The organism is Blautia sp. An81 (genome assembly GCF_002161285.1).
Taxonomy (GTDB): domain Bacteria; phylum Bacillota; class Clostridia; order Lachnospirales; family Lachnospiraceae; genus Blautia; species Blautia ornithocaccae.
Genome location: NZ_NFHH01000007.1, coordinates 114,416 through 172,086 on the forward strand (window position 1 = coordinate 114,416; position 57,671 = coordinate 172,086).

The following is a 57,671-nucleotide window of genomic DNA, read 5'->3' on the forward strand; positions in this document are numbered from 1 at the left end:
GTATGGACTGAAGACCTGCAATGTAAATGATCATCATATATCCGATCTGCTGCCAGCTCACTAAAATGATCAGCCCCCAGAAGCCATACCATTCATTTAATCCCAAGGCTGTGTTAAAGTTAGATAAGATACCGTTAAAGATAAGCTGCCATATATATCCCAGCACGATTCCGCCAATAAGGTTTGGCATGAAAAAGATGGTACGGAATATATTGGTTCCCCGCATTTCCCTTGTAAGGGCCATGGCAAGGGCAAAGGCGATCACATTGATGACCACCAGGGAAACCACTGCAAACAGTGCAGTGTACCAGAAAGAGTGGCGGAATACCGTATCTTTCAAAGCTTCCACATAATTGGAAATTCCCACAAATTTTGCATCTGTAACCGTTGTAAATTCACAAAATGACAGACCTACTCCCATTACAAAAGGAACGATAAATCCCAGGATAAAAGCAAGAAAAGTAGGCAGCACAAAAATCGGCATATAACGTTTTATGGATTTTTCCATAGCTTTCTCCTCCTTATAAAAGCGGCAGGAGCATCCCTTCTGTCCCGCCGCTTTGTATTACTGGCTTCTTGTTTTATTTTGCCGCTGCCGCTTCTGTAGCCCATCCGTCTACAAATGCTGTCACAACTTTCTCCCAGTTTTCATCTGTCTGATCTGCTGCATAAGCAGTAAGAGCAGAGCCTACGCCGTTCTTCCACTCTTCAGAAGGCATTGTGGAGAAGTTCCATGAAACAGGTGTTTTTCCTTCTTCCAGATATTTGTTTGCCTCATTTACAAGTGTGTTTTCAGATTCCAGATTAGATTTGAAAGGAATTACAAATCCCATATCTTTGCACATTGCCTCTACGCCTTCGTCAGAAGTCACGCACCAGTTCATGAAGTCTAAAGTTGCCTGAATATCTTCTTCAGAAGCTTTGGCATTTACACACCAGTAATTTTCTGTACCAGTACATACGCCCTGATTTTCTTCTCCTTCAACACCGATGTAGATAGGAAGGATTCCCAGGTTTTCATCTCCGATGTCTGCAATGTTGTTGTATTCCCATGTACCGTTCTGATAGAATACTGCTTCTTCTGTTACGAATTCTGCTGTGGCATCGTCAGCCGTTTTTGTTGAAATTTCTGTAGGTTCACATGTTGCATTATTTATATACAGATCCCAGATCTGACGGTAGTTATCCAGGTATGTACCTTTGATGGCGTCTGTGTTGTCAATTCCTTCATCTTTATATTCATAATAGATTGGAAGGTTTGCCAGATGTGTCTTAAATCTCCAGTCAGAGGAACCGTCCATTCCCGCTGATGTAAAAGCGGAAAATCCCAGCTCGTCTTTCCGGGCAGTGATGTCTTCCACTACTTTTTTAAGGCTGTCAAAGTTTGTGATATCATCTGCTGTATAGCCGGCTTTTTCCAGCAACGCTTTGTTATAGATAATACCGTAGTTTTCAATTACGTAGGCGATACCCGCCATCTTATCCCCGTCCATAAGGGCAAAACTGTCATCTGTAAGTTCTCCTGCAATAGCAGAGTCTTTTAAGTCATAGCAGTAATCTTTCCAGCTTGCCAGTCCTACAGGACCATTTACCTGAAACAGAGTGGGGGCATTTGTCTTAGCCATTTCTGATTTCAGAGTTTTCTCATACTCTCCCGATGCTGCTGTAAGAACTGTTACCGGAACTCCTGTCTCTTCTGTATAAGTCTCTGCCAGCTCCTGCCAGTATTCATCTGCTTCCGGCTTAAAGTTCAGGTAATAAACCTCTCCTTTTGCACTGTCTGAAGACTCTCCTTCAGAAGAACCTGAGCTCTGGCTGCATCCTGTAAGGGCTCCTGCAGCCATGATTCCTGCAAGTAACACCGCTAAAACTTTACGCTTTTTCATAATCGTTTCCTCACCTTTCTTTTTATGAACTGTCTTGTTCTTTTTGATGAGTATATCTTATCAGAAAAAGCTCAGACCCCTGTATCAATTAAAAAACCTGAAATACAAAAAATTAAACCTATCTCTCCTCTTCAAATTCCCGGATACTCTCATCTTCCATCTGGGTAAACTCTTCCGGGCTGATATCTCCCTGGACCAGTTTCGGAAGAGCCTCCCCCAGGGTTTCTTCCTGTAGGACAGAATTCCACTTTACCTGGTAGTTTGGCACAAGCTGAGGCTCCCCCTTATAGGCCTCCACATAATCTTTCACGATCTGATTCTCATAGGAAGTCTGTTCTTCCAGAAATTTTTCTTTTTCTTCCTTATTCAGCATGGTCCTGAATTTCAGAAACTCTATGGCGCCCTCTTTCACCTCCTGGCTGTAGCTGGACACTACCGCCCATCCAAAGGTCTCCGGAGATCCCACAAGTTTATTGCCGGGGAAGGGAGAAAATCGGATCTTATCCACCATGTCTTCCGGTATCTGGTCGATCATCCAATATCCGTTAGGGATCATAGCTGTTTCTTCTGATATAAAATTGCGGTAGGAAACGTCAAAGTCTGTATGAAGGGCGTCTTCTGTGGTATAAGAAAAAAGCTTCTGCAATGTCTCTGCCAGATGCAGGCCGGAGGCATTCTGATAGCTGTCAGGATACAGCTTCTTCATAAAATCTGCTCCCTCCTGGGAGTCCGCCAGCTCTGCTGTTGCCAGGAGCATAGGCGCCCATGCGGTGCCTTCCGTATGAAGGGCCAGAGGCGTGATGCCGCAGTCCTCCAGTCTGTCGCAGCAGTCCCAGAATTCCTCCCAGGTTTCAGGGAATTCCTCTATGCCTGCTTTCTGGAACAGTTCCTGGTTCCAGAACACTCCGCTGCATGCAAACATGGCCGTGCTTATAGGAGCCAGATAAATGCTTCCGTCTTCTTCACTGCAGGCATCCAGAACAGAGGGCTCTATCATGTTTTTCCACTCTTCATCACCTTCAATATAAGGTCTCAGGTCTTCAATCCGTCCCTCTTCTATCATCATCTGATAGAAAGATGGAAGCATCCTCAAGTCAGTGATCACCGCCGGAAGCTGGTCTGTTACATTCAGCCGTTTCAGGTTCTTCCGATATTCCTCTTCTGTCTCCATGATCCATTCCACTTCCACATGATAAGTCCCTTCATAGGCCTGGTTGAATTTTTCTACAACTTCTTCCTCGTTCCTGTTCCCGGTGCTGGGGTCTACTGTCAGGATCATGGGAATGGAAACTTCCTGGGTTTCTGCCTCTTCCAGCTCTGTCTGCTCCTTCTGGCAGCCTCCCAGTCCCAGGACCAGCACTGCTGATAATATCAGGCATAATTTTTTACTGTTCATAATTTTCCTTTCCATCTACAGGCAGTTTTATCACACATCTGGTTCCCTCTTCCAGAACCTCATAGCCAAATTCTACCTGGTCTCCGTATTTCAGTCTCAGTCTGGTAGCAATATTGATCACTCCATAACCTTTCTGTTTATCCGGAAATGCTTTCTTCATCTCTGGTACCGGCACCTTGCCCAGATCATTGATTTTTTCTGCGATTTCCTTATCCATAGGTTTTCCATTGTTATATACAGAAAAGGTGAGTCTGCCGGAAAGTTCTCTCACGTCAATTCTGATAAGTCCTCCTTCAAAAATATCGCAGAATCCATATTTTATGGCGTTTTCTGCAAGAGGCTGGAGTATCAGTTTCAGGGTCCACCTATTTTCCACCTCTGGCTGGCAGGATATTTCATAGGAAAACAAATCTTCATTTCTGATTTTCTGTATTTCCAGATAATTCTTCACATTATCCAGTTCATCTTCTACAGTGACCATATCGCCGCCTTTGCTCAGTGACAGTCTCAGGTAGCCGGACAGGGCCTGGATCATTTTCATGGTTGTTTTTTCCCCATTGATCCTGGCAAGCATATAGATAGTATCCAATGTGTTGTAAAGGAAATGCGGTTTAATCTGACTGATCAGCATATTCATTTCGCTTACGCGCAGCTCTTTTTCCTGTTTCTTGATCTCTGTCAGAAGTCTTTCTATATTTCCCAGCATTTTATTATAGGATTCCCCAATCTGATCCAGTTCTGTATCTGTATGGAGGGATATTGTATGACTGAAATCTTTTCCGTCAAAAGAGGTCATTTCTCTGCTGATCATCTGAATGGGTTTTGTAAATATCCTGGAAAAATATAGGCTGACAGCCACCGCTATGAGGGTTACAATAGCATAAATCCCCGCCAGGACCAGGAAAATCTGATTCAATCCCCTGTCTAGGATCTTATTGGGAACCAAAGTGAAGATGACCATACCGCTTTCCTGCTGTCGGTATGCCTGAAGGATACCTCCCTCTCCCTTATATCTGGTCAGGATTACGCCGCTGTCCTCCCTTTTTGTCAGGCTGAGGATTTTCTCCTTATCCCTCTCCTCCAATTGAAAATTCTCAGGATAGTTTTCCATAAAAAAGTTTCCGTTTTTATCAATGATTCCGATGGCCACATCTTCTTCTGTACCGGATTGGGTCTCTATGACCCTTTCCAGGAACTGGTCATTCATCTTAAAAAAAATCATTCCCGGTTCATGGGAATACTCCATGTTCCTTACATATCTCCCTATAAACAGCGCTTCTTCTCCTGTGCCGAAGAGAGTGTCCCTGGCCAGAAACCATTTTGTTTCTGCGTAAGTTCCTGCCAGTGCGTCTTCCAGGCCGCTTTCCCGAAAATCTTCATAAGATATCTTTGAATAAGATTTTGTGTACACATTTTTCTTGTTATCTACATAACAATACTCCTCTATGTCCTCCAGTTCCAGATAAGCAAAATATTTGCTCAGGGCATTCTTTTCCACTTCTTCCAGCTCTCTGGATTTTAAACTCTCCTGAACGGCGTCATCCAGGATGCACTCTGCTGTGGTCTCATCGGATCTGTTATAGAGATAGTCCAAAGCCATCCCCATTTTTTCATTCATGAACTCATAATTATCCACAATGACTTCCGTCATGTTTCTCCGCATGAACAGCCAGACGCCTGCAGAAGACAAAAGGATGGTCAGAGCCAGGAGCAGAAGAGTATAAGTCAGATATTTTTTTTGGATATTGGAAATCTTTCCTTTTCTCATAGCTCATATTCCTTTTTATATTCGCTGGGCAGTTTGCCTGTGTATTCCTTAAACAGATGGGAAAAATACGAAGGATTTCCGATTCCCACCCTCTCGCAGATTTCCCCGATGCTGATGTCTTCTTTTTCCAGAAGCTCCCTGGCTTTTTCCATTCTTTTTTTCATCAGATATTTCTTAAAAGTCATATGAAAAGTATTTTTGAACACCCTTCCAAAGTATACCGGATTCAGGTAAACCTGCTCTGCCACCGACACAATGGACAGTCCTTCATCATTCAGATGTTCATCAATAAAAGCAACAGCTTCCGACATATAATCCTTAAAATATGTCATTTCATTTTTTTCAATCTGTTCTTTTCTCTGCTGGATGACTCTGCCTAAAATTTTATAGCATACATCTACAGCCTTTGCCGCCGTAAGGTTCTGCATATTTCCATAGTAATTCTGAAACTGTTTTTTCAGTTCCTCCGTCATTCCGTAGGAATCTTCCACAGCAAATTCCGCTCTCACCATGACTCTGTGTATGTATCCGCACTGTACCTCTTCTTCTTTTGGGAGTCCATATATAAACTGTACAAAGGCTGCTTTTAACCCTTCCTCGTCATTCCTTCTTACTGCGTTCAGGATCGAAAGTTCTGCATTTTCCGCTGAGATCTTCTCTGTATTCTCGTCCATCTCCTCCGGCAGGGTAAAGGCGCTTGCTCCGGACATGCTGGCCAGTTCAAAAAGTTTTCTGGCTTCTGTATAGCTTCTTTTGATTCCATGTATTCCTTTGTAGGGTTTCGATATAGCGGCAAGAACCGGCTGTTTCTCTCTGTTCTTGATAAGTTCTAAGATCTGCCTCAGTTCTTTTACAGAAGAGTTTTCCCGGGTTTTGATGATAAATACACAGTTTCCGTCTTCATCCTCAAACTTCCAGTAATAAAACTTCTCCCCCATCTTCTCTTCTAAAAGCTGGATCATCCCAAACCGGGCCGCCTCATAGTCCAGAGAATGGGTGATCTTATAGGTCAGATCCAGATCTGCGCACAGGGTTATAAATTTATCTCCATTCTCAGCCTCGCTATCCAGTATGTGAAATACTTCTTCCATCTTTTCTTCCGGGATATTTCCCTGTACAAATTTCTGCACGATCACCTGCAGAAAACTGTGGGAATCCTTGATCATCAGGTTTTCCCAGCTGCTGTACTTCTCTTCATTCCTGATCTGTTCCGTACACTGCTTCCAGGCTTCTTTCATAGTTTCTTTCAGTTTTTCATCATCCACCGGTTTCAAAAGATAGGCAAAAGCCCCCAGATCGCAGGCCTGCTGGGCGTATTCGAAGTCCCGATAGGCGCTGAGCACGATAAACAGGCAGTTTATATCTTCTTTTTCTATTTCTTCCATGACCATAAGGCCTGAAATCTGTTTCATTCTTATATCAGTCAGAACCACATGGGGGCGTTTTTCTCGGATAACCTCTATGGCCTGTTCTCCATTTCTGGCGCTTCCCACTACTTCAAATCCCATTTCTTCCCAGTTATAAGTCTTGATCAGTCCCTGCAGCAAAATAGGTTCATCATCTACAATTACCAGTTTTAATAATCTCATCTTTTTCTTACGCTCCTGCTTAGAAAAAAGGCTGCGCAGAAATTTCTGCAGCAGCCTTTTCTTACATCTTTCACAAAGCAGATCTGATAAAATCTGCTTTGTGTTTATTCTTCTATTAATTCAGCCTCTTCCTCATCTTCGGAAAGCTCTGCTTCCTCTTCCTCCAGAACGCTTTCATCCAGAATCTCCTGATCCTGAACTTCATCTTCCTGGATATCCTCATCCAGCTCCAGTTCTTCTTCCTCTTCTTCCGGAATCAGATCTGTATCCAGACGGACATTGGAATATTTCTTCATACCGGTTCCTGCAGGGATCAGCTTACCAATAAGAACGTTCTCTTTCAGACCGATCAGCGGGTCGATCTTGCCCTTGATGGCAGCTTCTGTCAGAACCTTTGTGGTCTCCTGGAAGGATGCGGCGGACAGGAAGGAGTTTGTTGCCAGGGATGCTTTTGTAATACCAAGCATTACCTGTTTTCCTTCTGCTGGTTCTTTTCCTTCTGCGGCAAGCTCCTGGTTCTTTTCCTCGAAATCCAGTACATCTACCAGTGTTCCTGGCAGGAAGTCTGTGTCTCCATTGTCCTCCACACGGATCTTCTTCAGCATCTGACGAACGATAACCTCGATGTGCTTATCGTTGATCTCAACACCCTGGAGACGGTAAACTCTCTGCACCTCGCGGAGCATGTAGTCCTGTACGGCACGAACGCCTTTGATACGAAGGATATCGTGAGGATTTACAGAACCTTCTGTCAGCTCGTCTCCGGCTTCCAGATAATCTCCGTCCTGAACCTTGATACGGGAACCGTATGGGATCAGATAAGTCTTAGATTCTCCGCTCTCATTGTCTGTCACAATGATCTCACGTTTCTTCTTTGTATCTTTCAGTGTGGCAACACCTTTGATCTCTGTGATGATGGCAAGACCCTTAGGCTTCCTTGCCTCGAAAAGCTCCTCCACACGGGGAAGACCCTGTGTGATATCGCCGCCGGCCACACCGCCGGTATGGAAGGTACGCATGGTAAGCTGTGTGCCTGGCTCACCGATGGACTGAGCCGCAATAATACCGATAGATTCACCTACCTGTACTGGCTCACCAGTTGCCATGTTGGCGCCGTAACATTTTGCGCAGACACCAATCTTGCACTTACAGGTAAGGATTGTACGGATCTTCACTGCATCGTATGGCTTGCCGTCTTCTCTTACACCGTCCTTCACCACACGGGCAGCACGTTTCGGAGTGATCATATGGTTTGCCTTAACGATAACATTTCCATCTTTATCTTTAATAGTCTCGCAGGAGAAACGTCCTGTAATACGCTCCTGAAGGCTTTCGATCTCTTCCTTGCCGTCAGCAAAAGCTTTTACCCACATACCTGGGATTTCGCCTTTATCTTCGCAGCAGTCTACTTCCCGGACGATCATTTCCTGGGAAACGTCTACCAGACGTCTTGTCAGGTAACCGGAGTCAGCAGTACGCAGAGCTGTATCGGAAAGACCTTTACGAGCTCCGTGAGCAGACATGAAGTATTCCAGTACGTCCAGACCTTCACGGAAGTTAGATTTAATTGGCAGCTCGATGGTATGACCGGTTGTATCGGCCATCAGACCACGCATACCTGCCAGCTGTTTGATCTGCTTATCAGATCCACGGGCACCGGAGTCAGCCATCATGTAGATGTTATTATACTTATCCAGTCCATCCAGCAGAGCCCTTGTCAGGGCATCGTCAGTCTTCTTCCAGGTATCTACAACTTCTTTATAACGCTCTTCCTCTGTGATGAGACCACGCTTAAAGTTCTTGGTGATCAGGTCTACAGTATCCTGAGCCTGCTGGATCATCTCCGGCTTCTGAGGCGGCACGGTCATATCAGAAATAGATACAGTCATGGCCGCTCTTGTAGAATATTTATATCCCATAGCTTTAATGTCGTCCAGAACCTCTGCGGTCTTGGTAGCGCCATGGGTATTGATAACTTTTTCCAGGATCTGCTTTAACTGCTTCTTTCCTACCAGGAAATCGATTTCCGGAAGGAGTTCGTTTCCGGGAATGGTTCTGTCTACAAAGCCCAGATCCTGCGGCAGGATTTCGTTAAAGAGCAGACGTCCCAGAGTAGAATGAACATTGCCCTGGATCACAGTTCCGTCAGGCATAGTCTTCTTCTGTCTTACGACAATCTTTGTCTGAAGGGTGATAGCCTGGTTCTCGTAAGCCAGGATTGCCTCGTTTACGCTCTTAAAGGCTTTTCCTTCCCCTTTGCTTCCTGGTCTTTCCTGGGTCAGATAATAGATACCCAGGACCATATCCTGTGAAGGAACGGCTACCGGACCACCATCAGAAGGTTTCAGCAGGTTGTTTGGTGACAGCAGAAGGAAACGGCACTCAGCCTGAGCTTCCACAGACAGAGGAAGATGGACAGCCATCTGGTCACCGTCAAAGTCCGCATTGAACGCTGTACAAACCAGGGGATGAAGCTTAATAGCCTTACCTTCTACCAGAATTGGCTCGAAAGCCTGGATACCCAGCCTGTGAAGGGTAGGAGCACGGTTTAACATAACCGGATGCTCTTTAATAACATCTTCCAGTACGTCCCATACTGCAGGCTCCAGCTTCTCCACCATCTTTTTGGCATTTTTAATATTGTGAGCAGTGCCGTTTGACACCAGTTCTTTCATAACAAAAGGTTTAAACAGCTCAATAGCCATTTCCTTTGGCAGACCGCACTGATAGATCTTCAGTTCCGGTCCTACTACGATAACAGAACGTCCAGAGTAGTCTACACGTTTACCCAGCAGGTTCTGACGGAAACGTCCGGATTTACCTTTCAGCATATCGGAAAGGGATTTCAGGGCTCTGTTTCCAGGACCTGTAACAGGACGTCCACGGCGTCCGTTGTCAATGAGAGCATCTACTGCTTCCTGGAGCATTCTCTTCTCATTGCGGACAATGATATCAGGAGCTCCCAGCTCCAGCAGTCTTTTCAGACGGTTATTTCTGTTGATGATCCTTCTGTACAGATCATTTAAGTCAGATGTCGCAAAACGCCCGCCGTCCAGCTGTACCATTGGACGAAGATCCGGAGGAATTACCGGAACTACAGTCATGATCATCCACTCCGGTCTGTTTCCAGATTCACGGAATGCTTCTACAACTTCCAGACGTTTGATGATGCGGGCTCTCTTCTGACCTGTGGAATCCTTCAGGCCTGCTTTCAGTTCTGCAGACTCTTTCTCCAGGTCAATGGCTTCCAGAAGCTCTTTGACAGCTTCAGCTCCCATGCCCACACGGAAGTTCTCACCATATTTTTCTCTGGCATCCTGATATTCTTTCTCAGTAAGGACCTGTTTGTACTGAAGGTCTGTGGTTCCAGCATCCAGCACAATGTAGCTGGCAAAGTACAGAACCTTTTCCAGTGTTCTTGGTGACAGGTCCAGGATAAGACCCATTCTGGAAGGAATTCCCTTAAAATACCAGATGTGGGAAACCGGCGCTGCCAGTTCAATGTGTCCCATACGTTCCCTGCGGACAGATGATTTGGTAACTTCTACACCACATCTGTCACAGATAACGCCTTTGTAACGGATTTTCTTATATTTGCCGCAGTGACATTCCCAGTCCTTGCTGGGTCCGAAAATCCTTTCGCAGAAAAGTCCGTCCTTTTCCGGCTTTAATGTTCTATAATTAATAGTTTCTGGTTTTTTTACTTCACCGTGAGACCATTCCCGGATTTTTTCCGGAGATGCCAGTCCAATCTTAATGGCATCAAAGGTCAGCGGCTGATATACCTCTTTATTTGCTGTTTCTGGCATTGCGGACTCCTTTCCTATTACTCTTCATCAAGAGTATCATCTAAACCTAAGAATACTTCATCCTCTTCTTCCGGTTCCTCTTCAACATCTACCAGCTCTTCGCCTTCAAACTCCTGTTTGGTAAAGCCATGGCCGGCATAGTCCTCATTATCTCTGCCTCTGGAATCCCCTTCAATGATATGACGCATATCCGTATCGCCATAGTCCACGTTTTCCATGATCTCTACCTCTGTCATATCCTCTCTCAGAACTCTCACATCAAGTCCCAGGGACTGAAGTTCTTTTAAGAGAACCTTAAAGGATTCCGGTACTCCCGGCTCAGGAATATTGTCACCCTTGATAATAGCTTCATAAGTTTTTACACGTCCGATAACATCATCGGATTTTACAGTCAGGATCTCCTGAAGGGTATAAGATGCACCGTATGCTTCCAGAGCCCAAACCTCCATCTCTCCGAAACGCTGGCCGCCGAACTGGGCTTTACCGCCCAGAGGCTGCTGGGTTACCAGTGAGTATGGACCTGTGGAACGTGCATGGATCTTATCATCTACCAGGTGATGGAGTTTCAGGTAATGCATGTGTCCGATGGTTACAGGACTGTCAAAATACTCTCCTGTACGTCCGTCTCTCAGTCTTACCTTTCCGTCTCTGGAAATGGGAACTCCCTTCCAAAGTTCTCTGTGAGCTTTGTTCTCGTCCAGGAACTGCATAACTTCCGGACGCAGAGTATCCTGATATTTTTCACGGAATTCTTCAAAGTCTTCTGTGTTTACATAATCATTTGCCATCTCCAGCGTATCCTGGATATCCACCTCGTTGGCACCATCAAATACCGGAGTAGCAATATTGAATCCCAGGGCTTTTGCCGCAAGACTCAGATGGATTTCCAGCACCTGTCCGATGTTCATACGGGAAGGCACGCCCAGAGGGTTCAGCACGATGTCCAGAGGACGGCCATTTGGCAGGAATGGCATATCTTCTACAGGAAGTACACGGGAAACAACACCCTTGTTTCCGTGACGTCCGGCCATTTTATCTCCTACGGAAATCTTTCTCTTCTGAGCAATATAGATGCGTACTGCCTCATTTACCCCCGGAGAAAGTTCATCTCCGTTTTCTCTTGTAAATACTTTTGCATCTACTACAATACCGTATTCTCCGTGAGGAACTTTCAGAGATGTATCTCTTACCTCTCTGGCCTTCTCACCGAAGATAGCACGGAGCAGACGTTCTTCTGCAGTAAGTTCTGTCTCTCCCTTAGGAGTAACTTTACCTACCAGGATATCTCCCGCCCGTACTTCTGCGCCGATACGGATGATACCTCTCTCATCAAGGTCTTTCAGGGCGTCGTCACCTACGCCGGGAACGTCTCTTGTGATCTCTTCCGGTCCCAGCTTGGTGTCTCTGGCCTCTGCCTCATATTCTTCTATATGAACAGATGTGTATACATCATCCATAACCAGTCTCTCGCTTAAGAGAACCGCATCCTCGTAGTTATAACCTTCCCAGGTCATAAATCCGATCAGAGGGTTCTTTCCAAGAGCCAGCTCTCCTTTGGAAGTAGAAGGTCCGTCAGCGATAACATCGCCGGCCTCTACATGCTCTCCCTTGGACACGATAGGTCTCTGATTGTAGCAGTTGCTCTGGTTGCTTCGCATGAATTTTGTCAGATGATATACATCTCTTGTTCCATCGTCATTTTTGATAATAATCTCTTTGGATGCTGCACATTCTACTGTACCGGATTTCTTTGCAACCACGCAAACGCCGGAGTCCACGGCAGCTTTCGCTTCCATACCGGTACCTACAACAGGAGCTTCGGTAGTCAGAAGAGGCACTGCCTGACGCTGCATGTTGGAACCCATAAGGGCGCGGTTAGCATCGTCGTTCTGCAGGAACGGGATCAAAGCTGTAGCCACAGAGAATACCATCTTAGGAGATACGTCCATGTAATCAAACATCTGACGTTCATATTCCTGAGTCTCTTCTCTGTAACGTCCGGATACATTTTTACGGATAAAATGTCCTTCTTCATCCAGAGGCTCATTAGCCTGAGCCACATGGTAATTATCTTCTTCATCAGCAGTCATATAAACAACTTCATCTGTTACCCTTGGATTTTTAGGATCAGACTTGTCGATTTTTCTATATGGCGCTTCTACAAATCCATATTCGTTGATCCTTGCATAAGATGCAAGGGAGTTGATCAGACCGATGTTTGGTCCCTCAGGAGTCTCGATAGGACACATTCTTCCGTAATGGGAATAGTGAACGTCTCGAACCTCGAATCCGGCACGGTCACGGGACAGACCTCCTGGGCCCAGCGCAGACAGACGTCTCTTGTGTGTCAGCTCGCCCAGCGGGTTATTCTGGTCCATGAACTGTGACAGCTGAGAAGAACCGAAAAATTCTTTCACAGCCGCAGTCACCGGTTTGATATTGATCAGTGACTGAGGAGAAATCCCCTCAATATCCTGAGTAGTCATTCTCTCACGAACGACTCTTTCCAGTCTGGAAAGACCGATCCTGTACTGATTCTGAAGCAGTTCTCCAACAGAGCGGATACGACGGTTGCCCAGATGGTCGATATCGTCATCTGTACCCAGACCATATTCCAGATGCATATTATAGTTAATAGAAGCCAGAATGTCTTCTTTGGTAATGTGCTTTGGAATCAGCTCATGGATTTCCTGATGGATTGCAGCCTTAATATCGTCAATATCCTCATTCTCTTCCAGAATCTTTGCCAGAACAGGATAATATACTAATTCAGTAACATTTAATTCTTTTAATTCTTCTTCGCTCAGGTCCACATAATTTCTTATGTCAACTGCCATACTGGAGAGGACTTTAATGTTACGCTCTTCGCCCTGGATCCACACATAAGGAACCGCTGCATTCTGGATCTGATCTGCCAGCTCTTTTGTCACAACAGTTCCTGCCTCTGCAATAATCTCACCAGTAGTGATATCCACTACTTCTTCAGCAAGCTTATGTCCTGTGATACGATTGCGGAGCAATAACTTTTTATTAAATTTATAACGTCCCACTTTAGCCAGATCATAACGGCGGGGGTCAAAAAACATACTTGTGATCAGGCTTTCAGCACTCTCTACTGCCAATGGCTCACCTGGGCGGATCTTCTTATATAATTCCAGCAGACCTTCCTGATAATTTTCGGAAGTGTCCTTTGTGAAGCTGGCTAATATCTTCGGCTCTTCGCCGAAAAGATCTATAATTTCCGCATTGGTGCCAATTCCCAGTGCACGGATCAAAACAGTAATGGGGACTTTTCTAGTTCTGTCTACACGTACATAGAATACGTCATTGGAGTCGGTTTCGTATTCCAGCCATGCTCCTCTGTTAGGGATTACAGTACAGGAATACAGGGTCTTGCCCAGTTTATCATGTGCAATTGAGTAATAAATACCCGGCGAACGAACTAACTGGCTGACAATTACACGTTCAGCTCCATTAATTACGAATGTGCCGGTTTCTGTCATTAACGGCAGGTCACCCATAAATATTTCATGTGTGGTAATTTCGCCGTTTTCCTTGTTGTGCAGTCTCACCTTTACCTTCAATGGTGCGGCATAGGTGGCATCTCTCTCCTTGCATTCTTCGATGGAATATTTTCTTTCTTCCTCACACAAAGTAAAGCCAATAAACTCTAAGCTTAATTTACCGCTGTAGTCAGCGATAGGAGATATGTCTTCAAAAACTTCATTCAGTCCTTCGTCCAAAAACCACTGATAAGAATCTTTCTGTACCTCGATCAGGTTCGGCATTTCCAGAACTTCCTTCTGGCGCTGGTATGTCATTCTCATACTCTTGCCACTAGTTACGGAACGGATTCTGTTTTTCTCCATTGACGTTTCACCCCTTGTATGTTTTAATTTATTTATGTGGAAGTCTTTTATATTTGACCTCCAGGCATAACTTGCCATAATAGTGCATTTCTCACTATATCACAGTTCGTCAAGCATGTCAACAAGTTTTTTTCCAAAGTTTTACACTTTTTCAAAAGAAAAAGCCACCCGCAGGCCGTTCTTTCAACAGCCCACAGGCAGCTTTGTCTTTCCAGTTCAATCAACTTCTATTTTTAGAATTTCTTTGCTAAAGCCTTTCTCTTGTTAGCATACCAAATAATGATGCCCACATAGATCGCTGCTGCGCAGATGCCAATGATGTAAGCTCCGGTCCATGGAATGTTGAAACCGATCTTTGCATTTGCAATATATGTAATGGTTACAAATGCATACCATGCGCCTGGAATCAGAGGCATCCAAGCAAATTTGGCTTTTCCATTCTCAAACATCCAGACAGAGATAGCCAAAAATGCGAACAGAGACAGGGTCTGATTTGACCATGCGAAGTAACGCCACAGAATATTGAAGCCATTAGCATTCATTTTTGCGAATACCAGGATCACCGCTACTAATGCGAAGATCACTGCAGACAGTCCCAGACGTTTTGACTTGGAAGTCTGATCAATATGGAAAGACTCCGCAATAGCAAGACGCAGAGAACGAAGGGCTGTATCTCCTGATGTAATAGGAAGAACAATAACACCTAACAGAGCGATAATGCCGCCTACAGGTCCAAGAATATGCTTACATACAACACCGATAGTCGCTGTAGCCAGAGAAGCATCTGCAGCCTGAAGTCCCAGATTGTAAACACCCATAGCTCCTGCTGCCCATACCATAGCGATGAATCCTTCCAGAACCATCATGTTGTAGAATGTCATGCGGCCCTGTTTCTCGCTCTTCATAGTACGGGAAATAATAGCAGTCTGTGTAGAATGGAATCCAGAAAGGATACCGCAGGCAACTGTGATAAAGAAAATCGGAATAAAATGATTTCCATTGAAGTAATCGCCATACGCCACTACACCGTTCCAGTTACCCCACAGTTCTACAAGGGGATATCCCTTTACAAACAGGCCAATAAACACGCCAAGAGCTGAGAACAGCAGGATTGCTCCGAAAATAGGATAAATACGTCCGATAATCTTATCAATAGGGAATACAGTAGCGATCAGATAGTAAACAAAGATCACACCATAAATCACCCATGTAGAAACAGAAGTAGCAGCTCCGTCAAATCCGAATACCTGTGTAGCTGCGATGTCGCCAGGTGTATAGATAAATACCGCGCCAACCAGAAGAAGCAGCAGACTGCAGAAAATCTGATATACCGTATACACGCCTTTATTGCTGTACTTACGGATAGTCTCAGGCATCTGAGAACCGCCGTCTCTTAAGCAGATCATTCCTGAAAAATAATCATGCATGGCACCGCCAATAATATTTCCGATTGGTATTGTGATAAAGGCGATAGGCCCGAACAGAATACCCTGGATAGGTCCAAGGATAGGACCGGTACCTGCAATGTTCAGCAGATTGATCAAACTGTTTTTCCACTCTCTCATGGGAACAAAGTCTACACCATCCTGTTTGGTGTATGCTGGTGTCTTCCTGTCGTCAGGGCCGAATACTTTTTCACAGAATTTACCGTAAAGGGCCGCACCTCCAAACAGGATAACAAGACCAATAATAAAGGTAATCATGTCAATTCCTCCCTCTCGTAGAATTTTATTACACTAAAATAGTATATCAACAAAGTTCTGAATTGTAAAGTTTTTATAATATAATAATTGGATATACTTTATATAATTTTTAGGAATATTTAATTTTTATAATATATCTTGCACAAATCGACACCTGCTTCTTCAATCCAAATTTATCGATCTTCATAAACTCCAGTATAAAAAAACCGGGCAGATAATCTGCCCGGTCCTCAGCATAGGTAAAAATTTCTCTGAATTATTTAAGAGTAACTTTAGCGCCTTCGCCTTCCAGTTTTGTTTTGATTTCTTCAGCCTCAGCCTTAGAAGCAGCCTCTTTCAGAACCTTAGGAGCTCCGTCTACAACTTCTTTAGCTTCTTTCAGACCTAAACCTGTTACTTCACGAACAACTTTGATGACTTTAACTTTGTTTGGTCCAACTTCTGTCAGCTCAACATCAAACTCATCTTTCTCTTCTGCTGCTTCTCCAGCTCCGCCTGCTGCTGCAACTACAACGCCTGCTGCTGCAGATACACCAAATTCTTCTTCACATGCTTTTACTAATTCATTTAACTCTAATACAGATAACTCTTTGATAGCTTCAATAAATTCAGCTGTTGTTAACTTTGCCATTATTATTTACCTCCGATTATTTTTCTTTTTTATTGTACCTGTGTCATATACAGGCTCTTTACTTTTCAAAATACCTGCTCATTAAGCCTGCTGCTCAGCGATCTGATTAAGCACACGAGCAAAGTTTGCGATAGGAGACTGGATGCTTCCAAGAAGTTTTCCGAGAAGTTCTTCTCTTGAAGGAATCTTGGACAGTGCTTCCATTCCTGCCTGATCGTAGTATGTGTCTTCTACGACACCGGCAACTAATTCCAGAGTAGGAACTGTCTTTGCATATTTAGCAAGGATTCTTGCAGGAGCTGTAGCATCTTCTGCACATACAGCCAGAGCGTTTGTTCCCTCTAAATGCTTGCACAGTTCTTCGCATGGCGTTCCTTTGAACGCAAAGTTCATCATAGTGTTTTTGTAAACTTTGTAGACAACACCAGCTTCTCTTAATTCCTTACGCATCTGAGTATCCTGCTCAACATTGATGCCTTTGTAGTTTACCAGCACTACAGATGCTGCATCTTTAATGCTGTTGGAAATCTCTTCTACGACAGGTTTTTTAAGTTCTACTTTTGCCATGAATTGTGCACCTCCTTATTTTTTTAGGCTGCGCTGCTTCGGCCTGAGTTCCCTCTGGCCTCGAATAAGAAAAACCTCTTCGTCCGGAAGACAAAGAGGTATATATCAATCTTATATCCGCAAAAACCATTGGCTCTTGCTTCTGTAATTAAGAATGAACCTTTCCTCGGCAGGCGTTTTCATCATTATACCTTACGGCACCTGCTGTCTTCGGCAGCTAATCCTTTGATACTATATCATATACTTTTGCGCTTGTCAAGAATTATTTTAAGAAAATAATCCCCGGAAGAAATCCAGTATTTTCTCAAAGAACCCTTTCACCTGTTCCTCATCAATATTCAGATTCAGATCCAATCCTGCAATCTGATCATAGAGATTACTTGCCTGTTCCTTCAAGCTGTCGATGTTCAGGTTCAGATCATCTATCTTTTTCATCAAATCGATAATCGCCTGTCGGTCTTCCTCTGAAAGATTTACTTCCATCTCCTGGGCTGCCTGGTCTACCACATTGCCGATTTCTTCTGTAGTGGTGGCATTTCCCTCTACCACTTCGCCCTTTACTGCACCGATAAGCTGCTCTGCCTTTTCCTGGTCACCTACATTCTCTGCCACCTGTCCGGTAACTACCAGCTCATTAGTAGCCGTATCTGCATTTTCTTTCTTTACCTCTTCCCCTGTCATGTTCTCATAAGCTTTGATAGCGCCTACAAGAGCTGCCGTGCCGGAAATATTAAAAGGTCCTGCCACTTTAATGTCCGCATTTTCAATACCTGCAGTAGCTAATGCATTCTCATACATTCCCGGTGTACAGTAAGTAATATTGCTGGTTGTAACATTAATGCCGCTGCCTTCCGCTGTTCCCTCAACCATTACGGAAGAAAGAGCTCTGGAGCCAATAATACTGCTGCTGAGATAAGAATCCAGATACTCATGCTCATCTGCATTGGTGACTGTGGTCACCGTATAATTATTCAAATCTTCTTCGCTGATACCTAGAAGCCTGAGAACTGTTGCCCGCTCCTCCTGGTTCAGATCTGCCCCCAAAGCTACGTAAGGCGTATCTGTGTTTTTATTATCACTGGCCCCGTATGCGGTAACAGGAAGGGCCACTGCCATAATGCATGTTAATAGAATTGCCATCCATCTTTTTTTCATAGTAACATCTCCTCTGTAAAGAGCTGATTTTTTGTAACGTTTTTTATTATAACACAGTTTTCTCAATTCTACATCTAAACTTTCTGTGAACTTCTCCCCTCTTTTGTATAGTCGCTAAACAAATTGTACTTGCCCTGGATTTCATATAAGTGTTATGATAAAGAAAAATTTTGTAAAAAGGAGACTGTTTGTATGCCTATCGCCAATCAGGAAATGATACGTGATAATAACCGGCGTCTGGTCCTGGAATATATCGTAAATAACCCTCCTGTTTCAAGAGCAGAGCTTTCCAAGCATCTGAAACTTACAAAAGCCACGATTTCTGCCATTGTCCAGGACCTGATCCAGCAGAATCTGATCCTGGAAATCGGCAGCGCAAAAACCTCTCTTGGGCGCAAGCCGATCCTCCTGGAGTTTAACCAGCAGTATGGAGGGTCTCTGGCTATAGATGTGCGTCCCAGACAAATACTGGCTTTAATTTCTGATCTGAAGGGAGAAAACTGCCGGGTAAAGGAATATCCTTTCCATCCTGAGGACAGGCTTTTCCCACTCCTTACCGCCATTATTGAAGAGCACTTAAAGGAACAGGAGGAGTCAAAGAGAAAAATCTTGGGGATTTCTGTGGGCATTTATGGGGTTGTACAGAATAACAGAATTATATTTACCCCTTATTATCCATTGCCCGATCCGGAGCTGGGCAGCCTTCTGGAAGAAAGATTCCGTATTCCTGTAATCGTCGAAAATGAGGCCAATCTTTCTGTACTTGGAGAATCCGCCTTCCACTATGGCTGTCGGAATATGATTCATATTAATGTCCATGATGGTATCGGAATGGGAATCCTCATCGATGGACATCTGTATAAAGGAAAGGACGGCTATGCAGGCGAATTTGGCCATACTATCTTGTTTCCCGATGGAAAACTCTGTCCCTGTGGGAATCGTGGCTGTTTTGAACTCTATGCCTCAGAAAAAGCCATATTGGAGGAATACGCCAGCCGGACAGGAAAAGAAACGGTTACCATAGATGAATTTCTTTCGGACTATAACCAGAAAGCTCCTGAAGCTTACAACATGATGGAGCTGTTTATAAAATATATGTCCATTGGGATCAACAACCTGATCAATACCTTTAATACGGACTTAATCGTGCTGAACAGTTCCTTTTCAAACTATATTCCTGACATCAATTCCAGGATCGTGGAGTATCTGGCAAAACACCAAAACAGAGACTGTAGGATCATCTCTTCCCGCCTCCAGGATATCTCTGGCTTAATGGGCGGAATACGGCTTAGCTGCGAGCATTTCCTGGATATCCGCCATCTGAAAATACGAACAAGCCCCTTTGATCTGGAACGCTGAAACCTCCATTTTGCCATTCATAAATCTTTTTAATTTCGTTCATGAAAACTTCACAACTTACACATGATTTCAACATATTTAGCGGATATACTAAAACCATAAAAATAATAAGAACAAATTATTTTTATATTTTCTTTTTCATATGTCGGCCCTGACGGGTCGGCTCTCCTTCCTTTAATATTTATAGAGAAAGCCATCGCAGCAAAAACTGCGGTGGCTTTTACGTTATCTGCTTATTCATTTGTGATTTCCAGGAGACGGTTGGCTAAAGCAGCAAAGTTTTCCAGTGTCAGGGCCTCGCCTCTGACCCCGGCAGGAAAGCCGCAGTCAGACACTGCCTTCTCTATCTGCTCCTTTGTAAAATCCAGATCTCCGGCGTTCTTCAGTCCATTTACCAGAGTTTTTCTTCTCTGGTTAAAAGAAGCCCGGATGATCCTGAACATAAGGCTGGAATCTTTCACTTCTACCGGAGGCTTCTCATGTCTGGAAAGACGTATCACCGCACTTCCGACTTTTGGCCTGGGCATAAAGCAATTCGGCGGTACATTGGCCACAATATAGGGGCTGGCATAGTACTGAACCGCCAGCGACAAGGCTCCATAGTCTTTGCTGCCCGGGCCTGTCTGCATCCTGTCTGCCACTTCTTTCTGTACCATAACCGTAATGGATTCTACAGGCACTTTTTCCTCAAACAACCCCATAATGATCGGCGTTGTAATATAATATGGCAGATTCGCCACAACTTTTATAGGTTTCCCCTGGTTGTGCTCCTCTGCCAATTTTCTGATATCTACCTTCAATATATCTTCATTCAGAATCGTTACATTCTTAAAGTCACTGAGGGTATCCTCCAGTATGGGGATCAGCGCCCTGTCAATCTCCACAGCAAAAACCTCTCTGGCTCTGGAAGCCAGGTACTGGGTCATGGTCCCGATTCCGGGACCAATCTCCAGAACAAAGTCTTCTTCTGTTATTTCTGCTGCATTTATGATCTTATCCAGGACGTGGGTATCAATGAGGAAGTTCTGCCCATATTTTTTCTGAAAAACAAAGTCATACTTCTGAAGAACTTCTATGGTCTTCTTGGGATTTCCCAGATATGGGGCTGTCATTCTATCTTCCTCCCTTAAATATCAAAGTCTTTCTCATAAATCATGATTCTTCCGCTTTCATCCAGATGACGCTTGCTTACTCTTCTTCCTGGACGGCGTCCTTTCTTCGAAGCCTTTTTAATGGCCTCATCCATCATTTCTCTTACCATACCAATAGAAACCGGGTTCTCTTCATTCTGATTGTCTCCGATCAGTGTATAAAGAGCCAGAACTGCCATATCATCAATCTTATATCCCAGTTCCTTCGCATAAGTCTTGGCAAAGGACACGAGCTCATCATTGGTAAATACAGGAATAACAATGCGGGAATCAAATTTTTTCATGAATTCCGGATATTTTTCTTCCAGCTCCCGGATTCCCGGTTTCAGGTCTTCCAGGATAACCGTAAGGCGGTTTGTCTTAAATTCCATTGCCTTTGACATATTTTCCACAACTGCTTCTTCCAGAGCTCCCGCATGCTCCACTACCAGAAAGCCTCCTGACAGTTTATCCACAACTGCTGCCGGGTCTTTTTTGTTCAGCTCATCTGCTTCCAGATATGCCACCTTGGCCCCCTGCATCTGTCTTTCCTTGCACAGAGCTTTTATCAGTCCCTCAGAAAGTTTTGTTTTTCCAGAACCTTCCCTGCCTGTAACAATGATGTTTCCTGCCTGGGAAGTCTTTGCGCAGGCGGACTCCTGAGCGATATCCAGAGCCTCATTGATCTGCTGGCTCATACCTGGTACCGGAGCAAAATATGTAAACAATCTTCTGTGCTCTTCTTCTGTAAGATGGTGGCGCATAAGGCCTTCTACTGCAGTACTGAAAGCTGCCGGTTCCACTGTACGTACAGGCTGTGGCGTTTCCTCCAAAGCCTCTTCCCGGGCCTGCTCTTTTTCCGGAAGTACTGTCTCCTCAAGTTCCTGTTCCAGGGCTGCAGACAGATCGATTTCTCCCAAGGCCTCTTTTACCTCTTCTGAAGGAATCACTTTTGTGTCCTGAGGTACTTCTTCCCAGGCTTCTCCAGGCTCAGTTTCTGTTTCCTCTGGTACAACTGTCTCTTCTTCTGCTTCCATGGCAATGGTCTCTTCCGCTTCAGACTGAGATACTTCTTCTGCCTCTGTATCCACAGTTTCTTCTGCTTCAGGCTCGGACACTTCTTCTAACTCTGTATCAGCCTCTGTATCAGCGGTTTCTTCCATTTCAGACTCTGCAGACATTTCTTCCTCAAATGCCGCCTCTTCCACAGCTTCTACCACCGGCACTCCAAATTCTGTGTCAATAATCTCTTCTGTAACAATTTCTCTGGTATCTCCCAGAGCCTGCTTTGCATCCTGCTCTTTCTGTGCGTCTTTTTCAAACTCTTCGGCCTTTTCCATAAGAGCAGAAGCGATGGCATCTGCTACCATGGCAGCCTTAGCTGCAGCCGGAGCCGGCATTTCCTGTTCTTCATCTGTCTGAAGAATTTCTTCCGAGGCAGTCTCTTTCTCCCCGTCTTCCTCTACAGATTCTTCCGGCTCTTCAAACTCCTCAACAGTCTCCTCAGAAACTGCTTCTTCCTCTGCTTCTGCTTCAGAAGCTTCTACTTCTTCGCCTGCCTCTGCAGATTCCGTTTTTTCTGTCTCCTCTGCCACTGCCTGGGCAAGTTCGTTGGCTGTCTCAGCCAGCAGAGCTTCCAGATCCAGTTCTTTTTCCTTTAAGTCTGTCTTAAAGTCTTCTGGATTGATGTCTTCTTCCTTAATAGGCTGAGATTTTGGTGCCTGAACCTTTACAGCAGTTTTCATGGCACCTTCCACATGGAAAGGCTTAAACTCTGAAGAACTGCCAAAAATTTCCGGTTCCAGATCCTTTACTATATATTCTTTTTTCTCTGAAGGCTCCCTGGTAGCCGCAGTCTCCGAAGTCTCTTCTCCCTTAGCCGGCAGAACGTCCATAATCTCCTGGGCTGCTTTATCCTTCAATTCTCCGGTATCGGAAACCTGAGGCTGCGAACCCATCCCACTGTCCTGGCCGGCAGCACCGGCAGATTCTCCAGCCATAACGTTCTTGATGAGCTCTTCAATTTCTCCGTCGCTGCTTTCTGTCAAAGGTGTAGCAGCACTAACTACTTTTTCTGCCGCCTGAGATGCCGCTGCCACAGCCTTGGCTGCTGCAGCCGGTGAATATCCCTTCTGGAAACGATGGTCATACTTATCCTGCTGAATAGGTGTCAGAGGAGTATATTTCATTTTCAGCTCCATGGCCTTGGTCACATACTTGCCTTCACTGAACCACAGGATCAGGTCGTCACATTCCTCTATGCAGGCTTCCTTATTTCCTGCCTTAGCATAAAGTCTGGCAAGCTCATAGGCCCATCTCTCTGTATACTCTCTGCTCTTATACTCCTGGAGAATCGATATCTGTTCTTCCAAAGGAGCCCTTTTTCCTCTGGCAAGTTTATATTTCAGGATATAACGACTGTTGTCGTTAGGAGAAATCTCTACAAACTGTTTGTAATAATCTGCCGCCTCATCAAAATTCCTCATTTTAACAGACAGCTCCACCAGCCGGTACAATACCGTTCTTCCAATAGGCGCTCTGTGATGAGCCATCAAAAGAAGTTTCCGGCTGTCTTCGTATCGTTTGTTCGCTTCATAAATTTCGCCCACCATACACAGTGTTCTGGCGCTCCTTACCCTGCGCCAGTCAATGGTGTCTACGATCTTAAGGGCGCCTCTGTAATCCTGCCGGTCTACCAGGTCATTTATTTCATCCAGTTTTGCCCTGTATTCATTCTTATCCAATTCGTTCACCTCTATACATTTTTATTTCCATAATGTTGCTGAACCCTAAGGGTATAAGACTCCATAATTGATTTTAGTTTATCATAAGGTCTATGGTATGTCAAAGTAAATGATTGGAAGACCCAAAAGAATTTACTTTGATAATGTATTATAACGAAAAAAAGTATTCCCGGAGCTGCTTTCGCAGCCCTTTTCGGGAATACTTCTAAAAATCTTCCTTTAAGTCCAGCCTATGCTCTGCTGAAAATTCTGGTCCTGTATCTGTTCAGAACAGTGATCAGACAGTTTCCAAGAACCCCACAGGAGACTACTTCTCCAATCCCTACTGTAAGCATCAGGAATGGTATGGGAAGAGCAACTCCATAGGCATAGCGGAGTACAAATGGCACAATAAGAACATTTGCCACAATAGGAGGCAATACCGCAAAGAACCGGTTCGTGTTTCTCAGACAATAGGTTCCTGCTGCTCCCACAAGGGTCGCTATACTTCCAAAAATCACATCCGGCAGCATAGCTCCGCCGGTAATGTTACCGATGAGACAGCCTACAAACAGTCCCGGAACTGCTGCCGGGGTAAAAATAGGCAGAACGGTAAGCATCTCGGCAATACGGATCTGTACCTCTCCAAAGCTGATAGGTGCAAAAACAAAAGTCAGCACCACATAAAGTGCAGCGATCATAGCCGCCTGGGTCAGAAAAGTTACTTTTTTGTCTCTCATATTTAATTATCTCCTTTAGTTTTGTTTTACGAGTGGAAGGTCTCGAACACTCGATTCATTTAACGCCGGGAATCGGCGGCAAGCCCTATAGACCTTGGTTTTTATGAGCTTTGCAACGTGCGATAGTATAGCATATTCCCAGCACAAAGGCAAGATAAGCACCTCAAAAACACAAATTTTTCTTGTATCGCTAGTGCACTGCCAAATGCCATAAGGTCCTTAAAGCCCCTCTATGATCCTTTTCATTGCCGGATAATCGGGAACCGGTACTACCCTGGTAATATCTTCTGCCAGCTCTTCCACTTCCTGGCCGCCGCCATTTTCCAGGGTCTCATAATTGTTAGTCCGAAATCCGTGTTTTTCCCAGGCCAAACGCTGCACGTCTTCATCAAGAAGAGCTGCAGCCCCATTTTTCCCCTGGTCATCCAGAGCAATGTACACATGAGTAGACCAGACTGTAGGGGTAGGATAGATCATCACGATATCCTCTTTCAGCTGTTCATAATCTTCAGGACTTTGGGCCGCAAATTCCAGGATCTGGCTTTCATAACCTGCTATCATAGGTTTTGCTCCTATTCCCATCTTCAGAAACTGGTCAAAAATATCTGAAGAAGAAGTTTCCATATACCCAAGCCTGGAATAAATCTCCTTTAGTTCTGGCAATACTGTCTCTACCGTCTGTTCATTTACTGTCTCTCCGCCGTTCAGCACACTGGCCAGAAGAGCGGCAAACATATTTCCGGAATTAGATTTCACCGGATCTGTTGTGTCTACAGAAATTCTGCCGTAAAGTTCTCCCAGACCGATATCCGCCCACTGGGTATCCTCCATGATCATCTGGACAAGTTTTTCCATATCCATATAAAAAACACCGTTTTCCTCTGTCACTGCTCCTTGTTCCTGAAAAGCATCTTTAATACTCTGATGGGTATACAGGACAATGGGGGTATTGAAAATAATCTGATCCTGGACAGGATCTCCAATCTGGTCTTCATACAAAGCCAGGGCAGTCTGACTGGAAGGGAATAGATAGTCCATATCACTATGATCTGCCGTGATCATATCCAGGGATCCTGCTCTTGCATAGTCAAATTCCATATGGTACTTTTTCTGCAGAATCTCCTGCACTTCTTCATCCTCAAAAAGCCCTGTCTTTTCTCCACCCAAATAGCCCCGCAGAACCATAGTCCGGTTGTTCTGGCTGTAAAAATAATAGCCTCCTCCGGCAAGAATAACCAGGACCAGAATCAGTATTCCCGCAATCTTCGATTTCATAAAGGTCCCTCCATCTTCATCATATTCTCGATCATCTGGATTTCTACATCCATATCCATCAGTTCGTTCCTCATCAACCTCTGAAACTGTTGTTCAAATGCCTGATTCAGCATGAACATGGCCTTTTTGGTATCCTCTTTCAGACTTCTTGCTTCCGGGGTTTCCAGGCCCGAGTTCTGAAGCTCCACATATTTTTTCAAAAGGGAGGAGGCTGTATCCTGATAGTAATCTATAAATCTTCCCGCCCCAGAGATTTTATCCGGATTTTTTTCCAGATAGGCCAATATATTGGAAGAGGTCTTATAAAGTCTTTCTGAATTTTCCCGCAGCCCCTGATCCTGGATCTTTTCCACAGACTGGCGGATACTTTCAAAGTCTTCTCTGGCTTCCTCAAGCCTTTTCTCCAGATAGGCGCCGTCCGGTCTCATGTCCAGAGGGAGCTTGCCCGGAATCTCTCTTGGCTTTGTTATAAGCAATAACCCTGCAAAAAGCCCTGCTGCCAGAAACACCGACACAAAGAAATTCCAGCCCATCCCAAGGAACACTCCCAGGAACAACGCACCTGCTGTCAGCCCGCAGAGAATACTACGCACAGTTTCCTTTCTCATCATCAGTTATACCCCTTTACACTTCTGAAGGCCCCGATCAGATCTTCCCGTCCGTCAAAAACTCTGGCGTTAGTCAGATCGGCCAGTTCGTCTAACTGGCTCTCCTGAGCCTGGCCGAACATAATGGAAAATACAGGAACATCCATTTGCTCCTGCAGGTAAAAGTCCTGGAAATCTCCAAAATCCATATTTCCGTTAGACTTACCGTCCGTCATTAAAATTACTGCCGGCGTATACTGGGTAAGATCATAGTTTTCTCTCATCTCCCGCAAAGCCTCTATAGCCGGAAGATAAATATCTGTTCCGCCTCCTGGCCGCTCCTCCTCCACAGCTTTATACAGGCTCGCCAGACTCTGAGGGGATGCATCTTTTGCTTCGTAAGTATGAATGACTCCATTATCAAAGGTGATCACAAGGTTCACATCTCGTTCCCCTGCCTGGAGGAAATTCTTTTCTGCATTCTCCTGGAGAAGCACTTGTGCCATGGCCTGTACCAGCTGATCATTGCCCTCACCTATCATGCTTCCTGAAAAATCCAGACAATAAACCGTAAGAGAGGGTTTTCTAAGCTTACTCTGATAAAGGTTCAATGCCTGGGTCAGCACTTCTGATGAAGGCATAGTAATGGTAGAAAGAATCCGCTCTGTATCGATCCCCCACTCTGACTTAAAGATATCTTTATTTTCTTCCTTTACCCCTGCATAGCCGGTACGTCTTCCGGTACGCTGGATTTCATTTTGTACGCTGTCAGAAAGCAGGTATTCCTGAACCTTCAGAAAAGCTTCCTCTTTCCCCTTTTCCCCGTGATCCACATAGCCTAAAGGAGAATCCGCAATGCTCAGTCCGTCATAAGGGTATACCACATAAAGAGGCTCTTTTCCTTCCGATTCAAGTTTCTGATTGGTACTGATCACCAGGCACTCATAATTGACCATGGCATCGTAATCCCCTTCCAGAAACATATCCATAAGCCATTCAGAGCTTCCCGAACTTCTCTCGATTCCAGAAAGAAGACGGGTCATATCCTGCTGAAGCTGAGAACTTTCCAAATCCGCCAAAGTAATGGCATCCTCTTTTCCCAGTAATGCATACAAAAAACCCACATACGCACTGGCTCCGGAATTGGACTGGGTTGCACTGGTCATGCAAAAGGACATTTTCCCTTCCTGTATAGCAGCTAAAATGTCCTTTACAGAAACCTCCTGTCCCACAAATCCCAGTTCCTGTGCCAGGCTTTTTCTGATTCCGAAAACCACTGGTGTATTCGAGACCGATTCTGTGTGTTTTACCAGATGCTGCTGATCTCCCATAGAAATCCAAAGGCTGCTGGCCGGCCATACAGCATCGTATTCCTCTGCTCCGGCCTCCAGATCTCTCATAATATCTACCGATCCCTGATAGCTGATCTCAATATTTATCTTTGTTTCCTCCGCACACTTTTTCAGCACATTTTCCAATTCCCGGTTTTCTGAACCGGAAAGTATCCGGATGGTTTCTCCGGCTCCAAAAGAAGTAAAGCTCTGCTGTTTTGAAGGATCTCCCTGGGGCTGCCGGCTGCCGGATCCGGCACATCCTGACAGCAGAAGGAGAACTCCTGCCAAAAACAGCGAAAGTGCCGCTCTGCCTTTTCTTTTTCTTGCTTCCATATGTTTCCTCCCTCTACCTTTTTTCTTTAAGTATAGCACAGGGATTTTCTTCCTTCGGTTAAAGCCTTGTGAAATGTATGTAAAAAGAGACTGTATCGCCCTTTTTTACAGGACAATACAGTCTCTTATAACGAGAAATCTTTCCCAAAATTTTCTTTTTATTTTCTGATGACAACCTTATCCAGGTGCCAGATTTCATCTACATACTGCTGGATCGTTCTGTCAGAGGAGAACTTGCCTGCACAGGCTGTATTCAGCAATGCCATCTTTGCCCATCTTGCTTCATCTCTGTAGGCCTTTTCCACTTCTTCCTGAGCTTTGGCGTAAGACTTAAAGTCTGCCAGGATAAAGTAAGTATCTGCTCTGTCGCTGCTGTTGGTATTCAGCAGAGAATCATAGATATCCCTGAACAGATTGAAGTCTCCATGAGAATAAGTTCCATTGATCAGCTGCATCAGCACGTTCCGGATATCCGGGTCGTTGTTAAAATACTGCATTGGATCATAGCCGCCGTTGTTTTCATAATTGATAACTTCATCGGCAGACAATCCGAAGATAAAGGCATTTTCTGCTCCTACTTCTTCTACGATCTCCACATTGGCACCGTCCATGGTTCCCAGTGTCGGGGCCCCGTTTAACATGAACTTCATATTACCAGTTCCGGAAGCTTCTTTACTTGCTGTAGAAATCTGCTCGGAAACATCTGCTGCCGCAAAGATCATCTCTGCGTTGGATACACGGTAGTTTTCAATAAATACCACTTTCAGCTTTCCGTTAATGGAAGGATCGTTGTTTACCACATCAGCCACTGCGTTGATCAGCTTAATGGTCAGTTTTGCTCTCTTATATCCTGCAGCTGCCTTAGCTCCGAAAATAAAGGTTCTCGGATAGAAGTCCATTTCAGGATGTTCTTTGATCTTGTTATACAGATACATTACATGAAGAATATTCATCAGCTGACGTTTGTACTCGTGAAGTCTCTTTACCTGTACGTCGAAAATAGAATTCGGATCTACTTCGATTCCATTGTGCTCCAGAATATATTTTGCCAGACGCACCTTATTCTGATATTTAATGTTCATGAACTCCTGCTGAGCTCTCTTGTCATCTGCATAAACTTTCAGCTTAGACAGTTCCGGCAGATTTGTGATCCAGCCGTCCCCAATGTGGTCAGTGATCCAGGATGCCAGCAGCGGGTTAGCATGAAGGAGGAAACGTCTCTGTGTGATACCATTTGTCTTGTTATTGAATTTTTCCGGGTACATCTCATAGAAATCTCTCAGCTCCTGTTTTTTCAGGATCTCTGTGTGCAGCTGAGCCACACCGTTTACAGAATAGCCGCCGGCGATAGCCAGATGAGCCATCTTCACCTGTCCGTCATAGATAATGGCCATCTTGCGGATCTTTTCCTGATTTCCGGGATATTTTGCCTTGATCTCCTCAATAAATCTCCGGTTGATCTCTTCAATGATCTGGTAAATACGAGGAAGCAGTTTAGAGAACAGCTCAATAGGCCATTTTTCCAAAGCTTCTGCCATAATGGTATGGTTTGTATATGCACAGGTATGGGTAGTGATGTCCCATGCCTCATCCCAGGACAGGTTCTCCTCATCAACCAGGATACGCATCAGTTCGGCCACTGTCATGGTAGGATGGGTATCGTTTAACTGGAAGGTCACTTTCTTAGGCAGATCATGAAGATTGCTGTGGGCCTTCTTAAACTTAGCGATAGCCGCCTGGATACTTGCGGAAATGAAGAAGTACTGCTGTTTCAGACGCAGCTCTTTTCCTGCATAGTGGTTATCATTTGGATACAGCACTTCCACAATGTTCTTAGCCAGGTTTTCCTGTTCTACGGCTTTGTGATATTCTCCCTTGTCAAAAAGATCAAGACGGAAGTCTGTAATAGGCTCCGCATCCCAGATACGAAGGGTATTTACGATTTTATTATTATATCCCACAATAGGCATATCATAAGGAACTGCCAGAACAGACTGATATCCTTTCTGCACAAAATGAGTTCTTCCAGTTGCATAGTCGTATTCTACGTCTACATAACCGCCGAATTTTACTTCTTTTGCGTATTCCGGACGGCGCAGTTCAAAGGGGTATCCGTTTTTCAGCCAGTTATCAGGAACCTCTACCTGGTAACCATCTTCAATTTTCTGTTTGAACAGACCATAATGATAGCGGATACCGCAGCCATAAGCACAGTAGCCCAGAGTTGCCAGAGAGTCCAGGAAACAAGCGGCCAGACGTCCCAGTCCGCCGTTTCCAAGAGCCGGGTCCGGTTCCTGGTCTTCTATTACATTTAAGTCAAATCCTAATTCGTCTAAAGCTTCTTTTACCTCGTCATATGCGCACAGGTTGATCAGGTTATTTCCCAGCGCACGTCCCATAAGGAATTCCATGGATAAGTAGTAAACAATCTTCGGGTCGTCCTTCTCGTACTGTTTCTGTGTCAGCAGCCAGTTATCAATAATTACGTCCTTCACAGCAAGAGATACTGCCTGAAAAATCTGCTCCTGAGTGGCCTCTTCAATGGTCTTTCTGTAGAGCATTTTTACGTTTTCTTTAACGCTTTTCTTGAATTCCTCTTTCTTAAATTGATTGTCTAACATTCCCTTTCCTCCTTCAGAATGATGAAGGCAAATACTGCTAACCTTCTTTTTTGCAGGAAAAAGGCTGCCGCATAGCAGAACCAGAGCTATTGAATTCCCCGCGACAGCCCTTTTTCCTATGAAAGTTTCTCAACGCCTAATTTCACGTTTTCTGAATTTATTTTCCAGTCTTTTGCATAACCGCTCATCTGACCGTATACAACTTCTTCAGCCAGAACCTCAGATTTGATCTGGGCTTCATGGACACGGAAGATTCCTTCGATCACCTGATTATCTTCCAGAGAAACCCGGATCTTATCGGTAACCTCAAAGCCGGCTTCCTTACGCATGGTCTGGATCTTGCTGATGATCTCACGGACAAATCCCTCCTCGATCAGTTCGGGAGTCAGATTTGTATCCAGCACTACAGTAATATCATTGTCTGATTCAGAGACATAGCCCTCTGTCTGTGCCATATCAATGAGCAGGTCACTGTCTAATAATACTATTTCCTGTCCATTTATGTCAAGTTTTAGCTGTCCATTTGCCTTTAATTCGTCCATAGCCTGGTTTCCGTCCAGTTCAGACAGGGCCTTCTTTATGCCGCCCAGGAACTTTCCGTACTTAGGTCCTACAGTCTTTAACTGAGGCTTAAAGGTATAGGTGGTAAAGTCTCTTACATCCTCAGTAAATGTCATTTCCTTCACATTCAGCTCGTCTTCAATGATTTCTTTATAGAAGTCTTCCAGTGTGAAAGGCGCTTTTACGAACATCTTTCCGATAGGCTGGCGATTCTTGATATTTGCTGCATTTCTGCATGCCCGGCCCATGACTACCACCTTCAGCAGGTTGTCCATGTTCTCTTCCAGAGTCTTGTCGATCCACTCTTCCTTCACTTCAGGGAAATTGCACAGGTGGATACTCTCAGGCGCATCTTTGTCAACGCTTCTCACCAGATTCTGATAAATTTCTTCTGTCATAAATGGAACCATAGGAGCTGCAGCCTTACAGATGGTAACCAGAGCAGTGTAAAGAGTCATATATGCATTGATCTTATCCTGTTCCATTCCTTTGGCCCAGAAACGCTCACGGCTTCTTCTTACATACCAGTTGCTCATATCATCTACAAATTCCTGAAGAGCTCTGGCTGTTTCCGGGATCTTATAGGCATTTAAATCCTCATCTACTGCTTTTACCACTGAATTCAGCTTGGACAGAAGCCATTTGTCCATTACAGGCAGTTTCTCATAATCCAAGGTATATTTTGTAGCGTCAAATTCATCGATATTTGCATACAGCACGAAGAAAGCATAGGTATTCCACAGAGTTCCCATGAACTTTCTCTGTCCTTCCTGTACGGCTTTTCCATGGAAACGGTTAGGCAGCCATGGAGCGCTGTTTACATAGAAATACCAGCGGATAGCGTCTGCTCCGTATGTTTCCAGGGCCTCAAAAGGATCTACTGCATTTCCCTTAGACTTAGACATCTTCTGTCCGTTCTCATCCTGAACGTGTCCCAGAACGATAACATTTTTATAAGGAGCTTTATTAAACAAAATAGTAGATTCTGCCAGCAGAGAGTAGAACCATCCTCTTGTCTGGTCTACAGCCTCGGAGATAAAATCTGCCGGGAACTGCTGCTCAAACAGCTCTTTATTTTCAAAAGGATAATGGTGCTGTGCAAAAGGCATAGCCCCTGAGTCAAACCAGCAGTCGATGACTTCCGGTACTCTGTGCATAGTCTTGCCGCATTTTGGGCATTTCATGGTAATCTCATCGATATATGGACGATGAAGCTCCACAGTCTTGGCATTCTCGTCGCCGCTTCTCTCAAAAAGTTCCTGACGGCTGCCGATGGATTCCATATGGCCGCACTCGCATTCCCATACGTTGAGAGGTGTTCCCCAGTAACGGTTTCTGCTGATTCCCCAGTCCTGAACATTTTCCAGCCAGTCGCCGAAGCGGCCTTTTCCGATACTCTCCGGGATCCAGTTGATGGTGTTGTTATTCCGGATCAGGTCCTCTTTGACTGCAGTCATCTTGATAAACCAGGATTCTCTAGCATAGTAGATAAGCGGTGTGTCACATCTCCAGCAGTGAGGATAGCTGTGCTCAAATTTCGGCGCTGAGAAGAGCAGACCTCTTTCCTCCAGGTCTTTCAGCACTTCCGGATCTGCCTTTTTGCAGAAAGTTCCGGCCCAGGGGGTTTCTGCTGTCATTTCACCTTTTTCGTCTACCAGCTGCAGCACAGGAAGGTCATATTTCTTTCCAACTTTATTATCGTCTTCACCGAAAGCCGGAGCAATATGAACTACACCGGTACCGTCGGTAAGAGTTACATAAGTATCGCATACTACATAATAGGCTTTTTTGTTTAATTCTTTGAAGTTATACAAAGGCTCATACTCTTTGTATTCCAGATCTGTTCCCTTATAAGTTTCCAGAACTTCATAGGCCGGCGTTCCCTCTTCTCTTTCCAGAGAGCCCAGAACGGTATCCAGAAGGGCAGTTGCCATATAGTAAGTATATCCGTCTGCAGCCTTAACCTTTGCATATTCCTCATCAGGGTTTACGCAGAGGGCAACGTTAGAGGGCAGAGTCCATGGAGTTGTGGTCCATGCCAGGATATAAGCCTCCTCTCCCTTTACCTTAAAGCGGGCAATGGCGGAGCGTTCTTTCACATCTTTATATCCCTGTGCCACTTCCTGTGCAGACAGAGGGGTACCGCAGCGAGGACAGTAAGGCACGATCTTATGGCCTTTATATAAAAGTCCCTTGTTCCAGATTTCTTTCAGGGCCCACCATTCGGATTCGATATAATCGTCATGGTAGGTTACATAAGGATTATCCATATCCGCCCAGAAACCAACAGTGGAAGAAAAATCTTCCCACATGCCTTTGTATTTCCAGACGCTTTCCTTACACTGGTCGATAAAAGGGATCAGGCCATATTCTTCTATCTGTTCTTTGCCGTCCAGTCCCAGCTTTTTCTCCACTTCCAGCTCTACCGGCAGTCCGTGGGTATCCCATCCGGCCTTTCTGGGAACCATATAGCCTTTCATGGCCCGGTATCTGGGGATCATATCCTTGATAACGCGGGTAAGCACATGGCCAATATGAGGTTTTCCATTGGCGGTAGGCGGTCCGTCATAGAAGGTATAGGTAGGACCTTCTTTACGGTTTTCCATACTCTTTTTGAAAATGTCATTGTCTTTCCAGAACTTTTCTACTTCTTTCTCCCGTTCTACAAAGTTGAGGTCTGTAGTAACTTTCTGATACATAGCTTTTCTCCTTTCCAAAATTCAAAATATTTTACAAAGGCGTTTCTATTCTTTCCTTTTGAACCGGAAATATATAGAAAAGGCTTCCGTCCTGTAACAGGACGAAAGCCTTATTGCGCTGTCGTTATACCACCTCTTACATCATACGAAGCATACGCCTTTATATGTGTCCCCGGTAACGTGGGGAAACCGGCCTCTCCTACTTAATTCAGATGGCAACTCCGGAGTGATTTTCTTTGGCCCCTACTCGTACCGGGATTCCACCCTCCCCGGCTCTCTGGAACTTTGGACTGGTCAAATACTGTCTCCATCTCTGTTTTTGTCAAGTACGGAATTATTATACTGAGTCTTTTGACCGGTTGTCAAGGGGTTTTGAAAAGAACGACAGTGATTAGCCATCTCATCTGCAAATGGCTGGACAGAGATAAAAAACACAGGTAACCAGCCTATGGCTTAAGCCACCATAAAAACGGCAGAGAAAACCCCGGAGGTTGCGTCTCCGGGGTTTTCGTCGGTGTCCAACATGGATACCTCATATCTCTTAGCCTATCGGCATTATAGCATATGTGTTTTCTATTTGCAATATGCAGATGATCCTCTTTTTACAGCTCCTTCAAATCTGTTTTATTCCGCATTTTGTACAAAAAACTGCGTCTGTCGAAATTTCACACCCGCAATTAATGCATGGTTTAGTCTCTATTTTTTGTATATCACTGTTACTGTCTTCTGGTTGAGAGATTTTAGTACCGCACCCTGAGCAAAATAATGTACCATCATTTAGAGCTTGCCCACACACCGGACAAGTTTTTATATTCTCAATAGTACTGATAGATTTATGAAGTTCCTCTATCCTTTGGCTGCTCTTTGTGATCATTTCAATTAATTCCTGTAATTCAGGAAGCGCTTCCCTTCCCTTTAAATCATAGTATTCTCTTCCCAAATTCGTATAATAACTATCCCTTTTCTTCTGCTCATCTAAAATTTGTGCTTTCAACCCTGTAATGTCTGCTATGCCTTTAGCTTTCTGTACCATTGTGTGGCTTGTCGCAGTTATTTTCTTCCCAATGTTATCAAATACTTCCATATTTTCCCCTTCATGCTTTTTATGTTCTGAAAATTTTCTTTTCATACCAATGCCAATTTCTGCTGCTATAATAATAATTGATATCATTTGAGCAGGAGAAATTCCTTTCAAAATATACCCTCTATCATCACCGCGAAAAAACTCAACAATAAATCTGGCAGCAGCATATAGTAAGAGATATACCTCAAACTTCTTTTTAACTTTAACAGTAACCGCCAAAATCACAATTAAAAATGCCACTTCAAATAATTGTGTGGGATAACATTTCATTCCATAATGATATATTCCATGCTCTGGATTATCTGGAAAATACAGGCCGATGATACTATTGGTAGATTTTCCATAGCAACATCCACCAAGAAAACATCCCATTCTCCCACAGATATGAAATACTATAAATGGAACTGTTAAAATGGAGAGCCACTCCTCCACTGTATGATTTGTGTTTTCCTTGGTTATTACTATAGAAAAAATCAGACTTATTACTGCGCCTAAAAGTCCTCCATAAAATGTTATTCCAGAAAATTGTATTCCTCCATTTTCTCTCCATTTAAACAGTGCGTCAAAGATTGCGGCACTCATATATCCTATCATCCCACAAAATACTAATTTAGGGAAAATATAGTTTTCTTCATATACGCCCCAACTTTCCTTCATTAATTTTTTATGGACTAAAAGGAACATAAACGTTATCCCACATATAATCATTATTGCAAATGTAGAAATTTTTCCAAAACCAAAATCAATATATGGTATCATCTTTTATTTATCAAAAATATAAACTTTCAAAAGGCCTATAATACCTCCTGCCAGCAAAAGAACAAAAGCAAATACGCTCATCAAGTCAGCCCCTGTGATCCCATAAGCACAAATGATGATCATTACAGCAGCTATTAACTGTAAAACAGCTCCTCTCTTCACATGTTTTAAACATTGGCATGCTCCTACCATACCAATAACACTTCCTCCAAATATCAAAACAAACGGGGCATTTCCTCCAGTCCTTGTATCGCACATAGACACACACAGTCCTCCAAAAATACCTAGAATCGAACCTATCAGCCCCACAATAAATGCCGGAAGACAACGACTTGTTTCAATCATACTACCATCTTGTTTCTGATAATTTATATAATCTGTCTCTCCTTCTCGCTGACTTGTTTGCAAATTATACTGTGGATTTTTCGTTCCGCAATATTGGCAAAATGCATCTTCTTCTTTAATTTCATTCCCGCAGTTAGAGCAAAACATACTTCTCCTCCTTCTATACATTTTATACATGTATTTTAGCACTGGCTTTCTTTGATGTCAATTACAAACATCTTTTTGATAATGTAATATCTTTTTGATTATTTTATTATCTTTTTTATCAGAAAGGATAAAAGTATGGTAGCTGACAGAATTAAACAATTACGCCTGTCCAATAACTTGACGCAAGCAGATCTCGCAAAAAAACTGAATATTACTCGCAGCAGTGTTAATGCATGGGAAATGGGGATTTCAACTCCTTCTACAGCATATATCGTAGAACTCGCCCAATTATTTCATGTTTCAACAGACTATTTGCTTGGACTCTCCAGCCACACTTCAATGGATATTTCTCATCTTACAGATAAAGAAATTCAACTGGTATATGATCTCGTAGAATATTTTCGCAGTCAGCATTAACTTTGATATAGTATTCAAAATCACTGGTAATGCAGTACTTGTCCCCTGACTCATTGACCACAGAAATAAAAAATAGCGTTAAGCTGCAGATCCTAAATCTACCGCTTAACACTATTTTTATCATTTCTTTTTGAAACTCTTATGCTTTTAGCTGTTTTTCACCTCAGGATTTTTTACATTATAAGGCATTTTCCCGCTGAAAAACTCATCAATACAGTCTGCAATGATCACCTGTGAGCGATGCTCGCTTTCCAGTGAAGCAGCTCCCATATGCGAGGTAACAAAAACATTTTCCATTTGGAGAAGAGGATTGTCTTTCTTGGGCGGTTCCTGGCAGAGAACGTCCAGGCCCGCCCCGGCGATCTGTCCGGTTTTCAGGGCTTCTATTAAGTCCTCCTCATTGATGACGCCGCCTCTGCAGGTATTGATAAGATATGCGGATTTTTTCATCAAGGCAAATTTTTCCTTATTAATACTGCCCTGGGTTTCTTCCGTCAGCGGTATATGCAGACTTACAATATCGCTGTTTTTAAAGATCTCATCCTGGTTTTCTACGAAAGTAACGCCCCACTTTTCAGAATCCTTATCCTGGATATAAGCGTCGTATACCAGAACTTTCACATCAAAGCCTTTCATCATCCGGACAAGCTGCTTTCCGATATGTCCAAATCCCAAAAGTCCTACAGTTTTGCCATCTAATTCTGTTCCTGTGATAGTAGAAGGCCAGATTCCTTTTCTCACGCCTTCCACACAATGGGCAAATCTCCGTCCTACATTCAGGATATGAAGCATAGCAGTCTCGGCAACCGCCGCTGAATTCGCTCCCGGCACATTTCCCACAGGGATCCCTGCTCTGGTTGCCGCGGGAATATCAATGTTATCGGTTCCTGCCCCATATCTTACAATATACTGAACTTTATCCTTTACTGCTTCCAGAGTCCGTTCATTCCAGGGCTCCCAGGTGCTGATAACCGCATCTGCTTTTTTTCCCATTTCTATGGTTTTCTCTTCATCGCCTGTATCGATGGGACATTTGATAAATTCATAGCCGCTTTCTGCAAACCGCTTATCCAGATAAGTCACGTCTACTTTATTTTCATCTAAATTCAGCCATACTGTTTTTTTCATAATGCTTCCAGCCTTTCTCCTACTCTACGGTTCCCTGTACTTCTTCGATTGCAGAAATAGCTCCTGCAATAGCTCCATCTGCGTCCTCCGCTCCGGTCACTACCTGATTAAGCATTTTTGACATTGGGAATGTGAACATATTTTTTGCTGCTATTGCTCTTCCCTGAATACTTTCAACCGGATATCCATAATATCCCAATGCATTTTCTGCATAGCTGACTACCTGCGCATTAATTCCTTCTGCCCAAATGCCATTTCCTACAGAATCCTGGAATACCGGCGCATATACAGGAGCCGTGATCTCCAGATATTCGTTGTACCACTCATCGTCCATACAGTATCTGATCAGGTCCTTGGCAAGATCTACATTTTTGCAGCCTTCCATGATAGATAAACCTGCGGCAAATCCCATAGTTGTATTATTATCACTGCCCGCCGGAAGGTTCACTACTTCTGTATTTTCCAAAAGTTCCTTATTTGCCTCATCTGTGGCCATAGTATTGTATAATGTCGGTGCGTTGAACACAATGCCTGACTCTCCCATAAGATAAGAAGTATTATTTCCGCCGGAATCCCAGGTAGATGCTGCTGGCGGGATCACCTCTTTATCATAAAGCTCTTTGTACTTCTCCAGCCATTCTTTTGCCGCATCATTGTCTAAGGTAATATTGCCATCTTTATCAAAAACATAGCCTCCCTGATTCCACATGATCATGCGGAACATATTTTCTGCGTCTTCATCTGTAGGTCCGCAGCCCATACCAAGTCCGTAAAATCCATTGTCAGGATCAGAAATTTTCTCGGCCACCTCAAATACTTCATCCCATGTCTGTGGAACCTCCGTGATTCCAGCTTCTTCCAGTTTATCTTTTCTGATGAACATCATCGTCGAAGAACTGGTCATAGGTACGAAATAATTTTTGCCCTCAATCTTGCTTCCTTCATAAATAGACTGCATATAAGGCCGTTCTGCATTAATTTCATCTACCAGGTCTGTCACGTCCATATAGGGATTGCTTGGGTAATAGTTGACTACCTTTGTCACTGCTCCGGTAGTGATATCCGGTATATTACTTCCGGCCTCAATAGCTGCATTCAGCTTTGTCACAAAATCTGTAGCGGAAATAAACTCATAGTTCACATTTACGTCGTTCTCTTCGGCAAAACTCTTAATCCTTTCTTCCATAGCCGTATTGGCTTCATCGCTGAAAACCTTCTCGATCCAGACTGTCAGGGATTTTGAATCCGCTTTTGCTCCGCCGTCGCCTTCTCCGCTTCCGCCGCACGCTCCCAGTGAAGCTGCCATAAGGGCGGCCATTCCTAATGCTGCAACTTTTTTAAGTTTCATATGAATCCTCCTTTTAATTAAATAATTTTATAATAGTTTCCTTTAATAATTTTTCTAGCGTATCAGCCTTTTACGCCTCCTGCTGTCTGTCCGCCTACCAGAGAGCTGTTCGCCAGTATGTAAATGATCAGGATCGGCACGCTGGCCAGGATCGCACCGGCCATCAACTGATCCCAGGGATACATATCGCCGAAGATCAGTCCGGAGATCACCAGAGGGAAGGTCTGCATAGAAGTCTTTGTAATGTTTACCAATGCATAGAGATATTCGCCCCAGCACATTGCAAATGCAAAGATCGTCGTAGAAATAATCCCCGGCAGTGCCAGCGGAAATACGATCTGATACATTACACGGAGCCTTCCGCAGCCGTCTACAATAGCCGCTTCATCCAGATCATATGGGATTGAGGAAATATGGGGGATCAGCACCCACGCCACATATGGAAGAGTGAACGTAGGATAGATCAGCATCAGTCCCAGAATATTGTCCGTCAGTCCGCAATTCGCAACTAGTATATATAACGGAATATACAGGATAGAAGTAGGAAGCAGGTATGTAAACAAAATCGCTTTGGAAAATGTACGTTTTCCTCTGAACTTAATCCTGGCAATGGCATATGCTGCAGGATATGCGATCACTATAGAGAAAAGGGAAACAAAGATCGCTACGATCAGACTGTTTCGGATACCTGTCAAAAAGTTTGTTTCTGTCAGCAGATATTTGTACGCATCCAGGCTGGGATGCTGAGGAATTAATGTGGGAACTTTGCTGTAAATTTCTGCCTGTCCTTTTAAGGAGGTATTCAGCATCCAGTAAATAGGCGCTAAGGCCACGATCAGACAGAGGATAATGAATAACCGGCTTAAAATTTTCACACTTTTTTTCTGTTTCATTCTGATTTCCTCCTTCTGTTAATCTTCTTTTGCGATCATTCTTCTGGTCAGCAGGCTGATCAGTATAAGCAGAACCGGCATAGCCAGGATAGAAACTGCAATACCTTTTCCTAACATCATGCTCTTCATTGCCGTCTGATAGCTGAATACGTTCATAACTTCTGTGGCTCCGTTAGGACCGCCGCCTGTCAGCAGCCATACAGATTCAAATTCATTCAGCGTCCATATAGTAGACATTAAAGTCGATAACAAAATAACATCTTTGATCTCCGGTAAAGTGATGTACCAGAATCTCTGCCACATGTTTGCCCCATCAATGGCAGCCGCCTCATATCCATCCTGAGAGATCGTCTGAAGCTTAGCAAGGATAGAGACCCCAAAAAATGGAGTACCTCTCCATATATTCGCTATAATAACCGTAGCCATGGCTAAGCCGGCGGATCCAAACCATATCAGGTCTTTATCAATAATATGAAGAGATTTCAGAAGATAATTTGCAATGCCTCCTGTAGAGCTGAATATCCATCTCCAGTTCAATACTGCTACGATATTGGGCAGAGTCCACGGAATCATCAATAATGCTCTTACAATATTTCTTCCTTTAAATTTGATATTAAGAGCTAAAGCCATTAAAATACCAAAAAAACATTTTCCTATAATTGAAAAGAAAGTAAATACCAGTGTGTTGATGATAGATCTCCGGTATTCCGGATCTGCCAGGAGATTTATATAATTGTCCAGTCCTATAAAGGTTGCGCTGCCTCCTATTGTTTTGTTTGTAAAACTCATCCATATCCCCCAGATAATAGGGCCAAGTAAGACACATGCCAGATAGATAATAAGAGGCGCATTGATCGCATAGGCAAATTTCGTGTTTTTCTTGTTCATAGATTCTTCTCCTTTCCTGATTTTTTTCTCCGAATCTTTTTCTAAACTATAACAACTATTTAAACTTTTTTCAATTATATTTCATATTTTAGAAAGTACTTTCCGCCTTTATATTATCTGTATATTTCTTTACCTTTTTACTCACCTATTTTTATGTACTTTTCACAATTACTGTGAATGTTTTTTCTATATATCTCCGTTATATTGAATTTATTTTCTATTTTTTTATAATATAGATATCAAATATTTCTTAGAAAGGAGGAGGATCATGGATCCTATGAAAAACCCTCGGATCATCTCCCTGCGCAGCCATCTGATCGTCTCCTGCCAGGCGCTTTCAAATGAGCCTCTGCATTCTTCTTATATAATGGGACGTATGGCGGCAGCCGCCCTGGAAGGAGGTGCAGCCGGGATCCGCGCAAATACTCCGGAAGACATTATAGAAATTAAAAAGAATGTATCTCTGCCTGTGATCGGGATCATAAAACGAGATTACCCAGACAGCAGCGTATACATAACCCCTACTTTAAAAGAAGTAGATGAACTGATGCCTGCACATCCTGAGATCATCGCTTTAGACGCAACTCCAAGACCCCGTCCTAACGGACTTTCTCTGGAAGAACTTTACCGCCAGATACGAAATAAATACCCCGAGCAGCTTCTGATGGCAGATTGTTCTACAATAGAAGAAGCTCTCGCCGCTGATAAACTCGGCTTCGATTTTATAGGTACTACGCTGGTAGGATATACAGAAGAAAGCCAGGGAGACAGAATTGAACACAACGACTTTGAAATCATACGCCGGATACTCAAAGAAGTCTCTCATCCGGTAATTGCAGAGGGAAATATTGATACTCCCGAAAAAGCCCGCCGGGTCATCGATCTTGGCTGCTACAGCGTTGTCGTCGGTTCTATTATCACCAGACCGCAACTGATCACCAAGCGCTTTGCCGAAGCTTTAGAGAAATGTTCTTAGGCAATAGATGAAATAAAAATATAAGGAGGAAAATATAATGAGTAATCCAAAATATCAGGGAATCTTCCCGGCTTTTTATGCCTGCTATGACGAGAAGGGAGAAGTAAGTCCTGAAAGAGTACGCAGTCTCACGAAATATTTTATTGAGAAAGGCGTAAAAGGCGTTTATGTATGCGGTTCTTCAGGCGAATGTATCTATCAGAGTGTGGAAGATCGGAAGATCACATTGGAAAATGTAATGAAGGAAGCCAAAGGAAAACTTACCGTTATCGCTCATGTTGCCTGCAACAATACAAAAGACAGCATGGAACTGGCCCGTCACGCAGAAAGCCTGGGGGTAGACGCTATTGCTGCGATCCCGCCTATTTACTTCCGTCTTCCTGAATATTCTATCGCTGCATACTGGAACAGTATCAGCTCCGCTGCACCAAACACAGACTTTATCATCTACAATATTCCTCAGCTTGCAGGCACCGCCCTTACCCAAAGCCTTCTTCATGAAATGCTGAAAAATCCCAGGGTAAAGGGTGTTAAAAACTCCTCTATGCCTGTACAGGATATTCAGATCTTTAAATCCCTGGGCGGCGAAGATTTTACCGTATTTAACGGTCCGGACGAACAGCTGATCAGCGGACGGATCATGGGCGCCGACGGAGGTATCGGCGGTACCTATGGAGCTATGCCGGAACTGATCCTGAAAGAAAATGAATGGATCAACGAGGGAAGGCTGGAAGAAGCGAAGAAGCTCCAGTATGATGTAAACTCTATCATTTACAAACTCTGCTCCGGACATGGAAATATGTACGCAATGATCAAAGAAGTACTTCGGATAAACGACTCTCTGGATATCGGGGGCGTCCGCGAACCGCTGACAAACCTGATACCTTCCGATATCCCTATTGCCCGGGAAGCTGCAGATATGATCAAAAACGCCATCGAAAAATATTGCCGCTAAAGAACAGGCAGCACAGGAGGAACATAGATGAAAACTTATCTTTGTATTGATATCGGCGGAACCTCTGTTAAATATGGAGTATATTCCGAAAATTCCGGTTTTTTAATGGACAGCTCCTTCCCTACCCAGGCATGGCTGGGCGGCCCTTCCATCATCACCCGGGCTGTGGAGCTTACGTCACGGCTTTTAAAAGAGTATAAGGATATATACGGGATCTGCATCTCCACAGCTGGCATGGTAGACTGCGATGCAGGCTCCATCACCTATGCCTCCTCATTGATTCCTGAATATACAGGAACTCCTGTTAAAGCTATCTTTGAGCAGCAGTTTGGGCTCCCCTGTGAAGTTGAAAATGACGTCAACTGTGCTGCTCTCGCAGAATATTTCGCCGGCGCTGCCAAAGGTGCTTCCTCTTGTCTCTGTCTTACTATTGGCACAGGTATCGGAGGCGCCTTTGTTGAAAAAGGTCGTGTATTCCATGGTTTTTCCGGCAGCGGCTGTGAGGTCGGCTATATGCTGCTGCCCGGCGGCGCTTTTCAGGATATGGCCGCCGCCAGTATCCTTGTCCGAAATGTGGAAAAAAGAAAGGCGCTTTCCTCCGGTTCTCTCAACGGGAAAAAAATTTTTGATCTTGCCCGAAATGGAGATACAGATTGTATAGAAGAGATTGACCGGATGACCAACTGTCTCGGTATGGGTATCGCAAATATCTGTTATGTATTGAATCCTGAAATCGTCGTACTCGGCGGAGGAATTATGGTGCAAAAACAGATGTTATATGATAAAATCAGAGCGGCTGTAGATAAATATTTGCTCCATTCTATTGCCGAGAAAACTACGCTTAAATTCGCTCAAAATCAAAATCGTGCGGGAATGTTAGGCGCTTTTTATCATTTTAAAGCCAGAAAGAGGGAAACTGAACTATATGTCTAACTATAAAAAAAGTATCGTACCGCAGATTGAAGCAATTTATGCGTCTCTGTCGCCTACGGAAAAAAACATAGCGGATTTTTTCATTCACAATCACCAGTGCATGGACTTTTCGGCAAAAAATATTTCTTCTTTACTTTTTGTATCCGAACCGTCTCTTTCCAGATTTGCAAAAAAATGCGGATATAAAGGCTATCGTGAGTTTGTATTCTACTATAAGGAAGGGTTAAGTGAAAAGGTCACTCCTTTGATCACAGATAATTCTACCACCCAGGTTTTAGATACCTATCAGGAGCTTTTAAATAAAAGCTATGCATTAGTAGATAACGCCCAGTTAAACAGGATCTGTGAAATTTTTGCAAAGCAGAAAAGATTTTACGTATATGGAAAGGGCAGTTCCGGATTAGCCGCTCAGGAGATGAAACTCCGCTTTATGCGTATCGGCTTAAACATAGAGGCCATCTCCGACAACCATGTAATGAAGATGAATTCCGTACTGTTAGACGATACTTGTGTAGTGATCGGGATCAGTATCAGCAGCAAAACTCCTGAGGTCATGACGTCTTTAAAGGCGGCAAAAGCAGCCGGCGCCATTGTCATACTGATGACTTCTCACAGAGAGCCCCAGCAGTTTGAATTTTGTGATGAAGTTGTGCTGCTTGCGTTACGTGAAAACCTGGAAAACGGGAAAGCCATTTCCCCCCAGTTCCCAATCCTTATCATGCTGGATATCTTCTACTCGCATTTTCTGAACTACGACACCCAGCGTAAAGAGATGCTCCATGACTATACCTTGAATGTTCTAAGTCATTCATAACTTTATTTATAACAGGCGAAAGGAGAACAGATTATCACAATAATCTGTTAAATTTTAAAATGATCTGTAAACGTATTCCTATACAGACAGATGGCTCCGCAGCGGATACCCATCTGGACACTTATATCCTGGAAGATTATATAAATGCCAAAACCGACTGGACCCGTCCTTTGGTGGTGATCCTCCCCGGCGGCTCTTATGCCATGACTTCAAACAGAGAGGCCGAACCGGTAGCGCTTCAGATAAACAGCATCGGCTATCATGCTGCGATTCTTCGGTATTCCTGCGCACCGGCCACTTATCCTACGTCCCTCCATGAACTTGCTTTATCCGTCAAATATCTTAGAGAGCACGCTGCACAGTGGCATATCAATCCTGACAAGATTATCATCATGGGATTTTCTGCCGGAGGACATCTGGCTGCCAGTTACGGCGTGTTCTGGCAGGAAAAGCATATGGCAGACGCCGCCGGATGCAGCAGCGGCTGCCTCAAGCCTCAGGGACTTGTTCTCTGCTATCCGGTGATCAGTTCCGAAGATTCCATTGCCCATACCGAAAGTATCCAAAACCTTCTGGGAAATTCTTATGAACGCCTGAAAGAAAAAATGTCCCTGGAAAATCAGGTAACGGATCTTGTTCCCCCTGCTTTTCTGTGGCATACTTTTTCGGATGATACCGTGCCGTTCTGGAATTCCTTCCGTTTTGCAGAAGCTTTAGGGAAAGCCGGAATCCCTGTAGAATATCATCTGTACCCATGTGGTATGCATGGTCTGAGTCTGGCAACTGAAAGCATCTGCAATGGAGACCCAAACACTATAGAAGAAAGCTGCCAGAGCTGGATAAGGCTCCTTCAGTCCTGGCTGATGCATACTTTCGGACTTTAAATTCTTATAATCTTATACAAAAAGAAGAAAACTGCCTCAGCACTTGTATTGCGGGGCAGTTTTCTTCTTTTATACATTGCTATAAATAAAAAAATCGCATATAATAATTCAAGAAAATCCAAAAGCAATGAACGAAAGAGGATACTTATAATATGAAAGCCAAAAAGCAAAAAGCCGCCGTCCTGCTGCTGACTGCGGTCTTATCTATGAATCTGCAGACGGTCTGCCTCCTGGCGGCTGCTCCTGACGCCCGGGCCGCTGTGCATGTACAGGAAAACAGCCCGGAAGCTCCCGAAGCCCAGGAACCGGCCATGCCCGAAAGCTACGAATGGGAAATTCAGTCCAACGATATTGCCGGATGGCCTCAGGGCCCGAAGATTATTGCTGAAACAGGAATCGTCATGGACCTGGACACCGGAGAAATCCTATATGCCAAAGGCATTGACGAAAAACGGGCGCCTGCCAGTATTACAAAGATCATGACTGCTATGCTGGCCATTGAAAAGGTTCCCCTGGACACAGAGATCACATTTACCGACGAGGTAAACAATATCGAGCCAGGAAGCACTCATATCGGCATTAAGCCAGGGGAAACTCTGTCTATGGAGGAGAGTCTTTATGGTATCCTCCTGGGCTCTGCCAATGAAGTTTCTTCCGGAGTGGCAGAATATATCGGCGGGACCGTCCAGGCATTTGTAGATATGATGAACCAGAGGGCCCAGGAGCTGGGATGCAAGAATACCCATTTTGTCAATGCCAATGGTCTGTATGCCGATGACCACTATACCACAGCCAGAGACATGGCTCTCATCGCCCAGGCTGCATTTCAGAATGAAACTTTCCGGAATATTATCAAAACCCCATACTATATCATTCCCCCCACAAATATTACAGCGGAAGAGCGCTGGATCAACAATCATCATCAGATGATCCAAGAGGGGGAGCATTATTATGAAGGATGCCTTGGGGGCAAAACCGGATATACAGTAAAAGCCGGAAATACTCTGGTGACTTATGCGGAAAGAAATTCCATGCGCCTTGTCTGTGTTGTTTTAAAAGGTACTACGGAATATTATAATGACACGAAAAATCTTCTGGATTACGGTTTCAATAATTTTGAAAAACTAAAGCTTTCATCGGAGATTCTGGCTGAGTCAGATTCCCTGGCTTCTTATCTGAAAGACCAGGGCCTGCTGGACGCTGCAGTAGAGAACTCTTCTGCAGATGTTCCCGTAAATCCCTCTCAGGATATTACCTGCCAGGCGGAAATTGAAAATAACATGCTGAATCTGGACTTCTATTATGGGGATACCCTTCTGAGCAGTTCCAGTCAGGAGGCTTCCCAGGAAATCCTGACAGCAGCTCAGACCTATGACCTGCAGCAAAGACAAAGCCAGCAGGCCGCTGACAGCCAGCCTGCATCTACAGAAACAGAAAAAGACTCCAGCAGTTCTTCTTCCACTGTAAATCATAACTCTCTGGATGGATTTTTCCAGGAAGCCCTGTCTATTTTCCAGGGACTCCCCAGTTGGAAGTATCCTGCTCTGGGGCTTCTGGCCGGTGCATTTATTTTCTATATCGTACTCTTGATCATTAAAATCCGCCGGGCTTTCAGTTCTAAAAAACATAAAAAGTCCCGGAAGAAGAAAAAAAGTTAAATGTTTTACACTCCAAGGAGATTTGACAGATGAGAATAACTTATATTGGTCACAGCGGTTTTCTGGCAGAATTTTCCCATTGCTGCTGTCTCTTTGATTATTACCAGGGAGAAATTCCTGCAACAGATGAAGACAAGCCTCTTTTTGTCTTTGTCTCTCACCGGCATCAGGACCATTTTAATCCGAAAATTTTTCATATCACCGGGCCAAAAGAAATTCATTACATCCTCTCCTCCGATACCAGACGGTACATGAGAGATCACATGGACTTATCTGGCCTGCATTTTATGAAAGCTGAGGAATCTCTTACCTTGACCTGGAATGGCGCCACCTGTTCTATGACTGTAAAAACCCTCCATTCCACAGACTGCGGTGTAGCTTTTCTGATACACACAGAAGACAAAAACATTTATCATGCTGGGGATTTAAACTGGTGGGTATGGCCGGGGGAATCGAAACAATACAATAACAATATGACAGCAAATTTCAAAAAGTATACCGAACCACTGAAAGGCCTGGAGCTTTTTGCCGCGTTCCTGCCTCTGGACCCCAGGCAGGAAGAATGGTACGATAAGGGATTTTCTTATATACTGGAAAACACCAGAACCAGATACGCTTTTCCCATGCACTTCTGGAAAGATTTCTCCGTTATTCCAAAATATCTTTCCACTCCCACTGGGAAAGCCCATAAAAATGAGATCATGATTCTAGAAAAGGAAGGACAGATTATGAACTGTCCAGAAGACAAGGAGGACAAATAAATGAAGTTTCAGATGATCCACGAAAACTATAACGTAAGAGATTTAGACCGTTCTCTGGCATTCTACGAAAAAGCCCTTGGTCTGAAAGAAAAACGCCGCACAGAGGCAAAAGATGGCTCCTTTATCATTGTGTATCTTGGAAATGACACTACAGATTTTGAGCTGGAGCTTACCTGGCTCCGGGACTTTGACAGAGATTACAATCTGGGAGACTGTGAGTTCCATCTGGCTTTCCGTACTGCTGATTTCGACCAGGCCCACAAACTTCATGAAGAGATGGGATGCATCTGCTTTGAGAATCCGGATATGGGAATTTATTTCATTAAAGACCCTGATGGATACTGGCTGGAGATTGTGCCAGAGAGATAAAAAAGTGGCCTGACCCGCGAACTTCTCAGTCGGGTCAGACCGCTTTTATTTTCTTACTTTACAGATAATTTAAATAATTTTGCATCATGGGCCTTCAGTGTTACCGTAATGTTCGTCTCCACTTCTCCCAGATTTCTTCTCTCCCACATATCACGGAGAGCTGCTTTTCCCTCTATTCCCAGCTTTTCCAGGTTCACGCTGAACCGCTCCTCCCAGTCTGCTGTATTAAAGACTGCGGCATATATATTTCCTTCCTCATCCTCTGCTTTCCACAGGATCAAATCGAAGGAACGGAGTACCTGTCTGGCATTTTTTCCTTTTTTCAACAGACTCAGGACCTCCGGATTGGTCACCAAGCTCTTTGTCCAGGAATCCATATCTGTCAATTCGCATCCCAGCATTAGGGGAGAGCGGAAAATGCACCACAGAGTCAGCATTGTTCTCTGCTCTTCTTTTGACAGCAGGGTCTGGCGTTCTCCCAGCCCATGCTCGCAGCCTTTAATAGACAGATGTCCTAAGGGCAGCATGTCACAGTCTGGAAAACAGCCTGGGGCCACATAAGGGCTCCACTCATGGCATCGGTCAAACATCTCCATAATGTCCGTCCACCGGTCCCAGAAGTCATTTGTGATTCTCCACATATTGGCATTCCTGCTCAGATGCTCTGCCTTATCCAGCATGGCCGGTCCGGGAGAAAGGCTCAGGACTATAGGCCGTCCGCAGGTATCAATAGCTGCCCGAAGCATTTCTATCTCGTCTCCTCCATAGGCAATAGTGCTCTCATCATTTGGTCTGCCATACTTTACGCAGATATCATCTACTTTGATAAAATCCACTCCCCAGGAAGCATAAAGCTCGATAATAGAATTATAATATTCCTGGGCTCCCGGTTTTGTAGTGTCCACACCGTACATATCTGTGTTCCAGCAGCAGATAGAGAAAGGATGGGCGATATCCCTGGCCGTATAGGGCGTCCCCTTTACAGGTGTATTTTTCGCCACTGCCTGGCGGGGAATTCCTCTCATAATATGGATGCCGAATTTTAATCCTTTTTCATGGATATAATCTGCAATCTTTTTAAAGCCGCCTTCTGCCGCTGAAGGAAAACGATTTGGAGCGGGAACAGCTCTTCCGTATTCATCCATACAGATATCTGCAAATTTCCGGTAGTGGCTGGAATCAGCCGCCGGCTCATACCACTGTATGTCGCAGACTATGTACTCCCATCCAAACTCCTTTAAGTTTTCTGCCATATAATCTGCATTCTGCAGAAGCTCCTTTTCCGTTACTGCCGCCCCATAGCAGTCCCAGCTGTTCCAGCCCATAGGGGGCGTAAGGGCAAATTCATTTTTATTCACCTGATGTTCCTCCTGCTTCTTAAAGTACTTTTCGTTATTTTAATGTAAATTTGAAAAGCCGTCCACAAGTTTCCTGAGGCATAGCTATCTTCAGCTCTCCATTTTCCAGACAATAACTGCAGTCTTCCTCTTTCGGATAAATTACAGAAACTGCCTCTACCTGGTCCGCAAAATCAATAGGAATGCTTCCCTCTCTGGCATGAGGCATAAACACAGCAAGGTAAGTGTTCTTATCCCCTTTTAATCCATAGGCCAGCACAGAATCTCTCACATCACAGAATCCCAATGGGAAGAAGGGCACCGCCTCTTTAATCTCTCCGCGTATCTGTTTATATAAATCTATGCCTTCTTTCATAAGCTCCAGATTGCTGCCGCTCATTTTCCACACCATGCCGCTGACATAGGGGCGGAGAAGCAGTCCGTTTACCATATTATAAATCGTGTGCTCTCTGTCATCTTCATAGGGATACACCCACATACCTGCCTGTTCCGGGGTTACGGCACTGGCTACATTTGCAGCAATATAGGAATTATAAATATAGTCTGTCTGATCGCTGGTAGACTGAAGGCTTAAGATCTTCAGCATTCCATAGTCCATTCTCTGACCTCCGGAACCGCAGTTTTCAATAATGAGATCCGGGTACTTCCGGAAAATCTCCTCATACCACTGATACAGATATTTATAATGTTCCATGATAGCGTCTGCACAGCTGTCAGAGTTCAAGTCGCTGCCATAGCCCATAGTCACATTATAGTCCATCTTAAAGTATTCTACTCCGTAATCCCGGATCAGCCTGTCTATGGTATCCATACAATATTTACGTACTTCCGGATTCCGGAAGTCCAAAAGATACCGCTTGTTATCTACGTGACGTTTTCCATGTCGGCAGATAAACCAATCGTCCGGAAGTTTCTGAGCCAGTTCACAGGCAGTTCCCATGACCTCGATTTCCAGCCACAGGCCCATTTTCATACCCTTGCTCTTGGCATAATCACAGACAGCCTTCAGACCATTTGGAAAACGTTCCGGAGATTCTTTCCATTCTCCTACTCTGTCCCACCAGTAGCCTTTGTCATACCAGCCGCAGTCCAGGCAGTAGTATTCACAGCCCATTTCCGCAGCCTTATCTATAATGGCTCTTTCCCTTTCATCGGTAGGGTCTCCCATAAGACAGTTCATATAATCGTTAAATACCACATACAGTTTCTCATCATCTTCATTTTTTCTTCGAACTGCTCTGCGGTACTGAGTAAGCGCTGCAGCGCCCTGGCTGACATCCCCCTTTGCTGCTCCAAAGGCCACCGGAACTGTAGCAAAAGACTCTCCTGGCTTCAGATTCTTCCACCATCCCTGCTCCGCCTCTGTGGGACCGCTTAAAGCCAGATATAATTTTCCTTCTAAATCAGAGCCGTATTCCACATGCCACTGACCGGAGTGCTCAATCTGAAAGCAATAAGTTTCTTCCGTTTCTGTATCGCGGGCAAATCCCATAGGAAGATATTCACAGGAAGACCAGGAACCTCTGCCGCTGTAACAGTAACGGTTAATTCCAAATCCCGGTGTATTAAAGCCATCTACCGGCATACCGGAAAGATTGACTGTTCTGATGTCTTTCTTTTCCCACTGAGCCTCACAGGACCAGCTGTTTCTGGGTACATAAATCTCCGTTTTCTCATAGTAGGGCTTCTCACCATTTCCACTGATCCCCTGATAAATAAAGGAGGAAACATATTCAAGCCCCAAGTCTTCTGTTCCCTGATTCTCCAGGCAGCTCCAGGTCTGGACTACAGGAATCCCCTCAAAAAACCGCATATGGTAAGTTCCTTTCAGCCCATAGTCTGTTGCCATTGAAATAATAAGTTCCCTGCCTTTTTCTCTTTCCTCGAAATAATGTCCGGTATATCGGAAATCCAGGGAAGCACTGCTGAGATTATGTTTATATCCATGCATTCCCCTGGTAGTTTTTCCGCTGATCTGCACTTCCATTACAGGATGATAGTTTTCCGGATCGCTCTTTTTTCTTTCTACACTCCTGGCTTTTTCAGGGACCTGAGAAGAAGAAAAATCCTGAAGTTCAACTACTCCGTTCTCACAGATCAGAAATTTTACTCGCAAACCATTTTCTTCAATCCTAATCTCTCTTGTCATTTTTCCTCCTTTACTCCAAGTACCACGGAAGGTCTGTTGGGTCTTTGTATTTTTTTATTTCTTCTGCTAAGTATTTCTTAAAAATCCTTTCAATAAAGAAGGACCCCAGATAAGCATAAAATCCCGGCAGGATTGCCATAAGAAAAGGCACAAAATAAATCAGAACAGCCGTAAAAGCCAGTAAAACCAGCAACGCTATTGTACTGGGGAAATGCCTGATGGACATATAAAGTGCATATTGGATCTGTCTGATCAAACCTGCCTGGAAACGGGAGATTACTGGAAATATATAAACTATGGTAAACAAAAAGGGACATGCCAGAATAATGCCCAGAGTACAGATGATGTATGGATTCATCTGTATCCTGCCCTCCAGTGCAGCCAGGATGTAAAGTCCAATGGCCGCTCCGTAAAGCAGATATAGAATCGTAAGGATTATTCCCTGTCCCAGGTTGTTTTTAAAAGAGTGAAAAAAAGATTTTACCACAGTTTCCCGGTTTCTTCGGACAACCTTTACTACTGTATAGTACAAAGCTGCCGTAGCCGGCCCGATAGTTACCACCGGCACTGAGCATATAAGCCAGAGAAAACCAGCTCCCAGTATATCCGCCACCTGGTTTGTTTTATTAAAAACCGGCGCATCTACTGTAAATTTCAAATGTCATACTCCTTTTTCAGCTCTTAATAGCACTGTCTACCTGCCCCTGGATAAAGTATTTCTGCAGACACAGATATACAATGATCAAAGGCATCATTCCGATAACTGCCGTAGCAGCCGCAGCTCCGTAATCATTTGACACTGCTGAGAAGAATGTCTTGATTACAAGAGTAATGGTTCTCATAGAAGTCTGCTGCAGGAAATAGTAGGCATAAGTATATTCATTCCATACACTGACTCCCTGAAGAATAATTACAGTTACAGTAACTGTTTTCAGCTGGGGCAGGATAACCTTGAAGAAAATCTGAAGGTTGCTGGCCCCGTCTATGGCTGCCGCTTCATCCAATGCTACTGGTATAGAGGATATAAAATTAGTATACAAAAAGATAACCAGGGGCAGTCCGAAAGCGCTCAGCACCAATACCATACCCCAATAAGTAGAGGTAGCATGTATATTGGACATTGTAGAATATACGCCGACCAATATGGTAAGAGGGGTGATCATCATTACAGACATGATCAGACTGCGGACAATCTCATTCAGCTTTGACTGGTTCCTGGCCAGTGCATAAGATGCCATGCAGCCCAGAACAATTATTTCCACCAGTCCTTTGCCCGAAAAGGCATCTTTTCATTCATCTCGTCTATTTCTGTAAAATTTCCCTGCTGTTTATTTTTTCCTGGTAATTTCAGTCTGCTCATTATACTTCTACCTCCTTCCTGCGGAAATATCCGTTAACGATCATGGATATGATCATGATCATAACGAAGGAAAATACACCAATAGCCGCTGCGTAGCCAGCACGTTCCGCATCAAAATACCGGTTGGCAATGTAAGTAGCCAGAGAGTGTGTCTTTCTGGCCGGACCTCCGTCGGTCAGGGCTATAATTACATCGTAAAGTTTCAATCCGCCGATCAGATTGTAGATTACAGATGAAGAAAGAGCCGGTACCAGAAGCGGTAAGATTATATACCGGAATCTTTCCCATGCATTTGCACCGTCTACAGTAGCCGCCTCAATATAAGACTGGGATACACCCTGGATTCCTGCCAGATAGATTACCATACTGACACCTACAAACTGCCAGGTATTAATGAATACGATCACAGCGATAGCAGAGGTTCCATTTCCCAGCCAGTCGTATCCGGAAAGGCCTAAAAATCCCAGAATATCGTTTACTACGCCGCCATTGAACTGGAAGAAGAAGTACATAATATATCCCATTACAAGACCAGACACCATAGCTGGCATGTAGATTACAGTTCTTATAATTCCTCTTCCCTTGAATTTCGTATTCAGGAACAGAGCCAGGGTCAGACCGATCACCTGCTGCAGGATCGTACATCCGAAGCCGTAGATCAAGGTATTTCTCAGAGAGGAAATGAATATCTCATCCTTGAACATGGCCACATAGTTTTGTATCCCGATAAATTCTTTATTCACAGAATATCCGTTCCAGTTAAAAAAAGACAGATAAATAGCGTTGCATAGAGGATATGCAATAAATGCCAGCATAAGTACCACCGCCGGAAGATAAAACCAGTTTAATTTTTTCTTTCTTTTTTCAGTCATAATCGCTCCTATCAACATAGAAACAGGCTCTGAGTCCGAATCCTAAGCCTTGTATCCGGACCCAAAGCCTGCTTAAGAACTATATTGCCGTTTTACCAGACTTATGTTTAGTTGCCCATTAAGTCATTATAATTATCTGCTACAGCCGTCACTGCCGCATCCATGCTGCCCTCTGGATCACCATCGGCCAAAAGGGTGGCCACTGCGTCAGCCATAACGCTCCACATACCACTTGGCAGATACTCTCTGTCAAAGAAGTTGTCATAGCACAGGTCTCCCTCAAACTGAGTCTGAGCTTCACTATATGCATTAGCTGTATAAGCTGCCTGGTCTGTTGACTCCAGCTCGATAGTTGACAGAGCAGGAATACCACCGTCAATACGGGTAATCTGAACTGCTATCTCAGGCTGTGCCAGGTACTCCAGGAGCTGCTTGCATTCATCTTCATATTTTGTATCTTTCCAGATTCCGAAGCAGCTGAAGTTTCCTTCTCCAATGCCGAAGTAAGATGCGCCATCATCACTGCTGGCAGGAACCGGCAGGATTCCGATATTTGCGCTTTCGTTATATGCCAGTACAGAAGGAATCATCTCTGTAGAATAAAGTGAAAATGCTCCTTCTCCATTAGCCATAGCCTGGCATACATCGTCCTTCTGGCAGCTTACATAATCTTCATTCAAAAATCCAGCATTATACCAGTCAGCAATCATCTGGAAGCCTTCTGTTCCATTTGCTTCCCAGTCAAAGCTTCCGTCTTTCAGCGCATCTGCCTGATTTGAAGCAACGTCTTCATTAGAATATAATGTTGGCCAGATACATTCTAAGGAATAGGAATCATATCCGTCACCAAGGCACATCTCGATAGGCGCTGCGTCTGTATTGTCAAGAACAGACTGGCATGCTGCTGCAAAGTCATCCCAGGTTCTGATCTGGGTAGCATCTACGCCAGCCTGAGTAAGTACATCTTTGTTATACATAATAGCTACTACAGCCTGAGTAATAGGCAGAATAAACAGCTCTCCGTTATCATTTGTAATAACTTCTTTCAAACCTGGATCAATATTGCTTACCCATTCCTGATCGCTAAGATCCATCATATATTCACTGTAACGGATCAGACTCCATCCATGGGTAACCCACATATCTGGAAGATCCCCGGAGGACATACGAGTTTTCATAGCAGACTCATAATCATCGCCTCCATTATAAATGGTTACATCAATGCCGGTCTCCTCTGAAAAATCATTGATGATATCCTCAAACACGGAAAAATCGTCTGTAGTCAGGTTATAAGCGATCTCCAATCCGCCGCTTCCTGATGATCCGGAACCAGATCCGCCTTCATCAGAACCTCCGCCGGAACCACATGCTGCCAGAGAAACGCACATAGCCGTACACATTAATGCACTGATTGCTTTTAAATATTTTTTTTGCATATTGTATCTCCTTTCCAAAACCTTTAATATATCTGTACAATCTGCACATGTCTAAAACACTTCTCCTGCGCGCACCGGAAGTCTTTTATTCATTAGGTACAAGTTTTTCACTTGTTTTCCTCTGTTATTTGACATTATAACAAATACTATCGTATAATAATTCCTAATTAAGTCGAAATAACACACAATTATTGCAAGGGAGATATGGCAAAATGTTCTATGAGAGTAAAGAAAGTTCTTTTTTTATCGTAAATGAAACGAATCCGCTGCAATATCCGCTTCACGTTCATCCATATATTGAAGTAGTACATGCTGTTAAGGGAATAACAGAAATGCAGATAGGAACAGAAAAGTATCGGATAGAAACTGGCGAAATTGCTGTGGTCTTTCCTAATATCCCTCATGACTATCATACTCCGTCCACCATTGGGAATACCCAGCTTCATATTATGAATTGTTATGTAGATCTGCTGCCCATGCTAAAAACTCAGTTGTTAGGGAAATATCCTAAGAATCCTGTTCTTCACAAGTCTCAGATCCATGAGGATGTGCTGTATGCAGAACACCGGCTTTTTGAGGCGTCACATTATGGCACTTCCCACACCCCCCCCCCCGAACTCGTTAGCAGTCTAGTTACATTGCTGCTAATTCGTGTCTTCCCTTACCTTTCTCTGGCAGATTATCAGGAGTATATGCCCCAAGATCTGACCAGTGATATCCTTGCCTACATTTCTCAGCACTTTACAGAAGATATTTCTCTTGCCAGCGTTGCAGCAGCCTTTGGTATAGGAAAATATGCGGTTTCCCGGATTTTTTCCAATGTGCTGAAAGTCAGCTTTCTTCATTATATTAATTCTCTCAGAATTGATTACGCTGTATATCTGCTGATCAATACTGACTTAAATATCACCAATATAGCAATGGAGTGCGGGTATCACAGCCAGCAAACCTTTAACAGAATCTTCAAAGAGCTGTATTCCTGCACTCCAAAAGAATATAGAAAAAAATATTTTGAGACGCCGCTCTATTAATCCTCCTCTAAAGGATCAATTTCTTTTCGGTAAATATACCTTCTGAACCCCAGGCTGAGAATCAGAGAAAAAATTTCCGCAAAGGGAAATGCCCACCACACGGCATCCAGTCCGCCTATTTTTGACAGGATATACCCTGCCGGGAGCAGTACACAAAGCTGTCTCACCAGAGACATCCACAGACTGAGCATGCCATGGGACAAGGCCTGGAACAGAGAAGAGGATACGATATTAAATCCTGCAAACACAAAGCTCAGGCTGATAAGCCGCAGAGCGATAGTTCCTATTTGAACCATATTTTCCGAAGCATTAAAGATTGCCAGAAGCTGGGCCGGAAACAGCTGGAATACAACAATGCCCAGCAGCATGATCCCTGTAGCATAACAGGAGGCAAGAAATACTGTTCTTTTAATCCTCTCTTTCTTCTTTGCTCCGTAATTAAAAGCCACGATGGGCACCATGCCGTTATTCAAGCCAAAGACTGGCATAAATACAAAGCTCTGGAGCTTAAAGTAAACACCGAATACAGCTGTAGCCGTAGAAGAAAAGGCGATCAAAATCTTATTCATACCAAAAGTCATCACTGAACTGATGGAAGACATAACTATAGACGGCACACCCACTGCATAGATGCTCCGGATGATCTGTTTTGAAACGCGGAATCCCCGGAAGGTAAGATGAAGCTCCCGGTTTTTCTTTCTGTTTACTACAAGTGCTACAATGCTTGCAATAATCTGTCCCAGAACTGTAGCCAGGGCGGCTCCTGCCACCTCCATTCTGGGAAATCCAAACAGGCCAAAGATCATAATAGGATCCATAATGATATTAATGATCGCTCCCAGCATCTGGGTCCACATAGTGTAGATTGTTTTTCCTGTAGATTGCAGCAGTCTTTCTAAAGTAATCTGAAAGAACATTCCGAAAGACATGATCGTACAAATGCGGAGATAGTCCGTGCCGTAAGCTATGATCTGTGGATCTGCAGTCTGAACCTCCATGAAAAATCCGCTGCCCAGAAGCCCTGCCACAGCGAAAACCACATAGCTTAAAAAAGCCAGCAATAGTCCATGATTGGCAGTTTTATTGGCCCTGTCATACTCCTTTTCTCCCAGACTTCTGGACAAAAGGGCGTTAATACCTACACCAGTTCCCACTCCCACAGAAATCATAAGATTCTGGATAGGAAAGGCCAGAGAAACTGCTGTCAGAGCATTTTCATTTAATTGAGCAACAAACATACTGTCTACGATATTATATAGAGCCTGTACCAGCATAGATATCATCATCGGCACAGACATGGTGATCAGAAGCCGGTTTACCGGCATGACACCCATCTTATTTTCTTCTTGTTTTTCCTGCGCTTCCATAAAA

At 44.0% G+C, this 57,671-nt stretch carries 43 protein-coding genes and 1 other annotated feature (1 of these 44 cut by a window edge); of the genes, 11 read left to right on the forward strand and 32 right to left on the reverse strand.

The genetic code is table 11. The features are described from left to right. From B5G33_RS08310 to B5G33_RS08360, 11 genes are all read right to left on the reverse strand, one after another. Window positions 1-508: the 5' portion of a carbohydrate ABC transporter permease gene (locus B5G33_RS08310; RefSeq protein ID WP_087417297.1), read on the reverse strand. 335 nt of this gene lie to the left of the window's left edge; 508 of the gene's 843 nt are visible here — the first part of the coding sequence; the start codon lies at window positions 506-508; its stop codon lies off the left edge, out of view. 73 nt (window positions 509-581) lie between these two features. Beyond that, window positions 582-1,886, reverse strand: coding sequence for an ABC transporter substrate-binding protein (locus B5G33_RS08315; RefSeq protein ID WP_087417298.1), 1,305 nt, complete (start codon window positions 1,884-1,886; stop codon window positions 582-584). Window positions 1,887-2,004: 118 nt separating this feature from the next. Next, on the reverse strand, window positions 2,005-3,282 hold the full coding sequence (locus B5G33_RS08320; protein ID WP_242974598.1) for an ABC transporter substrate-binding protein: 1,278 nt from the start codon (window positions 3,280-3,282) through the stop codon (window positions 2,005-2,007). Beyond that, the gene (locus B5G33_RS08325) at window positions 3,272-5,050 is read right to left on the reverse strand and encodes a sensor histidine kinase (RefSeq protein ID WP_087417300.1); all 1,779 of its coding nucleotides are present in this window, start codon (window positions 5,048-5,050) and stop codon (window positions 3,272-3,274) included. Before B5G33_RS08325 ends, B5G33_RS08320 begins: the two co-directional genes overlap by 11 nt. Continuing rightward, window positions 5,047-6,639: a response regulator gene (locus tag B5G33_RS08330; RefSeq protein ID WP_087417301.1), complete on the reverse strand. Its 1,593-nt coding sequence runs from the start codon at window positions 6,637-6,639 to the stop codon at window positions 5,047-5,049. Before B5G33_RS08330 ends, B5G33_RS08325 begins: the two co-directional genes overlap by 4 nt. Window positions 6,640-6,743: 104 nt before the next feature. Further along, complete coding sequence (rpoC, locus tag B5G33_RS08335; RefSeq protein ID WP_087417302.1) at window positions 6,744-10,448, reverse strand: DNA-directed RNA polymerase subunit beta'; 3,705 nt, start codon at window positions 10,446-10,448, stop codon at window positions 6,744-6,746. A 17-nt stretch (window positions 10,449-10,465) separates the two neighbouring features. Next, window positions 10,466-14,317, reverse strand: coding sequence for a DNA-directed RNA polymerase subunit beta (gene rpoB, locus B5G33_RS08340; protein WP_087274885.1), 3,852 nt, complete (start codon window positions 14,315-14,317; stop codon window positions 10,466-10,468). A gap of 233 nt (window positions 14,318-14,550) precedes the next feature. Further along, window positions 14,551-16,020 carry a carbon starvation CstA family protein gene (locus B5G33_RS08345; RefSeq protein WP_087417303.1) on the reverse strand — a complete coding sequence of 490 codons (1,470 nt, stop codon included), beginning with the start codon at window positions 16,018-16,020 and terminating at the stop codon, window positions 14,551-14,553. Window positions 16,021-16,276: 256 nt separating this feature from the next. Continuing rightward, the gene (gene rplL, locus B5G33_RS08350; RefSeq protein ID WP_087274883.1) at window positions 16,277-16,651 is read right to left on the reverse strand and encodes a 50S ribosomal protein L7/L12; all 375 of its coding nucleotides are present in this window, start codon (window positions 16,649-16,651) and stop codon (window positions 16,277-16,279) included. A gap of 81 nt (window positions 16,652-16,732) precedes the next feature. Next, window positions 16,733-17,218 carry a 50S ribosomal protein L10 gene (gene rplJ, locus B5G33_RS08355; RefSeq protein WP_087274882.1) on the reverse strand — a complete coding sequence of 162 codons (486 nt, stop codon included), beginning with the start codon at window positions 17,216-17,218 and terminating at the stop codon, window positions 16,733-16,735. A gap of 59 nt (window positions 17,219-17,277) precedes the next feature. Then, window positions 17,278-17,450 (reverse strand) — a sequence feature (ribosomal protein L10 leader region). A 35-nt stretch (window positions 17,451-17,485) separates the two neighbouring features. Further along, window positions 17,486-18,373, reverse strand: a complete 888-nt coding sequence (locus B5G33_RS08360) for a DUF1002 domain-containing protein (protein WP_087274881.1) — start codon at window positions 18,371-18,373, stop codon at window positions 17,486-17,488. A gap of 192 nt (window positions 18,374-18,565) precedes the next feature. Between B5G33_RS08360 and B5G33_RS08365 the strand changes: the two genes are divergently transcribed. Next, complete coding sequence (locus B5G33_RS08365; RefSeq protein ID WP_087417304.1) at window positions 18,566-19,732, forward strand: ROK family transcriptional regulator; 1,167 nt, start codon at window positions 18,566-18,568, stop codon at window positions 19,730-19,732. Between the two features lie 233 nt (window positions 19,733-19,965). Here B5G33_RS08365 and rsmA read toward each other — a convergent pair whose 3' ends face one another. The 10 genes from rsmA to B5G33_RS08415 all read right to left on the reverse strand — a co-directional run bounded on the left by rsmA (window position 19,966) and on the right by B5G33_RS08415 (window position 36,070). Further along, on the reverse strand, window positions 19,966-20,844 hold the full coding sequence (gene rsmA, locus B5G33_RS08370) for a 16S rRNA (adenine(1518)-N(6)/adenine(1519)-N(6))-dimethyltransferase RsmA (protein WP_087274876.1): 879 nt from the start codon (window positions 20,842-20,844) through the stop codon (window positions 19,966-19,968). 14 nt (window positions 20,845-20,858) lie between these two features. After that, window positions 20,859-23,615 (reverse strand): tetratricopeptide repeat protein, encoded by a 2,757-nt coding sequence (locus B5G33_RS08375; protein WP_442856602.1) that lies wholly within the window; start codon window positions 23,613-23,615, stop codon window positions 20,859-20,861. Window positions 23,616-23,836: 221 nt separating this feature from the next. Further along, on the reverse strand, window positions 23,837-24,325 hold the full coding sequence (locus tag B5G33_RS08380) for a QueT transporter family protein (RefSeq protein WP_087274874.1): 489 nt from the start codon (window positions 24,323-24,325) through the stop codon (window positions 23,837-23,839). Window positions 24,326-24,544: 219 nt separating this feature from the next. Beyond that, window positions 24,545-25,600, reverse strand: a complete 1,056-nt coding sequence (locus B5G33_RS08385; protein WP_087417306.1) for a hypothetical protein — start codon at window positions 25,598-25,600, stop codon at window positions 24,545-24,547. Beyond that, window positions 25,597-26,211 (reverse strand): 5-bromo-4-chloroindolyl phosphate hydrolysis family protein, encoded by a 615-nt coding sequence (locus B5G33_RS08390; RefSeq protein ID WP_087417307.1) that lies wholly within the window; start codon window positions 26,209-26,211, stop codon window positions 25,597-25,599. Before B5G33_RS08390 ends, B5G33_RS08385 begins: the two co-directional genes overlap by 4 nt. After that, entirely contained in the window at window positions 26,211-27,854 is a 1,644-nt protein-coding gene (locus B5G33_RS08395) for a VWA domain-containing protein (RefSeq protein WP_087417308.1), read from the reverse strand. The genes B5G33_RS08390 and B5G33_RS08395 overlap by 1 nt, the downstream gene beginning before the upstream one ends. Window positions 27,855-28,012: 158 nt before the next feature. After that, complete coding sequence (locus tag B5G33_RS08400; protein ID WP_087417309.1) at window positions 28,013-30,475, reverse strand: glycogen/starch/alpha-glucan phosphorylase; 2,463 nt, start codon at window positions 30,473-30,475, stop codon at window positions 28,013-28,015. 116 nt (window positions 30,476-30,591) lie between these two features. Beyond that, complete coding sequence (gene ileS / locus B5G33_RS08405) at window positions 30,592-33,735, reverse strand: isoleucine--tRNA ligase (RefSeq protein WP_087417310.1); 3,144 nt, start codon at window positions 33,733-33,735, stop codon at window positions 30,592-30,594. A gap of 613 nt (window positions 33,736-34,348) precedes the next feature. Continuing rightward, entirely contained in the window at window positions 34,349-35,578 is a 1,230-nt protein-coding gene (locus B5G33_RS08410; RefSeq protein ID WP_087417311.1) for a prolipoprotein diacylglyceryl transferase family protein, read from the reverse strand. 3 nt (window positions 35,579-35,581) lie between these two features. Continuing rightward, the gene (locus B5G33_RS08415) at window positions 35,582-36,070 is read right to left on the reverse strand and encodes a zinc ribbon domain-containing protein (protein ID WP_158229590.1); all 489 of its coding nucleotides are present in this window, start codon (window positions 36,068-36,070) and stop codon (window positions 35,582-35,584) included. A gap of 135 nt (window positions 36,071-36,205) precedes the next feature. Here B5G33_RS08415 and B5G33_RS08420 point away from each other — a divergent pair, with 135 nt between their 5' ends. Next, window positions 36,206-36,487, forward strand: a complete 282-nt coding sequence (locus B5G33_RS08420) for a helix-turn-helix transcriptional regulator (protein WP_087417313.1) — start codon at window positions 36,206-36,208, stop codon at window positions 36,485-36,487. A 147-nt stretch (window positions 36,488-36,634) separates the two neighbouring features. On the opposite strand, the gene B5G33_RS08425 is transcribed toward B5G33_RS08420, so the two are convergent. The 4 genes from B5G33_RS08425 to B5G33_RS08440 form a co-directional block, all read right to left on the reverse strand. Beyond that, window positions 36,635-37,615: an NAD(P)-dependent oxidoreductase gene (locus B5G33_RS08425; protein WP_087417314.1), complete on the reverse strand. Its 981-nt coding sequence runs from the start codon at window positions 37,613-37,615 to the stop codon at window positions 36,635-36,637. Window positions 37,616-37,634: 19 nt separating this feature from the next. Then, a complete protein-coding gene (locus tag B5G33_RS08430; RefSeq protein WP_087417315.1) occupies window positions 37,635-38,963 on the reverse strand; it encodes an ABC transporter substrate-binding protein in 1,329 nt (442 codons plus the stop codon). 62 nt (window positions 38,964-39,025) lie between these two features. Further along, the gene (locus B5G33_RS08435; RefSeq protein ID WP_087274865.1) at window positions 39,026-39,856 is read right to left on the reverse strand and encodes a carbohydrate ABC transporter permease; all 831 of its coding nucleotides are present in this window, start codon (window positions 39,854-39,856) and stop codon (window positions 39,026-39,028) included. A gap of 18 nt (window positions 39,857-39,874) precedes the next feature. Next, window positions 39,875-40,744 carry a carbohydrate ABC transporter permease gene (locus B5G33_RS08440; RefSeq protein WP_087274864.1) on the reverse strand — a complete coding sequence of 290 codons (870 nt, stop codon included), beginning with the start codon at window positions 40,742-40,744 and terminating at the stop codon, window positions 39,875-39,877. Window positions 40,745-41,012: 268 nt separating this feature from the next. Between B5G33_RS08440 and B5G33_RS08445 the strand changes: the two genes are divergently transcribed. The 8 genes from B5G33_RS08445 (at window position 41,013) to B5G33_RS08480 (ending at window position 48,094) form a co-directional block, all read left to right on the forward strand. After that, entirely contained in the window at window positions 41,013-41,720 is a 708-nt protein-coding gene (locus B5G33_RS08445; protein ID WP_330396403.1) for an N-acetylmannosamine-6-phosphate 2-epimerase, read from the forward strand. A gap of 37 nt (window positions 41,721-41,757) precedes the next feature. Continuing rightward, complete coding sequence (locus tag B5G33_RS08450; RefSeq protein WP_087417316.1) at window positions 41,758-42,675, forward strand: dihydrodipicolinate synthase family protein; 918 nt, start codon at window positions 41,758-41,760, stop codon at window positions 42,673-42,675. Window positions 42,676-42,702: 27 nt separating this feature from the next. Next, window positions 42,703-43,608, forward strand: a complete 906-nt coding sequence (locus tag B5G33_RS08455) for an ROK family protein (RefSeq protein ID WP_087417317.1) — start codon at window positions 42,703-42,705, stop codon at window positions 43,606-43,608. Further along, window positions 43,601-44,422: a MurR/RpiR family transcriptional regulator gene (locus B5G33_RS08460; RefSeq protein ID WP_087274861.1), complete on the forward strand. Its 822-nt coding sequence runs from the start codon at window positions 43,601-43,603 to the stop codon at window positions 44,420-44,422. The genes B5G33_RS08455 and B5G33_RS08460 overlap by 8 nt, the downstream gene beginning before the upstream one ends. Before the next feature lie 59 nt (window positions 44,423-44,481). Then, window positions 44,482-45,306, forward strand: coding sequence for an alpha/beta hydrolase (locus B5G33_RS08465; RefSeq protein ID WP_087417318.1), 825 nt, complete (start codon window positions 44,482-44,484; stop codon window positions 45,304-45,306). A 152-nt stretch (window positions 45,307-45,458) separates the two neighbouring features. Beyond that, on the forward strand, window positions 45,459-46,964 hold the full coding sequence (locus B5G33_RS08470; protein ID WP_242974601.1) for a D-alanyl-D-alanine carboxypeptidase family protein: 1,506 nt from the start codon (window positions 45,459-45,461) through the stop codon (window positions 46,962-46,964). Between the two features lie 29 nt (window positions 46,965-46,993). Beyond that, window positions 46,994-47,725, forward strand: coding sequence for an MBL fold metallo-hydrolase (locus tag B5G33_RS08475; RefSeq protein WP_087417319.1), 732 nt, complete (start codon window positions 46,994-46,996; stop codon window positions 47,723-47,725). Continuing rightward, window positions 47,726-48,094, forward strand: coding sequence for a VOC family protein (locus B5G33_RS08480; protein WP_087417320.1), 369 nt, complete (start codon window positions 47,726-47,728; stop codon window positions 48,092-48,094). It begins immediately after the preceding gene. A 53-nt stretch (window positions 48,095-48,147) separates the two neighbouring features. Here B5G33_RS08480 and B5G33_RS08485 read toward each other — a convergent pair whose 3' ends face one another. From B5G33_RS08485 to B5G33_RS08510, 6 genes are all read right to left on the reverse strand, one after another. Continuing rightward, entirely contained in the window at window positions 48,148-49,452 is a 1,305-nt protein-coding gene (locus B5G33_RS08485) for a glycoside hydrolase family 27 protein (RefSeq protein WP_204247351.1), read from the reverse strand. Window positions 49,453-49,486: 34 nt separating this feature from the next. Beyond that, a complete protein-coding gene (locus B5G33_RS08490) occupies window positions 49,487-51,601 on the reverse strand; it encodes a glycoside hydrolase family 36 protein (protein ID WP_087417321.1) in 2,115 nt (704 codons plus the stop codon). Between the two features lie 10 nt (window positions 51,602-51,611). Next, window positions 51,612-52,259 (reverse strand): YesL family protein, encoded by a 648-nt coding sequence (locus B5G33_RS08495; RefSeq protein WP_087417322.1) that lies wholly within the window; start codon window positions 52,257-52,259, stop codon window positions 51,612-51,614. Window positions 52,260-52,275: 16 nt separating this feature from the next. After that, window positions 52,276-52,863, reverse strand: a complete 588-nt coding sequence (locus B5G33_RS08500; protein WP_242974603.1) for a carbohydrate ABC transporter permease — start codon at window positions 52,861-52,863, stop codon at window positions 52,276-52,278. 97 nt (window positions 52,864-52,960) lie between these two features. Beyond that, on the reverse strand, window positions 52,961-53,833 hold the full coding sequence (locus B5G33_RS08505; protein ID WP_087417323.1) for a carbohydrate ABC transporter permease: 873 nt from the start codon (window positions 53,831-53,833) through the stop codon (window positions 52,961-52,963). 107 nt (window positions 53,834-53,940) lie between these two features. After that, window positions 53,941-55,269 (reverse strand): ABC transporter substrate-binding protein, encoded by a 1,329-nt coding sequence (locus tag B5G33_RS08510; RefSeq protein ID WP_087417324.1) that lies wholly within the window; start codon window positions 55,267-55,269, stop codon window positions 53,941-53,943. Between the two features lie 212 nt (window positions 55,270-55,481). On the opposite strand from B5G33_RS08510, the gene B5G33_RS08515 reads away from it, so the two are divergent. After that, window positions 55,482-56,300, forward strand: coding sequence for an AraC family transcriptional regulator (locus tag B5G33_RS08515; RefSeq protein ID WP_087417325.1), 819 nt, complete (start codon window positions 55,482-55,484; stop codon window positions 56,298-56,300). Here the strand turns inward: B5G33_RS08515 and B5G33_RS08520 are convergent. Beyond that, the gene (locus B5G33_RS08520) at window positions 56,297-57,667 is read right to left on the reverse strand and encodes an MATE family efflux transporter (RefSeq protein ID WP_087417326.1); all 1,371 of its coding nucleotides are present in this window, start codon (window positions 57,665-57,667) and stop codon (window positions 56,297-56,299) included. The two genes, B5G33_RS08515 and B5G33_RS08520, sit on opposite strands and share 4 nt — an antisense overlap. Window positions 57,668-57,671 lie beyond the last annotated feature (4 nt).

Excerpts from the sequence above, each read along its gene's own strand:
- B5G33_RS08445 (WP_330396403.1), top strand. The coding sequence starts at position 41,013 with ATGGATCCTATGAAAAACCCTCGGATCATCTCCCTGCGCAGCCATCTG.
- B5G33_RS08430 (WP_087417315.1), bottom strand. The coding sequence starts at position 38,963 with ATGAAACTTAAAAAAGTTGCAGCATTAGGAATGGCCGCCCTTATGGCA.
- B5G33_RS08345 (WP_087417303.1), bottom strand. The coding sequence starts at position 16,020 with ATGATTACCTTTATTATTGGTCTTGTTATCCTGTTTGGAGGTGCGGCC.
- B5G33_RS08400 (WP_087417309.1), bottom strand. The coding sequence starts at position 30,475 with ATGTTAGACAATCAATTTAAGAAAGAGGAATTCAAGAAAAGCGTTAAA.
- B5G33_RS08440 (WP_087274864.1), bottom strand. The coding sequence starts at position 40,744 with ATGAACAAGAAAAACACGAAATTTGCCTATGCGATCAATGCGCCTCTT.
- B5G33_RS08465 (WP_087417318.1), top strand. The coding sequence starts at position 44,482 with ATGATCTGTAAACGTATTCCTATACAGACAGATGGCTCCGCAGCGGAT.
- rplJ (WP_087274882.1), bottom strand. The coding sequence starts at position 17,218 with ATGGCAAAAGTAGAACTTAAAAAACCTGTCGTAGAAGAGATTTCCAAC.
- B5G33_RS08380 (WP_087274874.1), bottom strand. The coding sequence starts at position 24,325 with ATGAGAGACAAAAAAGTAACTTTTCTGACCCAGGCGGCTATGATCGCT.
- B5G33_RS08480 (WP_087417320.1), top strand. The coding sequence starts at position 47,726 with ATGAAGTTTCAGATGATCCACGAAAACTATAACGTAAGAGATTTAGAC.
- B5G33_RS08415 (WP_158229590.1), bottom strand. The coding sequence starts at position 36,070 with ATGTTTTGCTCTAACTGCGGGAATGAAATTAAAGAAGAAGATGCATTT.
- B5G33_RS08410 (WP_087417311.1), bottom strand. The coding sequence starts at position 35,578 with ATGATACCATATATTGATTTTGGTTTTGGAAAAATTTCTACATTTGCA.
- B5G33_RS08490 (WP_087417321.1), bottom strand. The coding sequence starts at position 51,601 with ATGACAAGAGAGATTAGGATTGAAGAAAATGGTTTGCGAGTAAAATTT.
- B5G33_RS08325 (WP_087417300.1), bottom strand. The coding sequence starts at position 5,050 with ATGAGAAAAGGAAAGATTTCCAATATCCAAAAAAAATATCTGACTTAT.
- B5G33_RS08435 (WP_087274865.1), bottom strand. The coding sequence starts at position 39,856 with ATGAAACAGAAAAAAAGTGTGAAAATTTTAAGCCGGTTATTCATTATC.
- B5G33_RS08385 (WP_087417306.1), bottom strand. The coding sequence starts at position 25,600 with ATGAAATCGAAGATTGCGGGAATACTGATTCTGGTCCTGGTTATTCTT.
- B5G33_RS08365 (WP_087417304.1), top strand. The coding sequence starts at position 18,566 with ATGCCTATCGCCAATCAGGAAATGATACGTGATAATAACCGGCGTCTG.
- B5G33_RS08315 (WP_087417298.1), bottom strand. The coding sequence starts at position 1,886 with ATGAAAAAGCGTAAAGTTTTAGCGGTGTTACTTGCAGGAATCATGGCT.
- B5G33_RS08395 (WP_087417308.1), bottom strand. The coding sequence starts at position 27,854 with ATGGAAGCAAGAAAAAGAAAAGGCAGAGCGGCACTTTCGCTGTTTTTG.
- B5G33_RS08330 (WP_087417301.1), bottom strand. The coding sequence starts at position 6,639 with ATGAGATTATTAAAACTGGTAATTGTAGATGATGAACCTATTTTGCTG.
- B5G33_RS08420 (WP_087417313.1), top strand. The coding sequence starts at position 36,206 with ATGGTAGCTGACAGAATTAAACAATTACGCCTGTCCAATAACTTGACG.
- B5G33_RS08460 (WP_087274861.1), top strand. The coding sequence starts at position 43,601 with ATGTCTAACTATAAAAAAAGTATCGTACCGCAGATTGAAGCAATTTAT.
- B5G33_RS08510 (WP_087417324.1), bottom strand. The coding sequence starts at position 55,269 with ATGCAAAAAAAATATTTAAAAGCAATCAGTGCATTAATGTGTACGGCT.
- rsmA (WP_087274876.1), bottom strand. The coding sequence starts at position 20,844 with ATGACAGCCCCATATCTGGGAAATCCCAAGAAGACCATAGAAGTTCTT.
- B5G33_RS08515 (WP_087417325.1), top strand. The coding sequence starts at position 55,482 with ATGTTCTATGAGAGTAAAGAAAGTTCTTTTTTTATCGTAAATGAAACG.
- rpoC (WP_087417302.1), bottom strand. The coding sequence starts at position 10,448 with ATGCCAGAAACAGCAAATAAAGAGGTATATCAGCCGCTGACCTTTGAT.
- B5G33_RS08425 (WP_087417314.1), bottom strand. The coding sequence starts at position 37,615 with ATGAAAAAAACAGTATGGCTGAATTTAGATGAAAATAAAGTAGACGTG.
- B5G33_RS08475 (WP_087417319.1), top strand. The coding sequence starts at position 46,994 with ATGAGAATAACTTATATTGGTCACAGCGGTTTTCTGGCAGAATTTTCC.
- B5G33_RS08455 (WP_087417317.1), top strand. The coding sequence starts at position 42,703 with ATGAAAACTTATCTTTGTATTGATATCGGCGGAACCTCTGTTAAATAT.
- ileS (WP_087417310.1), bottom strand. The coding sequence starts at position 33,735 with ATGTATCAGAAAGTTACTACAGACCTCAACTTTGTAGAACGGGAGAAA.
- B5G33_RS08520 (WP_087417326.1), bottom strand. The coding sequence starts at position 57,667 with ATGGAAGCGCAGGAAAAACAAGAAGAAAATAAGATGGGTGTCATGCCG.
- B5G33_RS08505 (WP_087417323.1), bottom strand. The coding sequence starts at position 53,833 with ATGACTGAAAAAAGAAAGAAAAAATTAAACTGGTTTTATCTTCCGGCG.
- B5G33_RS08470 (WP_242974601.1), top strand. The coding sequence starts at position 45,459 with ATGAAAGCCAAAAAGCAAAAAGCCGCCGTCCTGCTGCTGACTGCGGTC.
- rpoB (WP_087274885.1), bottom strand. The coding sequence starts at position 14,317 with ATGGAGAAAAACAGAATCCGTTCCGTAACTAGTGGCAAGAGTATGAGA.
- B5G33_RS08390 (WP_087417307.1), bottom strand. The coding sequence starts at position 26,211 with ATGATGAGAAAGGAAACTGTGCGTAGTATTCTCTGCGGGCTGACAGCA.
- B5G33_RS08360 (WP_087274881.1), bottom strand. The coding sequence starts at position 18,373 with ATGAAAAAAAGATGGATGGCAATTCTATTAACATGCATTATGGCAGTG.
- B5G33_RS08450 (WP_087417316.1), top strand. The coding sequence starts at position 41,758 with ATGAGTAATCCAAAATATCAGGGAATCTTCCCGGCTTTTTATGCCTGC.
- rplL (WP_087274883.1), bottom strand. The coding sequence starts at position 16,651 with ATGGCAAAGTTAACAACAGCTGAATTTATTGAAGCTATCAAAGAGTTA.
- B5G33_RS08320 (WP_242974598.1), bottom strand. The coding sequence starts at position 3,282 with ATGAACAGTAAAAAATTATGCCTGATATTATCAGCAGTGCTGGTCCTG.